Consider the following 56,720-nt stretch of genomic DNA (forward strand, 5'->3'; position numbering starts at 1 on the left):
TGCGGCGGCCAGAAACACCGAAATGAGCGAGCCATCTGGTCGATTTTGACCCACTGGCCGCTTTCAAAATTGGCGAAGGCCGAAGTCAGCCAGAAAAACCGCTCTACTTCAGACCTTCCCTAAATCGCACGGCAAACAGACCGACCGTCCAATAAAAGTCAGTTATTCCAGAAAGTCATTGCGCTGGGGGTTCATAGAGGGGGATGGTGAAGACTCATCTGTTCCGAGCCCTGGTGGAGTCCTTCTTCCTTTTGTTCGGGCTAGGAGAGTCAACATGAATGGCGAACAGTTCCACAGCGCGCTCCATATCGCTGGCAACTGCCTGAGCATGGCCAATGACAGCCTTCATGAGGCTTCCGAGCACGCCTGTTCCCCGGCTGCAAAAAATCAGCTGCTGCATGCCCAGGAAAGCCTCGACAACTGCGCGGTGATCATCAAAGCCCTCAAGCAGTACTTGGATGCCCACCCTCACGCCCTCCCCACAGAGGCAGTCCTGCCCTTTAGGCACTGCCTATGAACCGCTACCAGGGTGACAAGAGAATGGATGATGCAAAGGAAAGCACTCGCTCCAAGCTCATGGGGCAGGTTGATAAATTTCTCGCCGATGGCGGCAAGATCGAGCAGGTCCCCGGCGGCAAAACCGGAATGACGAAGTACCTCAAGAAACTAGCGTCAGCCAAAGAGGCATCCGAGCAGCTCAAACGCCCAGATCAGGCAACTGAAACCTGAGGCCTAGCCCTGAGAGCGAGTGACTTGCTGTCGGGAAGCCCGCTACGACTTCGAGAGAACCAATAACAGGCGCGGTGTAACTATTGAGTTTGGAGGGAGCCAAGAGCGGGCATTGCAGCGATCCGACAGCTCGTCGGTAATAGGGGGATTGCGTCTTGCTCATGGTGTCTCCGGTCTGGGGGCGACAGTGTCGATCATCAGCCGGTTACACAAAATTTCGGACACCCTCCACTTCGGGGCATTGCGCTGTCTGAGCCCGTCATTTCGGCAGGTGCCCCCTCGTGAATCCCGCCTCTACCTGCCCTAGGACCGCCAAGGAGCGTTCTGCTTCCGCCTGGAGCTCCCCACGGGTCGACGCCGAACGAAAGATGCGGCGCTCGCTCGAGCGGCCTGGCCATGGGGCAGTCGATGCGTCGCTCTACTCAATGCTGTCCCGACGATCCTGATGCGCTGCCGCTAAAGCAGCACTGGTTCTAGGCTGGCCTTGGCCGGAAACCTGAGGCTATAAAGGTTACCTATACCGGGCATTGCTGCTGGCCAAGCTTCGCAAGCACAGCGAGCACGCCTCTCGGGAGCGATATAGGGATTGCCATAAATGATGTTTGAAAAGCTCGAAAAGCAGTTCCAGCAGTCCGCCGATGTCGTAGAAAAGATACTGATCCAGACGGAAACCTATACGCAGATCGGCATCGTCCTGACGATCTACATCGTCGCATGGCTGATCGCCAACCGCATCCAGAAGCACGCGCCGTTTCTCGGCGGCGGCACTGAAGAAACCACCTCCCGCTCGTTTCGTGTATTCGCGAAGAAACTGAGCGACCTGATCTTCCCGGTGACCGCCATCCTGATGCTGCGGGTATCGGCCGAGATCAGCGAGAACCTGCTGAGCCAGGATTGGCTGGTGCAGGCCGCGCTGATCGTTTCGATGATCCTGATCTTTCTGTCGATCATTCGTAACTTCGTCGCCAACAAGCTGCTGGCCACGACACTCAAGTGGCTGGGTGTTCCCCTGCTGTTTCTGCACATGGTCGGCTTGCTGGCGGGGCTGATCGAGATTCTCGAATCCATCTCGGTCAACATCGGCAACATCGAGATTTCGGTCTACGGTATCGCGCGCGTCGCCATTTTCGGCTCCTTCCTGTTCTGGCTCGGGCGCATCAGCAGCAGGACGGGGCGCGACTTCATCTCCCACCAGGAGAACCTCGACGTACGCACTCGGGAAGTGGCGGCGAAGCTTTTCGAGGTCGGCATATTCTTCCTGATCTTCCTGCTGCTGCTGCAGATCATGGGGATCAACCTGACCACGCTCGCGGTATTTGGCGGTGCGCTGGGTGTCGGCCTGGGCTTCGGCTTGCAGGCAATCGCGTCCAACTTCATCTCCGGCATCATCATCCTGCTGGACCGCTCGGTATCGATAGGCGATTACGTCGAACTGGAAGATGGTCGCACGGGCATCGTGCGCGAGCTGAACATGCGCTCGACCACGCTGGAGACCTACGACGGCAAAGACATCGTGGTGCCGAACGAGAAGTTCATCGCCGAGATATTCACCAACTGGACGCACAAGGACAAAAGCCAGCGCTATCGCGTCGACTTCTCGGTCTCCTATGACTCCGATATCCGCAAGCTGATCGGGATCATCAAGGACGTGGTCGCCAGCCACCCGCAGGTGTTCAGCGGCGACGACGTGCCCATCGAGGAACGCCCGGACTGCGAGATCGACAGCTTCGGCGACTCGGGCATCAACATGTTCGTCGAGTTCTGGATGGAGGGGGTCGACGACGGCCGCAATCGCGTCGGCGGCGACCTGCTGCTGATGATTCTGGAGGCGCTGCAAGAGCACGGCTTCGAAATTCCCTTCCCGCAGCGAGAAGTGCGCATCCTGGATAAGAAGGCATCCGCCAGAAAGGCGCCGGACAAGCCGTAAGCCTGGCCGAGTACTTCTGCACCCTGGCCCACGGGCCGCAAAGTAACGGTAGCCCTCGCCCAAGCGGGAGGGTCTCCAGATGTGGCGGGCTGCCTAGAACAACCCCATCTGCCGATCGATCAGGGCCGTGAAGTCGTCCTCTACGAAGGGCAGGATGGCGTCCGCCACCGGCCTGAGCTGGCGCTGTACGTAGTGCTCGTAGTCGATGGCCGAGCGGCGGATTTCCAGCGGCTCGGGGCCGGCTACAGTGATCAGGTAGGCGATCCAGCCGCCGCGCTGATACTGCCGTGGGCGGCCCAGGCGGTCGTTGTACTCGTCGGCCAGGCGCGCGGCGCGCACATGCGGCGGCACGTTGCGCTGGTAGTCGCCGAGCTGGCGTTTCAGGCGCTTGCGGTAGACCAGCAGCTCGTCCAGCTCGCCGGCCAGGGTACGGCGCACGTAGTCGCGCACATAGTCGCGATGCGGCTGGCGCTCGAAGATCAACCGATACAGCTCCTGCTGGAAGCGCTGGGCCAGCGGCGACCAGTCGGTGCGCACCGTTTCCAGACCCTTGAACACCATCTCTTCCTCGCCGTTCGGACGATGCACCAGACCGGCGTAGCGCTTCTTGCTGCCCTCTTCCGCGCCGCGCACGGTGGGCATGAGGAAGCGCCGGTAGTGGGTCTCGAACTGCAGCTCCAGGGCGCTGTCCAGGCCCAGCTCCGTGCGCAGGTGTTCGCACCACCACTGGTTGACCCGCTGCACCAGCGCCCGGCCGATGCGCGCGGCCGCCTCGTCGTCGTGCTCGTGGCCGAGCCAGACGAAAGTGGAGTCGGTGTCGCCGTAGATGACCTGGTAGCCCTCGGCTTCGATCAGCTCGCGGGTGCGGCGCATGATGGCGTGCCCGCGCAGGGTGATGGACGAGGCCAGGCGCGGATCGAAGAAGCGGCAGCCGCTGGAACCGAGCACGCCGTAGAAGGAGTTCATGATGATCTTCAGCGCCTGCGACAGCGCCGCGTTGCCGGCGCGCTTGGCCGCGTCGCGGCCCTGCCACACGCGCTCGACCATGGCCGGCAGGACGTGCGCCGTGCGCGAGAAGCGCGCGCCACGGAAACCCGCTACCGAGTGCTCGTCGTCCGGCTGGCGCAGGCCCTCGATCAGGCCCACCGGGTCGATCAGGAAGCTGCGGATGATCGAGGGATACAGGCTCTTGTAGTCCAGCACCAGCACCGACTCGTAGAGGCCCGGACGCGAATCCATGACGAAGCCGCCGGGACTGTTCTCGCCCTGCACGTCGCCCAGGTTGGGGGCGACGAAGCCGAGGCGGTGCATGGCCGGCAGGTACAGGTGGGTGAAGGCGGCCACCGAGCCGCCGCTGCGGTCGGCCGGCAGGCCGGTGACGGCGGCGCGCTCGAGGAGGAAGTCGATCAGTCGGGTGTGGGCGAAGATGCGCGTGACCAGCTCGCAGTCCTTGAGGTTGTAGCGGGCCAGGGCCGGCTTGTCCTCGGCGAACATGCGGTTGATCTCGTCCATGCGCTCATAGGGCGTGTCGATCGCCTTGCCCTCGCCGAGCAGGCTCTGCGCCACGCTCTCCAGGCTGAACGAGGGGAAGTTCCAGGTGGCCGAGCGCAGCGCCTCGATGCCGTCGATGATCAGCCGCCCGGCGGCCTCGGCGAAGTAGTGGTTGTGGCTGCGGTGCTCGCGCCAGTGCATCTCGGCGCCGCCACGGCCGAGGCGCAGCGGTACCTTGAGTTCCTCGGCGTGGCGCTGCAGCACGCGCAGGTCGAACTGCACCAGGTTCCAGCCGATGATGGCGTCCGGATCGAACTCGGCCAGCCAGGCGTTGAGCCGCTCCAGCAACTCGGCGCGGCTGGAGCAGTAGGCCAACTCGAAGTCGACTTCGGGGGCTACTTGTGGACACTCGCCAAGCATATACACCTGGCGCCGGTCGCAGCCTTCCAGGGCGATGGAGTACAGATCGCCGCGCTCGCTGGTCTCGATATCCAGCGAGACCAGGCGCAGTTGCGGGCGATAGTGCTGGTCCGGTTTGAGGCGGCCGTCGTGCAGCACTCCCTGGGCATCCGGGGTGCCGTCGAACAGCACCGGGGCGGTGATGAAGCGCTCCATCAGGTAACGCTCCGGCGGGCGGATGTCGGCCTCGTAGACGTCCACCCCAGCCTGGCGCAGGCGTTTCTCGAGCTTGAGCAGCTGGCGCTGGGAGGCGCAGTACAGGCCCAGCACGGGGCGCTGATGGAAATCGCGCAGGCCCAGCGGGCGCAGCTCCACGCCTTGCTCGCCGCGCAGCAGCGTCTCGGCCTGCGTGCGCTGCGCCGCTGGAATGAAGGCCACCGACGGCTGAGCCGCCAGGCGCAGCAGTCGCGGTCCGGCGTCCGTGGCCAGCCAGAACTCGACCTCGCTACCGGCGGGGGTGTCGCGCCAATGGCGGGTCAGGACGAAGCCCGGCTGTAGCTCCACGGGATGCTCTCGATAAGGGACGTGGCAGGGATTCTACCGCTCTAGAACAGCGCCTGCTGCCCGGGCAGCACGCCCTCCAGCTCCAGCAGCGCCTGCTTGCGCCGCAGGCCACCGGCGTAGCCGGTGAGGCTGCCGTCGGCGCCGATGATGCGGTGGCAGGGCACTATGATGGCGATGGGGTTGACCGCATTGGCGCGGCCCACGGCGCGCGCCGAGGTCTTGCGTGCCAGTCGCAGGGCCAGTTGGCCGTAGCTCAGGGTGGTGCCGTAGGGCACCTGGCGCAGGTGCAGCCAGGCCTCCTGCAGGAAGGCGTTGCCCAGCGGCGCCAGCGCCAGCTCGAAGACCCGTCGTCGGCCGGCGAAGTACTGCTCCAGCTGGCGGGCCACGGGCGCCACGGCGGCGGCATCGCGGCGCAGCTCGCAGCCACGCCAGAGCAGCGGCTCGTGCACCTCGTCGTCGAGGAACTCCAGGCGCTGCAAGGCGCCGCGCTCGTCCAGCAGGGCGAGCATGGGGCCCAACGGCGTGTCGATCAGGTCGCCGCGCGGCGGCGTCGGTTCAGGCATGGCTGCGCTCCCGGAGTGCGTCTGGCCGGGCCGACTATCGCGCCAGGGCACGGGCGGATCAAGTCAGAATCCGTACTTGTCCTGCAGCGCCTGCACCGCTTTCGCCTCGCGCACCAGGAAGGCATCGAGGCGCCGCACCAGCTCGGGATGGCGGATGCTGGACAGGTGGTAGTAACTGTCGCCGATCGACAGCAGGTTCGGCTCCTCCACCAGGGCGCCGGGTCGACCTTGCTGTCGGAGATGATAGAAAGCCACCTGTCGGGCCATATTGGCGGCGTCGACCCGCCCGGCCAGCGCCATGTGGATCAGCCCCTCGGGATTGGGCGCCTCGTGGATGCTGACCCGTCCGGCGGCGATGTCGTCCTGAAACTTCCAGGGCGTGAAGCCGCGGATGAAGCCCAGCCGGCGGAAGCTCTCGCGCGGCTGGCCGAGACGCTCGGGCAGCACCAGCATGGCGTCCTGGAAGCGCAGCAGCGGCTTGGAGTAGAGGATGCCGGCCGGCTTGCTCGCGGCCGCCCAGCGCGGGTTGTCGGGGAACACCAGATCGACGCCGCCGTTCCAGTAGACCTGGGCCAGGCGCCGCACCGGCAGCACCACATAGGTGAGGCGCAGCTCCTCCTGGGCGGCGAACAGGTCGAGCAGCTCGCGGGCGTAACCGCGATATCGCCAGTCCGGCGGCGCGGCGGAGTAGATCGGGTAGTAGTCGACGTCCTCCACGCCCACGCGGTACTCGCGCTCAGGCTCCGCGGCCAAGGGCGGAACGGATGCGGCGAACAGGGCGGCAAGCAGCAGGCGCAGGAAGGCGACGGGCATCGGAGGATACTGCGGGAAACGATACCCGCAGTGTAGGCCGATCAGCCCTGTAGCGGCACCCAGACCTCGACCCGGCCGGCGCCGGTCATGGGGTTGAAGTCGGCGCTGTAGCGCTCGAACTCCGGCGCGTCCGCCGCCTGCAGGCCGGAGCTCGGCAGCCAGCGCTGGAAGATCGCGGCGAAGGTCTCGTGGATGCTGGAGATATGCCCGCGGTGTTCGAACACCACGTAGCGCCGCGCCGCCAGGCGCTGGTGGGTGAAGCCGGGCGGCAGCTCGTCTACCCGGTTCACCCGCACCCCAGCGATGTACTCGAAGCCGCCCTCCTCGTCCGGGCTGTGACACAGGCCGAAGGTCTCCCAGCCCTGCTGCCCGGGTATGCGCCCGAGATAGGGTACGAAGCGCTGCCAGAGGGCCGTGATGCCCTGGGACTTGTCGAAGGTGAAACGCTCGCCGAGCCCGGCGACGAGGAACTCCTCGCCCTCCTCGAAGCGCGGTTCGGGCAGTTGCAAAGTGCTGGTCGGTTGCATGCGCAAGGCCTCCCTCAGTTCGATGCCATCCAGGTGGCCGCGCGCCCGCAGGGCCTCGGGCGTGATGCCGAACTGCTCGCGGAACGCGCGGGTGAATGCCTCGTGGGAGCCATAGCCCGCCTCCAGGGCCAGGCCGAGGATGTCCTGCGCGCCTGCCGCGAGGCTCAGGGCCGCACGGCTCAGGCGCCGCGCCCGGGCATAGCGCATCACCGGCCAGCCGGTGGCGAGCACGAAGGCCCGCGCCAGACCGAAACGCGACACGCCGCAGGCATCGGCGATGGTTTGCAGATCGAGACGGCCGTCGAGATCGCTCTCGATCAGCCAGAGGGCCTTGCCGACGGGGTCCATGGTCGCTCCTCACGTTGCCCCTGGAGTATCGGCAGCCAGTATGCCCGCCGCTTGATCGTTCTTGCACGACGGCCAAGCGCTACCCCGCAAGCCGCCAACGCCACCGGCCGCGCCGGGCTTCGCTCTCGCGGCGACCAACCGGGGAGCCCGCTCAGCCCGGGCAGGCTCATGGCGCGGGCGCAGACGAGCTGAGGCAAGCGCAGGTCGCTTCCGCGACGCTCCCGCCGCCGGCATCGGGTGTAAGCTGTGACCAAACAGTCACAGGATTGCTTCATGGCCCTCAGCGTTTTCGACCTGTTCAAGATAGGTATCGGCCCCTCCAGTTCGCACACGGTCGGGCCGATGCGCGCCGCCGCGCGCTTCGTCGAGGGCTTGCGCCGCGAGGGCCTGTTCGACGCCACCGCCAGCGTGCGGGTCGAGCTGTACGGCTCGCTCGGCGCCACCGGCAAGGGCCACGGCAGCGACAAGGCGGTGCTCCTCGGCCTGGAGGGCGAGCAGCCCGACCTGGTCGACACCGCCAGCATCGACGGCCGCCTGGCCGCCATGCGCGCCAGCGGCGAGCTCAGGCTGGGCGGCGACAAGCCGATCCGCTTCGTCGAGAAGGAACATCTGGCGATGATCCGCAAGCCCTTGGATTACCACCCCAACGGCATGATCTTCCGCGCCTTCGACGCCGCCGGCCTGCAGATCCGTGCGCGCGAGTACTACTCGGTGGGCGGCGGCTTCGTGGTCGACGACAGCGCCGCCGGCGCCGACCGCATCGTCGAGGACCAGACGCCCCTGGCCTACCCCTTCAAGACCGCCAAGCAGCTGCTGGCCCTGTGCGCCGAGCACGACCTGTCGATCAGCCAGCTGATGCTGGCCAACGAGGCCGCCTGGCGTCCCGAGGCCGAGACCCGCGCCGGTCTGCTGGCCATCTGGCAGGTGATGCAGGACTGTGTGAATGCCGGCTGCCGCAACGAGGGCATCATGCCCGGCGGGCTCAAGGTCAAGCGCCGCGCCGCCGCCCTGCACCGCCAGCTCAGCCAGAACCCGGAAGCCAGCCTGCGCGACCCGCTGACGGTGATGGACTGGGTCAACCTCTACGCCCTGGCGGTCAACGAGGAGAACGCCACCGGCGGCCGTGTGGTGACCGCGCCGACCAACGGCGCCGCCGGCATAGTGCCGGCGGTGCTGCACTACTACCGGCGCTTCGTGCCCGGTGCCAACGACGACGGCGTGGTGCGCTTCCTGCTCACCGCCGCCGCCATCGGCATCCTGTACAAGGAGAACGCCTCGATCTCCGGCGCCGAAGTCGGCTGCCAGGGCGAAGTCGGGGTGGCCTGTTCGATGGCCGCCGGCGCCCTGTGCGAGGTGCTCGGCGGCAGCGTGCAGCAGGTGGAGAACGCCGCCGAGATCGGCATGGAGCACAACCTCGGCCTGACCTGCGACCCGGTCGGCGGCCTGGTCCAGGTGCCCTGCATCGAGCGCAACGCGATGGGTTCGGTGAAAGCGATCAACGCCGCGCGCATGGCCCTGCGCGGCGACGGCCAGCACTTCATCTCGCTGGACCGGGTGATCCGCACCATGCGCGAGACAGGTGCGGACATGAAGAGCAAGTACAAGGAGACCGCCAGGGGTGGCCTGGCGGTGAACATCATCGAGTGCTGAACCGCTTCTCAGGCTCGCGCGCGCGAGACCCTGCGCCGAACGACGAACAGCCTCACTCGGTGCGAAAGCGCACCACCAGCTGCTTCAGCGCGTGGCTCAGCTCGCTCTGCTCGTGGGAGTACTGTTCCACTTCCATGGCCTGGCCCGAGACCTGACTGACCGCGTCGTTGATGGCGACTATGTTCTGGTTGATGTCCTCGGTCACCAGGTGCTGTTCCTCGGTCGCGGTGGCGATCTGCATGGTCATGTCGCGGATCATCTGCACCGCGCCCTCGATATTCTCGAAGGCGCCCATCACCTCGCCGGACAGCTCGATCGCCTTGCCGGACTCGGCGAGGCTGTGCTCCATGGTCGCCGTGACTTCGGTGATGCGGTTGACCAGCAGATTGAGGATGTTGTTGATCTCCCCGGTGGAGTCCTGGGTGCGTTTGGCCAGGTTGCGCACCTCGTCCGCCACCACGGCGAAGCCGCGCCCCTGCTCGCCGGCGCGCGCGGCCTCGATGGCGGCGTTGAGCGCCAGCAGGTTGGTCTGCTCGGCGATCTGCTGAATGGTCGAGAGGATGTTGTTGATGCTCACCGTCTCGCGCTCCAGTTCCTGAATCACCTTGCTGGATTCCAGAATGCTGCTCCCCAGCTTGTTGACCCCTTCCGTGCTGCGGGCGATCACCTCCTTGCCCTTGCTGGTCGCCTCCAGCCCCTGCTTGGAGGCGTCGGCCGTCCGCACGCAGGTCTGCGCCACCTCGTTGGCGGCGGAGGACATCTCGGTCACCGCCGTGACGATCTGCTCCACCGCGCTCGACTGACGCTGCAGGCTGGCGGCCATGGCCGTGACCCTCTCGTTGGTCTGGTCGGACACCCCGCTCATGCTGATGGCGTTGTCCTTGATCACCTTGATCATCGCCTGGGTCGACTCGATGAACTGGTTGAACCAGTTGGCCAGCTCGCCGGTTTCGTCCTGGCTCAGCAGGTTCAGGCGGCGGGTCAGGTCGCCCTCGCCCTGGGCGATGGTGCGCAGGCCCTCCTTGACCAGGTTGATCGGGGTGACGATGCGGTTGGCGATGACCACCCCGGCGAGGCCGAACAGCACCACCAGCACCGCCGATACGCCCAGGGTCAGCCAGGTCAGCTCATGGGCGCTGGCGAAGATCTCGTCGGCCTGCATGAAGCCGACGAACTTCCAGCCCAGCCCCGCCGAGGTGTAGACGTTGGCCATGTAGTCGACCCCGTCGATGTTCACCTCGATCAGGCCGTTGTCGGTCTGCTCGATGGTCCGGAAGTAGTCTTGCTTCAGCTCGCCGAGCTTCTTGAAGTTGTTCTCCGGCTTGTGGCCGTCGACCAGCAGGGTGCCGCTGCTCTCCACCAGCATGAAGAAGCCGGTCTCGCCGAAGCGGATCTTCTGGGTCATGTCGGTGAGGGCCTTGAGCGACACGTCCACCGCCACCACCCCGGCGAAGCTGCCGGACAGGTCCTTGAAGCCCTTGACCACCGAGACATAGACCGCGTCGTCCGGCTCCCAGTAGTAGCCGTCGCGCCGCGCCAGCTGGAAGTTGGCATCCTTGCCGATGGTGAACCAGGCGCGCTTGCGCGGGTCCCATTCGCCATAGTCGCCGGTGCCCGGCCACTCCACATAGCCGCCATGCACATCGCTCATGTAGACGTAGCCCAGGGTCGGGTTGTTGCTGCCGATGCTGGAGAAGTAATCGAAGATCTGCTTCTCGCGACCGCCGTTGGCGGTGGCGACCTGGCCGGGCTTGCGCGCCTCGCCGAAGTAAGTGCTCAGCTCGCCGGCGGCGGTGTCCATGACCGCGGGGTATTCGGCCATGGCGGAAACGGTATGGCCCACCGAGTCGAAGAAGGTGACGAAGGTGTTTTCCACCAGCCGCACGTCCAGGCTGCTGGACTCGCGGAAGTGCGTCTCGGCCTGCTGGGTGACGTTGCGGATGGTCAACAGTGCCACGATCAGCACCGGCACCAGGGTGGCAACCAGAAAGCTCGCCAACAGCTTGCTCTTTATGTTCATGGCAGGAATGGTCTCTGGCTCAGGGAACGGCTGATTTCATACTAGGTAATCACCCCCTTTTTGCCAGCGCCCCCCCCTGCCGGAGCCGCGGACGGCGCGCCTTACGCCGGCTCCTCCCGACTCCCCCCGGCGTCGCGATCGCGCTCGTAGCGCCTGGCCAGCGGGAAGGGCGGCAGCCAGGACTCGCGGCGCAGGGTCCACAGCTCGTAGGTCGGGCGCAGCTGGTCGGGGGCATCCAGGGCGCCCAGATGCACCTCGATCTCGTCCGCCGTGCGGGCGAACACGGATGAACCGCAGCGCGGGCAGAAGCAGCGTCCGCAGTAGTCTCCCACCTCGCCTTCGATGCGCACCGCCGCCTGGGGGAACACCGCACAGGCGTTGAACAGCGCGCCGTGATGCTTGCGGCAGTCGAGGCAGTGGCAGATGCCGACCCGGTAGGGCCGCCCCGTGGCCAGGATGCGCACCGCGCCGCACAGACAGCCGCCGCTGAAACTTTCCATGTCGCCCCTCCTCTTGCCGCCGGAAGGCCTGCGCTCAGTGACGCAGGCGGTAACCCGTCTTGAAGATCCAGCCCACCGTCAGCACGCAGGCCAACAGGAAGCCGAGGATCATGCCCAGGCTCAGGCCGAGGCCGACGTCGGCGACGCCGAAGAAGGCCCAGCGGAAGGCGCTGATCAGATAGACCACCGGGTTGAACAGGGTCAGCTTCTGCCACAGCTCCGGCAGCATGCTGATGGAGTAGAAGCTGCCGCCGAGGAAGGCCAGCGGCGTGACGACCAGCGCCGGGACTATCTGCAGTTTCTCCCAGCCGTCGGCCCACACGCCGATGATGAAGCCGAACAGGCAGAAGGTGATGGCGGTCAGCACCAGCAGGAGCAGGGCCCAGAACGGGTGGGCCAGTTCGAGATCGACGAACAGGTGCGAGGTGGCGAAGATGATCAGGCCGAGGATCACCGACTTGGTGGCCGCCGCGCCGACGTAGCCGAGCAGGATCTCGAAATAGGACACCGGCGCCGAGAGAATCTCGTAGATGGTGCCCGAGTACTTCGGCATGTAGATGCCGAACGAGGCGTTGCCGATGCTCTCGGTGAGCAGCGCCAGCATGATCAGCCCCGGCACGATGAAGGCGCCGTAGCTGACCCCGTGCACCTCGGTCATGCTCGAGCCGATGGCCGAGCCGAACACCACGAAGTACAGCGAGGTGCTGATCACCGGGGTGGCGATGCTCTGCAGCAGGGTGCGCCAGGTGCGGGCCAGCTCGAACAGGTAGATGGCCTTGACGGCTTGCAGGTTCATGCGCGCTCCTTGACCAGGCTGACGAAGATATCCTCCAGCGAGCTCTCGCTGGACTGCAGGTCCTTGAAGTCGATGCCGTGCTGGGCGAGGTCGCGCAGCAGCTCGGCGATGCCGGTGTGCTCGCGCTGGGCGTCGAAGGTGAACAGCAGGGCGTGGCCCTGGTCCACCAGCTCCAGGCCATAGCTGTCCAGCTCGGCCGGCACGCAGGCCAGCGGATGCTTGAGCTGCAGGCTCAACTGTTTCTTGCCGAGCTTGTGCATCAGCACCCGCTTGTCTTCCACCAGGATGATCTCGCCCTTGCGGATCACCCCGATGCGGTCGGCCATCTCCTCGGCCTCCTCGATGTAGTGGGTGGTGAGGATGATGGTCACGCCGCGCTCGCGCAGGCGCCGCACCATGGCCCACATGTCGCGGCGCAGCTCGACGTCGACCCCGGCGGTGGGCTCGTCGAGGAACAGGATCGACGGCTCATGGCTCAATGCCTTGGCGATCATCACCCGACGCTTCATGCCGCCGGACAGTTCGAAGATCTTGGCGTCGCGCTTGTCCCACAGCGACAGGTCCTTGAGCAGCTGCTCCAGGTAGAGCGGGTCGGGCTTCTTGCCGAACAGGCCGCGACTGAATTTCACCGTGGCCCAGACCGTTTCGAACACGTCGTTGACCAGCTCCTGCGGCACCAGGCCGATGGCCGAGCGCGCGGCGCGGTAGTCGGCCTTGATATCGAAACCGGCGACCCGTACCCGCCCCTCGCCCGGGTTGACGATGCCGCAGATGATGCTGATCAGGGTGGTCTTGCCGGCGCCGTTGGGCCCCAGCAGGGCGAAAATCTCGCCCTGGCGGATCTCCAGGCTGATGTTCTTCAGCGCCGGATGCCCGGACTTGTAGGTCTTGTTCAGGTTCTCGACCGCGATCACCGGTTCCACGGCGGCTCCTTGCTCTGACGGAAAAGCGTCGATTGTAGAGCAGGAGCCTTCGAAGCTGACACAGGCCTCAGCTTTTCTGCCCCTCGACCAGGGCCTTGAGGCTGGCCAGGCCCTGCTCGAAGTCGCCACCGACCATCTTGTCCATGTTGAAGATCAGGCCCATCGCCTTGCCGATGAAGCCGTTGCGCCCCTCCATGCTCCACACCACGCGGGTGCCGCCGGCCTCCGGGTGGAACTGGAATTCGGCCAGGTTGCTGGCGCGGAAGGGCTCGACGAACTCCAGCTGGATGCGCAGCCGCTCGCCGGCCTGGCTCTCGACTATGGTCGCGCTGCCCTTGCCCACCTCCTTGTTGCCGGCCCAGCGCTGGGTGGCGCCGACGCCCTGCTCGGCGCCCTCGTAGTCCACGCGCATGGCCGGGTCGCGCCTGGCCCAGGGCGACCAGTGCGGCCACTGGTGGAAATCGTTGACCCGTGCGAAGACCTCGGCGGCGGGCGCCTGGATCAGCGCCGCGCGCTCGACGCGGAACTGGTCCGGGCGGGTGGCTATGAACGCCGCCAGAGCGGCGATCAGCAGCGTGACGACTATCAGAATGCTCATGCTCTTCTTCCCTTGCATTGTGGTTGTTTCCTCGGTTTTCTCAGCCTCAGCACATGGCCACTCTCCCGTTTACGGGGGAGGGCTGGAGAGAGGGTGCTCGGTCAACTCCCTCTCCCCCGCCCCTCTCCCACCAGTGGGAGAGGGGAGACAAGCAACTCCAGTGACCCGGTAGCCTGACTCAGGGTTGCAGTTCGAACAGCGCCTGACCGCTCTGTGGGTCGAAGGGCGCCGAGAAGTGGTCGTGGACGATGCGCCACTGGCCACCGATGCGGCGGTAGCCCTGGGTCACCCGCATCCAGCAGCTCTGGGCGTTGCCCTCGGCGTCGGTGCCGGCGCAGTGGCAGAGGAAGTGGCCGAAGCCGACATCGCCCTCGCCCCACTGCTGCAGCTGGTGCACCTCGAAGCTCATGGGCCCCGAACACATCTCCAGGCAGGCCTGCCAGTGCGCCTTGTAGACCTCGCGGCCCTTGAATTGCAGCTGCAGGATGGCATCGAAGGCCAGCAGGTCGTCGGCGTAGTGGCCGAGAATGGCCTCGACATCGCGGTCGCGGTTGGCCGCCTCCCAGCTGTCGACCAGGGCTTTCAGTTCACTCTGTACAGTGCTCATGGTTTCGCTCCTCGCGCTCAGGCGCAGCAGTCGTGTTGGGCCGCCGGCGTGCTGTCGTACTGGTCGTGCAGGCGGGTCCAGTTCATGCCCTTGCCCTCCAGGTCGGGCATGCCGTCCCAGCCCTCGCCACGGCCGAAAGGCGTGAGGTCGAGGTAGTGGAAGCCGTTCATCAGCATGTCCAGGCCGCGGGCGTAGGTGGAGTAGGTGTGAAAGACTCGGTCTCCGTCGCGCAGAAATACGCTGGCACCGGGCAGCTCGCCCTTGACCATGTCCAGCTGCCCCAGGCGCTCTAGCTCGGTCTTGTCGCGGTAGTTGTACTCCACCGGGGCCTGGCTCTCGTCGAGGGTCACGTGGAAGTCGTAGTTGAAGCGGCTGCCGAACGAGGAGTACCAGGGCAGGTTCCAGCCCATGCGCCGCCTGAACGCCAGCAGCTCGGCCAGCGGCGCGTTGGAGACCTGCACCAGGCTGGTGTCGCGGGCGTGCAGATGGGCCAGGTGGCCGATGTTGTCGGTGAGGAAGGAGCAGCCCGGGCAGCCCTCGCCTCTGTCGCGGTGGTACATGAAGTGGTAGACGATCAGCTGGCGGCGCCCGGCGAACAGCTCGGCCAGGCCGACCTCGCCCTCGGGCCCGGTGAAGCGGTAGTCCGTCGTGATCTCCACCATCGGCAGTCGCCGGCGCTGGGCGTTGAGTGCATCGCGCTGACGGGTCAGGGCCTTCTCCTGCTCCAGCAGTTGCAGGCGGGCGGCCAGCCACTCCTCGCGGCTGGCGATTTTCGGATACTCGGGCTTCATCGCTGTTCCTCCCTGGTGGCTAACCCCCTCTCCCGACGGGAGAGGGGTGAAAAGCTCAAACCTGCAACTGGCGCACCGGCCGCACCTCGACGCTGCCGACCCGCGCGGCGGGAATGCCGCCGGCGATCTGCAGGGCCTCGTTGAGGTCGCGCGCCTCGATCAGGTAGAAGCCGGCCAGCTGCTCCTTGGTCTCGGCGAAGGGACCGTCGGTGACGCTCAGCTTGCCGCCGCGCACGCGCACCGTGGTGGCGCTGGCCACCGGCTCCAGCGGCTCGGCGGCGAGCATGCGGCCGCTCTGCTGGATGGTCTGGGCATAGTCCAGGCACTCGGCATCGCGCGGGCTGTCCGGCGAGTCGTGGAGGACTTTCTCGTCGCTGTAGATCAGGCACAGGTATTTCATCGGTGGTTCTCCCTGGCAGCATGACGGGCTGCCTTACCCAGTGGTCGAGCGGCGCATCGGCGAATCGACAGCGCCGCGAAAAAAAATTTCAGGCGCTCGGCAGCGCGGCCAGACGCCGTTCGAGAAACTGCCGATCGATGCCCTGCTGGCTCAGCTGCAAAGCACGCTGGTAGGCGTTGCGCGCCTCGCCCCAGCGGCCCAGGCGACGATTGAGATCGGCACGCGCCGCGTGGGCCAGGTGGTAATCGGCCAGCTCGCCACGCTCGAGAATCGCCTCCACCTGGCGCAGGCCGGCCTCGGCGCCGTCGCGCATGGCCAGCGCCACGGCGCGGTTGAGCTCGACCACTGGCGAGGGCGCGACGCCCAGCAGCACGTCGTAGAGGCCGACTATCTGCGCCCAGTCGGTGGCCGGGACACTGGGCGCCTCGGCGTGCAGGGCGGCGATGGCGGCCTGCAGGCAGTAGGGGCCGATCTCGCCAGCGGCGAAGGCGGCGTCGATCAGCGCCTGGCCCTCGGCGATCAGTTGGCGATCCCACAGGCCACGGTCCTGCTCCTCGAGCAGGATCGGCAGGCCCTCGGCATCGCTGCGCGCGGCGCGCCGCGACTCCTGTAGCAGCATCAGCGCCAGCAGGCCACTCACCTCGGCCTGCGGCAGCAGCTCGTGCAGCAGGCGGCCGAGGCGGATGGCCTCGGCGCTGAGGTGCTGGCGGGTCAGGCACTCGCCGCTGCTGGCGAAGTAGCCCTCGTTGAACACCAGGTAGACCACCCGCAGCACCGCCTCCAGGCGCTCCGGCAGCTCGCGGCGGCCGGGCACCTCGTAGGGGATGTGCGCGTCGCGGATCTTGTTCTTGGCCCGCACGATGCGCTGGGCGATGGTCGGCGGCGTAGCCAGGAAGGCGCTGGCGATCTCCTCGGTGGTCAGGTCGCAGACCTCGCGCAGGGTCAGCGCCACCTGGGCGTCGGCCGCCAGGGCCGGGTGGCAACAGGTGAAGATCAGGCGCAGGCGGTCGTCCTCCAGGCGCTCGCCATCCCAGGCCTCGCCGCCCACGGGCTCCTCGACATCATCGAGAGCCTGGAAACGCGTCTGCCGGCGCAGCTGGTCGATGGCCTTGAAGCGCCCGGCGGAGACCAGCCAGGCCCGCGGGTTGTCCGGCACGCCCTGCTCCGGCCACTGCTCCATGGCGGCGCGAAAGGCCTCGTGCAGGGCCTCCTCGGCCAGGTCGAAGTCGCCCAGCAGGCGGATCAGGGTGGCCAGCACCCGGCGCGACTCCTCGCGATAGAGCTGGCCGATACGGGCCTCGAAGGCATCGGGTGAGACGATCATGCTGACGCTTCCCTGGACAGACGAGCTACCAGAGTAGCGGCTCGTGCGCGGGCAGGATATGCGCCCGACGAGCCGCCCGCTCCCGCCGCGACTGCTCAGCCCTGCACCAGCGCCTGGCAGTTTCGGCGCCGAGTAGCTGCCGCCGCTTCAGGAGTTGTCCGGTTGCCTCGCTTTGGTAGACGACGCGCACAGGCCCGCTCTCCTCGAGCAGCTTGTCGCCTGCCCGCCGCACGACCTACCGAGTGACCACAGCCGGATCGCCAGACTGTGGACAGGTTCTGAGCCTCAGCCGCGCTTGAGGCGCGAGCGCAGCTTGTAGCGATCGCCCGGGTGGATCAGCCGCGCATAGCTGACCAGATGCTCGCCCGACCAGGTGCGGCGCACCACGCTCAGGCAGGGCATGCCCGGGTCGATATCCAGCCAGGCGGCGGTCTGCGCGTCGACCAGCACGGCCTCGACCACATGCTCGACGTCGGAGATGGGACAGCTGGCCACCAGCACCTCGTTGGGCGTGTGGCGGGAGAAGTCGGTCTCCAGGTAGTGCGGCACCCAGCGCGGGTTGACGAAGCGATCCTCCAGCTGGATCGGCACGCCGTCCTCGCGGTGCACCAGGATGCTGTGGAACACCTGGGCGCCCAGGCGCAGGCCGAGGCGCAGGGCCACCTCGTCGTCGGCGGCCAGCGCCTCGCAGCGCAGCACGTCGTTGCTGTAGCGGCGCCCGCGGGCGCGCACCTCGCTGGCGATGTTGAGCACGTCCTGCAGCGAGGACTCGGCCTTGCGGTCGGTGACGAAGGTGCCGAGGCCGGCCTGGCGGATCAGGAAGCCCCGCTGCACCAGGTTCTGGATGGCCTTGTTGGCGGTCATGCGGCTGACGCCGAAGTCACGCGCTAGCTGCTCCTCGGGGGGAATCTGATGATTGACCGGATAGGCGCCGCCGTGGATGCGTTCGAGCAGGAAGTCCTCGATCGCCTTGTAGCGCGGGGTGGTGCTGGTCACGGCGGCTCCTTGGAAATGCCCGGTGCGCAGATGATAACGCCCTCTAGCCTGCACGGAAGAGGGCGAATCTGTAGGGTGTACTCGCCCGCAGGGCAGTACACCGAAAGGCCCTGCGCAGGGTGAACATTCGCGCGGCATTTTCCATCCGCCCTCACCCCTGCCCTCTCCCGGAGGGAGAGGGGGCGCAGCGCCTAGCCTTATGCCAGGGAGGGCAGCAGCCCGGCCGGCAGCAGCGGGCTCAGCACGCGCTCGCCGAGCAGCTCGTTGGCCGCGGCGATGTCCGGGGCGAAGAAGCGGTCCTCGACGTAGTACGGCACCTTGGCGCGCAGCACTGCGCGGGCCTGCTCCAAGGCCGGCGTGCTTTTCAGGCCTTCGCGGAAGTCCAGGCCCTGGCAGGCGCCCAGCCACTCGACGGCGAGAATGCCGCGGGTGTTGGCGGCCATCTCCCACAGGCGCTTGCCGGCGCCCGGCGCCATCGACACGTGGTCTTCCTGGTTGGCCGAGGTCGGCAGGCTGTCGACGCTGTGCGGGTGGGCCAGCGCCTTGTTCTCGCTGGCCAGCGCGGCGGCGGTGACCTGGGCGATCATAAAGCCGGAGTTGACCCCGCCATTGGCCACCAGGAACGGCGGCAGCTGCGACATATGCTTGTCCATCATCAGCGAGATGCGACGTTCGCTGAGAGAGCCGATTTCGGCGATAGCCAGGGCGATATTGTCGGCGGCCATGGCCACCGGCTCGGCGTGGAAGTTACCGCCGGAGATCACTTCGCCTTCGGCGGCGAACACCAGCGGGTTGTCCGACACCGCGTTGGCCTCGACGCCGAGCACTTCGGCCGCCTGGCGCAGCTGGGTCAGGCAGGCGCCCATGACCTGCGGCTGGCAGCGCAGCGAGTAGGGGTCCTGCACCTTGTCACAGGCGGCGTGGGAGCGGCCGATCTCGCTGCTGGCGCCGAGCAGGTGGCGGAAGGCGCTGGCGGCGTCGATCTGCCCGCGCTGGCCACGGGCGTTGTGGATGCGCGCATCGAAGGGCGAGCGCGAACCGAGCATGGCTTCCACGCTGAGGGCGCCGCAGACGCTGGCGGCGGCGTACAGGTCTTCGCCTTCGAACAGGCCGCGCAGGGCGTAGGCGGTGGATGCCTGGGTGCCGTTGAGCAGGGCCAGGCCCTCCTTGGCGGCCAGGGTCATCGGCTCCAGGCCGGCGATGGCCAGGGCCTCGCTGGCCGGCAGCCACTGGCCCTTGTGGCGCGCCTGGCTCTCACCCAGCAGCACCAGCGACATATGCGCCAGCGGCGCCAGGTCGCCGGAGGCGCCGACCGATCCCTTCAGCGGGATATGCGGGTAGACCTCGGCATTGACCAGGGCGATCAGCGCCTCGATCACCTTGCGCCGGATGCCGGAGAAACCGCGCGCCAGGCTGTTGATCTTCAGCACCATGATCAGGCGCACCATGGCGTCGTCCAGCGGCTCGCCGATGCCGGCGGCGTGCGACAGCACCAGCGAGCGCTGCAGTTTCTCCAGGTCGGCGTTGGCGATGCGGGTCGAGGCCAGCAGGCCGAAACCGGTGTTGATGCCGTAGGCGGTGCGGCCCTCGGCGATGATGTTCTCGACGCAGGCGACGCTGGCCTCGATCGCCTCGTGGGCGCTCGCGTCCAGGGTCAGGCGCACCGGGGCTTGGTAGACGGCGCGCAGGTCGGCCAGGGTCAGCTGGCCGGGTTTCAGGTTCAGAGTGTTCATGTTGGGTTCTTCCACAGAGCTTGGTTAAAGCCTAGCGAGCTGGAGCCAGAGGTTGTGCCTATGGCCGAGGACGCGGAGTTTACAAAGAGTCAGTCAGCCACCCGCGGCCGCTGCGTCGTCTGGCAGACGAACAGCAGGCCGCGGGCAAACCTCAACCGATCATCGGCAGCTTGAGGCCCTGCTCTTTGGCGCAGTCGACAGCGATCTGGTAACCGGCATCGGCATGGCGCATGACGCCGGTGCCCGGGTCGTTGGTCAGCACGCGGGCGATACGGGCGGCGGCCTCGTCGCTGCCGTCACACACGATCACCACCCCGGAGTGCTGGGAGAAGCCCATGCCCACGCCGCCGCCATGGTGCAGCGAGACCCAGGTGGCGCCGCTGGCGGTGTTGAGCAGGGCGTTGAGCAGCGGCCAGTCGGACACGGCGTCGGAGCCGTCCTTCATCGCCTCGGTCTCGCGGTTGGGGCTGGATACCGAGCCGGAGTCCAGGTGGTCGCGGCCGATCACCACCGGCGCGGACAGCTCGCCGCTGCGCACCATTTCGTTGAACGCCAGGCCCAGCTTGGCACGCAGGCCCAGGCCGACCCAGCAGATACGCGCCGGCAGACCCTGGAAGCTGATGCGCTCGCGGGCCATATCCAGCCAGCGGTGCAGGTGCTCGTCGTCCGGGATCAGTTCCTTGACCTTGGCGTCGGTCTTGTAGATGTCCTGCGGGTCGCCGGACAGCGCCGCCCAGCGGAACGGACCGACGCCACGGCAGAACAGCGGACGGATATAGGCCGGGACGAAGCCGGGGAAGTCGAAGGCGTTGGCCACGCCCTCCTCAAAGGCCATCTGGCGAATGTTGTTGCCGTAGTCGAAGGTCGGCACGCCCATCTTCTGGAAGTCGAGCATGGCCTGCACGTGCACGGCCATCGACTGCTTGGCGGCCTTGACCACCGCGGCCGGGTCGGTTTTGCCGCGATCCTTGTACTGTTCCCAGGTCCAGCCGATCGGCAGGTAGCCGTTGAGCGGGTCGTGGGCGCTGGTCTGGTCGGTGACCATGTCCGGGCGCACGCCACGCTTGACCAGTTCCGGCAGGATCTCGGCGGCGTTGCCCAGCAGGGCGACGGAGATGGCCTTGCCCTCGGCGGTGTATTGGGCGATGCGCGCCAGGGCGTCGTCCAGGTCGCTGGCCTGCTCGTCGACGTAGCGGCTGCGCAGGCGGAAGTCGATGCGGCTCTGCTGACACTCGATGTTCAGCGAGCAGGCGCCGGCCAGAGTGGCGGCCAGCGGCTGGGCGCCGCCCATGCCGCCGAGACCGGCGGTGAGCACCCAGCGCCCCTTGAGGTTGCCGCCGTAGTGCTGGCGACCGGCCTCGACGAAGGTCTCAAAGGTGCCCTGGACGATGCCCTGGCTGCCGATGTAGATCCAGCTGCCGGCGGTCATCTGGCCGTACATGGCCAGGCCCTTGGCATCCAGCTCGTTGAAGTGTTCCCAGGTGGCCCAGTGCGGCACCAGGTTGGAGTTGGCGATCAGCACGCGCGGCGCGTCCTTGTGGGTGCGGAACACGCCGACCGGCTTGCCCGACTGCACCAGCAGGGTCTCGTCGTCGTTCAGCTCCTTGAGGGTCTCGACTATCTTGTCGAAGCACTCCCAGTTGCGCGCGGCGCGGCCGATGCCGCCGTACACCACCAGTTCCTTAGGGTTCTCGGCCACGTCCGGGTCGAGGTTGTTCATCAGCATGCGCAGCGGCGCTTCGCTCAGCCAGCTCTTGGCATTCAGTTGGGTGCCGCGCGGGGCGCGGATTTCGACGTCGCGGTATTGGGTGGTCACAGCGGTTTCCTCTTGTTGTGCGGCGCTCACAGGCTGAGCAGATGAATCAGGCGCGCCGCCGCTTTGGCGGTGCGGTTGTCGATGTCGTGAGTCGGGTTGAGCTCGGCGAAGTCCACCAGTCGCAGCTTGCCGCTGCCCTTCAGGCGTTCGAGCAGCGGCTCCAGCAAAGCCAGCGGCACGCCACGCGCGGCCGGGGCGCTGACGCCCGGGGCCTCGCAGGCCGGCAGCACGTCTATATCGATGGTCAGGTACAGCGCGTCGCAGTCGGCGAGGAAGGCGTCAAGCTCGGCGGCGATGGCGTCCAGGCCGCCCTCGCGAATCTCGCGGTCCTCGCGCACCAGCACGTTCAGCTCGGCGGCGCGGGCGAACAGCGCGCGGGTGTTGCTGGCGCGGCTGACGCCCAGGCAGGCGTAGCGGAACGGCCAGCCACGGGCCTGGCACTGCTCGGCGATCTGCGCGAAGGGGGTGCCGGAGGACTGCACATGGGCCGGGTCGCGCAGGTCGAAGTGGGCGTCGAAATTGATGATGCCGATCTTCGGGGCGGTGTTACCGGAGAAATGCTCGGCCAGGCCGGACCAGCTGCCGAAGGCCACTTCGTGGCCGCCACCGAGCACCAGCGGCAGGTGGCCGGCATCCAGCAGCGCGCACACGCCACGCGCCAGACGCGCCTGGGCGGCGGCCAGATCGCCGTCCTCGCAGACCACGTCGCCGGCATCGTAGGCCGGTGCTTCGCGGTGCCAGGCCAGATTGGCCAGGGCCTTGCGCAGGGCCAGCGGGCCTTGCGCGGCGCCGACGCGGCCGTGGTTGCGGCGCACGCCTTCGTCGCAGGCGAAGCCGAGCAGGGCCAGGCCCGGCTCGCAGGCTTCGGCCAGTGGCTGGATGCGCTGGTGCCAGCGCGGGCTGTCCGGCTCGGGGTCGGTGCGCCCGGTCCAGACATCGAGGGAGATGCGATCAGCGAGCATGGGTGATGACTCCGTTGAAGATGCGCTGGCGCAGGCGCCCGGCCTGCACCGCGTAGGCCAGCTCGGCCGGCTGGCGGATGTCCCACAGGCACAGATCGGCCGGGGCGCCGACCGCGATCCGCCCCAGCTCCGGACGGCCGAGGGCACGGGCGGCGTGGGCGGTCATGCCGCTCAGTGCTTCGCGCGGGGTCAGACGGAACAGGGTGCAGGCCAGGTTGGCCATCAGGCTGGGCATGCAGATCGGCGAGGTACCGGGGTTGGCGTCGCTGGCCACGGCCATCGGCACCTGGTACTGGCGCAGCAGCTCGATCGGCGGCAGCTGGGTCTCGCGCAGCACGTGAAAGGCGCCGGGCAGCAGCACGGCGACGCTGCCGGCCTCGGCCATGGCGCGCACGCCGGCCTCGTCGAGGTACTCGATGTGGTCGGCCGACAGCGCGCCGTACTTCGCCGCCAGGGCGCTGCCACCGAGGTTGGACAGTTGCTCGGCATGCGCCTTGATCGCCAGGCCGTGGGCCTTGGCCGCCTGGAAGATGCGTTCGCACTGCGCCGGGGAGAAACCGATGCCTTCGCAGAACACATCCACCGCATCGGCCAGCCTAGCCTCGGCGGCCGCCGGGATCATCTCGTCGCAGACCAGGCTCACGTAGTCGTCGGCGCGGCCGGCGTACTCCGGCGGCAGCGCGTGGGCGCCGAGCAGGGTAGTGGTGACACGCACCGGGCGCAGCTCGCCGAGGCGGCGGGCGACGCGCAGCATCTTCAGTTCGTCGACCAGGGTCAGGCCGTAACCGGACTTGATCTCCAGCGTGGTCACGCCATCGGCCAGCAGCGCGTCGAGGCGCGGCAGGCTGGCGGCGATCAGCTCGTCCTCGCTGGCGGCGCGGGTGGCGCGCACGCTGCTGAGGATGCCGCCGCCGGCCTTGGCGATCTGCTCGTAGCTCACCCCTTCCAGGCGCTGCTCGAATTCATGGGCGCGGTCGCCGGCGTACACCAGGTGGGTGTGGCAGTCGACCAGGCCGGGGGTCATCACCCCGCCGCGGCCGGCTTCCTCGGCACCGGCGGCCAACGCCGGGTCGAACTCGCGCTCGGGCCACAGGCCGGCGATGCGCTCGCCCTCGACCAGCATGACCATGGGTTCGGGCGACTGGGCCAGACCATCGAAGAGACTGAGGTCGCGCCAGAGGCGGCGCACCGGGTTAGCCAGGGGCATTGGACTGTCCTCGCGTTTCAATGTATATACATTTAGAACCAATCGCCGCAGCCGTCAAGCCCCTCAAAAGGCATGGAATCCCCCAAGCAACCCAGGAAATGGCGATAAGCCCAGAGAGTACGAGGCTTATGGCTATTTCGACGCCATAACGATATGTATATACATTTGATCGAGAAGCGAACCAGATGACGCTACGCAGACTGGATATCCGCCAGGCGCCGCCCCGGCCCTGGAAGAATGGCGCGGGCATCACCCGCGAGTTGGCCGTGGCACCCGCCGGGGCCGGCCTCGACGACTTCGCCTGGCGCATCAGCTGCGCCCAGGTCGATGCCGGCGGGCCCTTCTCGCGCTTCGCCGGCGTCGATCGCAGCCTGGCGGTGCTCGAGGGCCACGGCCTGCGGTTGCGCCTGGCCGGCCGCGAGCATCGGCTGGGCGCCTGCCAGCCGCCCCTGGCGTTCGCCGGCGAGGACGAGGCCAGCGCCGAGCTGCTGGACGGCCCGGTCGGCGACCTCAACGTGATGACCCGCCGCGACGCCTGGCGCCACCGCTTGCAGCACCTGCACCTGTGCGGCACGCAGAGGCCGGAACTGATCGCCGATCTGCTGTTCATCTACTGCCGGCACGGCGACCTGCAGCTGCGCTGGCCCGAGCGCACGCTGGAAATCGGCCCGGGACAGGGGCTGCTGCTGGAGGACGAGCCGCCGCCCGAGGCGCTGCACAGCGCCAGCGGCGCCTGCCTGTATATCGCCTGCCTCCAGCGCCTGGCCTGAAGCGCTGCCTGCGCGGCCGTCTATGCTCTGTGCGGGTGGCACGCTCAGCCGCCACAGGCATATCGGCAACAGCAGCGCTCCGCCCACGGAGCGACAGGGAGGACGACATGGGCTGCCCGCAGGTCTGTTCCGGCGCCACGCTGCAATGCAGCTTCGGCGCCGCCCCGGCGATGTTCAACGTGCTACCGGTCAACCGCACCCTGGTGGGCGGCATGCCGGCGGCCAACATCATGGATTACATCCCGCTGGTGAACGTCACCACTTTCGGCATGTGCAGCAGCCTGGCCAACCCCACGGTCACCGCCGCCACCGCCGCGGCCCTCGGCGTGCTGACGCCGATGCCCTGCATCCCCGCCACCGCCAGTCCCTGGATACCCGGCGCGCCCACGGTGCTGCTCGGCAACATGCCGGCGCTGGATGCCAACAGCACGCTGATGTGCACCTGGGCCGGGGTGATCAAGATCACCTACCCCGGCCAGGTGCAGATGCTGATCCCCTGATCGGCCCTACTGCTCCGGCGCCTGGGTCAGGCGCTGCCACCACCAGGCCAACCACGAGATCGGCTTGCCCTGCTCGTTCAGCGGGCGGCCATTGCTGGCGAAACTGCGCTCCGCCTCGGCGCCCTGCCCCTGCTGGAACAGCTGGCGCCAGGCCAGTTGCCCGCCCGGGTGAAAGCGCTGCTGCAGGCCGTGCAGGCGGCCGGCGTGATAGCGCTGCAACTCCGCCAGACCGCCGTCGGCGAAGAAGGTCTTGACCTCGCCGTGCAGCAGTCCGCCCCGGTAGTTGGCCTGGCGCTGCACCCAGCCCTCGGCCGTGTGGAAGGTGGCGGGCCCGTGCAGCTTGCCATCCTGGTAGTGCATGCGGGCGGCGACGGCGCCATTGGCATGCAGCAGCACGAAGGGCCCATGCAGAATGCCCTGGCGGTAGCTGAGGCTGGCCAGCGGGCGCTCCTGCTCGTCGATGCGCAGCACACCGTCCAGCGCACCATCGCGCAGGGTGCCGCTGAGCTGCCGCTCGTCGCGGCGCAGATCGACTCTGCCGCTGCGCCCGCTCATGCCGATCTGCGCCCCGCGTGGAAGGTCTCGCCCATTCAGTTCACCTGGATCAGGCCGCCCTTGATGGTCAGCATGCCGCCACCGTCCACCGTCTGCTCGGCGCTGGCCTTGTTGGTCAGGCTGATGCCGGCATCGTTGGTCAGGGTGGTGCCGGCCTTGTTGTCCAGCGAGGTGCCGGCCTGGTTGGTAAGGGAGGTACCGGCCTTGTCGGTCAGGGCCATGCCGGCCTGGGTGGTGAGATTCTGCTCGCTCTTGGCGGTGAAGTCGCCCGTGCTCTGCAGGGTCAGGGTGCCGCTGACCTTGATGGTCAGGTTGCCGTCTACGGTCAGCTCGTAGTTGCCAGTGACCTTGTGCGTGTAGTTGCCGCCGGTGCTGTGGCTCTGATCGCTGCCGACCTTGACCGTGCGCGTGTCCTTCACGTCCAGGCTGTCGCTGCCGGTCTGGATGGTCACGCTGCGCTTGCCCTTCTCCAGGGTGACGGTCTCGTCGCCCTCCTTCACCGTACGGGTGCGCGCGTTCTGCACGGTGAGCGTCTCGTCGTGGCCGACGGTGGCGGTGGTGTCGTTGAGCACCTTGATGCTGAGGTCCTTCTGCGCCTGCAGGAAGACTTCCTCGCTGTCCTTCTTGTCCTCGAAGCGCAGCTCGTTGAAACCGCCGCCGCCCTTGCTGGAGTTGGTCTTGATCCCGGACTGGGTCTGATTGGCCGGCAGCGCATAGGGCAGCGTGTTGTCGCCGTTGTACACGCAGCCGGTGACCAGCGGGCGGTCCGGATCACCGTCGATGAAGGTGACTATCACCTCCTGGCCGATGCGCGGAATGAACTGCATGCCGAAGCCCTTGCCGCTCCAGGGCAGCACCACGCGCACCCAGCAGGACGACGACTCGTCGTTCTGGCCGTCGCGATCCCAGGGGAACTGGATCTTGATCCGCCCGTACTGGTCGGTCCAGATCTCCTCGCCGCTCTTGCCGACGACGATGGCCGTCTGGCTGTGCATGCGCGGCTTGGGCGTGGTGCGCGGCGGACGGTAGTTGATGCTCTTGGGAATCGCCTCGAAACGGTTGCGATAGTGCTGGTGGCTGGCGTCGTGGCTGACCCGGGTCACCACCCACTCGATATTGGCCGCGTCGTCGTCATGGCCGCTGAGGGTGAAGCTGTGCCCCGGCACCAGCCAGCGGCAATCGCTCTCGCCGATGAAACGCTGCTCCTCGCTGCGCAGCGCATCCACGCGCAGCTTGCCGAGGGCATCGCCGCGCGCCTTGGCGGTATAACCGCCGGGGTGTTCGTAGACCATGCGCGGCCCAGCCACCGCCTGGGCCTGGCCGTAGAGCGAGGTGGTCGGGGTGGTGAACTCGTAATCGGTGGCGCGGTAGGTGCCGGACACCGCCTGCCGGCACAGCTGTCCCGAGCGGATGCCGTGCAGTTCGCGCACGCCCATCTGCTGGCCCAGATAGGGGATGGTGGTGGCGTTCGGGCAGGGTGGAAAGGCGTCGTTGCTGTCGCCCAGCACCAGCGTGTGCTTGCCCGCCTCATGAGTGAAGAACCAGAAGATGCCCTCCTCTTCCAGCAGCCGGCAGACGAAGGCGAAATCGCTTTCGCCGTACTGCACGCAGTACTCGCGCGGGCTGTAGCTGCCGCTCAGCTTGAGCTGGTAATCGCTGAAGCCGTGCTCGTCGAAGATGGCGGTGACTATCTCGCTGGTCTTCTTGTTCTGGAACACCCGGTTGTTGCTGGCCAGGGTCAGCCACCACAGCCAGGGGCGCAGCAGCAGCTGGTAGCGCTCGGCACTGGCATCGCCGGGCAACTGGCGGATTTCTGCACATAAGGCATCCAGCGGGCGCTGCTGGTCATCGTTGTGCAGGGCGGCGGTCAGGTGCGTGGCCACGGCGCTGCTCAGGGTTAGGGCGGTGGCGCTGTAGCCATTTAGGGTCAGGCTGCCCAGCTCGTTCAGCCCCTCTTCGCCAGAGAGGTTTTCCGGAAAGAGATCCGCTACCGCCGAGGCGGTAAGGGACAGGCTTGTGGTGGTGTCGGTGGGGCGGGACATGAGCACTCCGTGTCCGGAAGGTTAACGATGAGATTTCCAGACAGGACTCCGACAGCATGTAGCGCCCTGCGCTCAGCAATTTACTAATGTGTACCCGGCAATCGTATACAGATTGGTATTGGCGACCACCTGCTGCTGCGGGCGCTGGCGATAATTTCGCCCCGCCATATAGCGCATGATCTGTAGACGACCGCTGTCGACATCGAACATCACGTCTACACCTTGTGCACAACTCAGCGATAGGAACTCGACTCGGTTAGCCCATGGAAAGTTGATGTAATCGGCCCATCCCATCTCCATGTTCCCATCACCGACATTACCGAAAATCGCGGCACGCTGAACTACGGCCCCATTCAATTGCTGGATCAAGCTTTGAAAAGCGTTTCGGTGAGACTGCGGAGAGTAGTCACTCTGGTAGAAGCCGTTGATATGACCAGCAAATACTGTGTTACCTGGCAGCTGACAGATAACGCCGAGACAGGAGTCCACATGGGGAAATATAAGATGATGACCAAACCCTCTGCGAACAGTAAATTTCCAGTCATAATAATCCTGACTGATGCTTTCATGCTCCGGCTCTACGCAATAAAAAAACACTCCCCACCTCACAATCCAAACATCGTGGAGCACTGAAAAATAGCACCCATATTATCAATATCTACTAACGAACAGCCCCGTCCTGAACCGCTGCAACAACAGACCATTTGCATCCAGTTCGTACATGCCGTTCAAATTGCGCTGCCTCAGTGGATATGGATCATATATTTCATAGCGAATGGCATTAGTCTGGGAATCTATCACTACATTGGTCGCCACTAGGGAGTGGCTCATGGTTGGCGGATTATTAGGTGGCTGCGAGGTGGACAAATACATTCCGCTATTGAATGTACTAATAAGTGAACGCGCCACTCTTGGATCTATCAGTTGAGCGGCCTGGTAGCGAGCAGGAATGACGAAAAGCCCCCAGTGCTGAAAGATCTCTCTGGCGGCCCTCTCCTCCAATGCCGGCTGCAGGCCATCTATACCTTTTCTCCTGTACGCCTCACAAATCGCCAATAGCTTTTCATCGACACTTTCTATCGACTCAAGTCTCTGGTTTCTCAGCGTGTTAACAATCGTAGCGATGGCACCTCTGGTGCAAGCCTCTGAGCCTGGCTCCTGCGTTACCATAAATTCACGGCTGGTCGATATCCAACGCCGCCCACTTCTGGGATGGAATGATCTGAATCCCACCACTCTTCTAAGCATCTAGACCTCCTTATCACTTACAATACGACGAGAAATCATGCCTTCGATTTAGCACGCGCACACGAACATGAGTGAGAAAAGTCTGACCCAGCCTTTCAAACACAGGGCCAGACAGATGACCACTTACAAACACGTGAACTGGTTGAGGAAAGGGGACACCCATTAGCCGGAAGGCCGTGAAAAAGGTCAGGGTTGACTGGCTGTCCATGTGCTGCGCGTTCCAGACCATGATCTTCAGTGGCATGCTGTTTCATCCCCTCTCTATGGAATTGCGCCCCGATATCGTCCCGGCGCTGTCGTCCCGATCAGCAAGAGCTGCGTTTATACATGCTCTATTTGCACACGCTCGAGGATGAAGGCTCGCAGTGCCTGGCGGCTCTCTTTGGGAATCACGCAGGTGAACTCTGCACCTTTCCAGTACATGAATTCCTTGGCGGGTGACTTGGCATAAACATCCGTTGTCCCATTCAGGTTCGCCTGCCAGATATCTATCGCAGTACCCAGCCCAGACTTGATCTCGCCAATGCTACTGCCCACGCATACGAAATAATGGTCGTACTTGGCATTGCCCATGATGGCCAGTTCGTAGTTGTCGAAGTATTCATCCTGCGTCAGGGTGAATACCGCCGCGCCGGCACAGCTGAAACACCGTCCCTTCTTGGATACATGCACCATGCGACCGAGTTCTATCCAGTAGGCGGGTATCTGCAGGGATTTGCCCTTGATGCCCAGTTGTATTTGCACCACCCCGGCCGCAGAGGCTTTTTGCTGATTGGTGACGAAGTCATCCGACGTATGTTCGTAGCGGCCATGTTTGCCGGTGGGTATGTCGGTGATCTTGATGTTCTTCCAGGCATCCTGGTGGCGGAGTATCTGCAAGGGGAGTTTCGAGGGGCTGGACGTCACCACAGGCGTGGACCGGACCTGGACACTGGACTGCGTGGGTGCCTGCCGGCGCACTGGCCTGGTCTCCCGAACCACGACTGGCTTCAGCTGTGGTGGGTCGGCCGATTTCAAGTGGTCGGTGAGCTGCGTGTAGAGCGCCGATGAGGTCTTGAGCGGGGAGAATGACCGCACGTAGGTGAACTCCACATCGCTCGCGCCCAGAAACCAGTCCACGGCTTTGCACAACTCATCGTCGTAGGGACTGTCTGTCATCAGTCGGCGGAGGATCATCGCAGCAGAGCGGCTCTCTTCACTCTTGTTCCAGTGAAACCAGATGCCATCCCATGCCGTTAGTGCATTTTCTATGGCGACTCGGTATTTCATATGTGCATGCTCCTTACTCCAACACCCACTCCGCCAACTTCCCCGCCACTTCCGCCATCAATACATTCTCGATATCCCGCACGCCCGCCGAGCTGCACTTGGCCAATACCGCCTTGACGATGCCGGGATCGAAGTCGAAGGTCTTGCCGGTGGCGGCCTTGTAGCGACTTTGCAGCTTCTCCAACTTGCCCCTGACGATGTTTTCCAGGGTGGCGTCGTCGAGGTTGCGATAGGGCACCACGGTCATGCGGGCGAGGAAGGCCGGGCGGAAGTTGTGCAACAGCACTTGGCGCAGCTGGTCGCTGAAGACTTCGCCGCTCTGTTGCTCCGCCGGGGTGTCGAGAATCAGTTCGGCGCCGACGTTGCTGGTGGCCAGCATCACGGTGTTCTTGAAGTCCACCACCAGGCCGGTGCCGTCCTCCATCAGGCCCTTGTCGAACACGTTGTAGAAGGCCTCCAGCACGTCCGGGTGAGCCTTCTCGATCTCGTCGAGCAGCACCACCGAATAGGGCCGGCGGCGCACCGCCTCGGTGAGCACGCCACCACTGCCGTAGCCGACATAGCCGGGCGGTGCCCCCTTGAGCTGGCTGACGGTATGCGCCTCCTGGTATTCGGAGAGGTTGATGCTGATCAGATTGCGCTCGCCGCCGTACAGGGAATCGGCCAGGGCGTAGGCGGTCTCGGTCTTGCCGACGCCGGTGGGGCCGAGCAGGAGGAACACGCCGACCGGCTTCTGCGGGTCGGTGAGGCCGGCGCGGTAGGCCTGGATGCGCTGGGCGATGGTGCCCAGCGCAGAATCCTGGCCCATCACCCGCTGCGCCATGCGCTGGCCGAGGGTGCGCACGGCATGGGCCTCGTCGGCGAGCATCTTGCCCACCGGGATGCCGGTCCAGCCGGCGATCACCGCGGCCACCGTCTTGGAGTCGACCTGCTCCGGCACCAGCGGATCGTCCTGACGGATGGCTTCCAGCCCCTGCTCCAGGCGCAGCAGTTCGGCGGCCAGATGATCGATGCGGCCGTCCAGCGCCTCGTCCGGCTGGCGGGCATCCGCGCTCTCGCTGAGTTCCAGCAGCTCGCGGCGCGCCTCCAACAGCTGGCGTACCGCCTCGCGCTCCTCGCCCCAGCGGGTTTCCAGCTCGCGGATGGCGACGACATTGCCCGCCGCCTCGCTCTCCAGCTCGCCGATGCGCGCGCCATGGTCGAGGCCGGTGGCCTGTTCGCGCCTGAGCCGGTCGAGTTCGTCCTGCACCGCGACCTGGCGGTGGCGCAGGCTCTCCAGCGGCGGCGGCACGTCGTGCTGGGCCAGAGCGACCCGGGCGCAGGCGGTATCCAGCACGCTGATGGCCTTGTCCGGCAGCTGGCGCCCGGAGATGTAGCGGTGCGACAGCTTGACCGCATCGTGGATGGCCGCGTCCAGCACCTGCACGCAGTGGTGCTGCTCCAGCTTGCTGGCCACCCCACGCAGCATGTCCACGGCGGTGGCCTCGTCCGGCTCCTCCACCTGCACCAGCTGGAAGCGTCGGGTCAGGGCCGGGTCCTTCTCGAAGTACTTCTTGTATTCCAGCCAGGTGGTGGCCGCCAGGGTACGCAGCTCGCCGCGGGCCAGAGCCGGTTTGAGCAGGTTGGCCGCGTCGCTGCCGCCCTCGGCGGCACCGGCGCCAACCAGGGTATGGGCCTCGTCGATAAACAGGATGATTGGCTGCGCGGAGCCGCGCACGCCATCGATCACCCCCTTGAGGCGCTGCTCGAACTCGCCCTTCACCCCGGCGCCGGCCTGCAGCAGGCCCAGGTCGAGTACCCGCACGCTCACATCCTTGAGCGGCGGCGGCACGTCGCCGGCGGCCACGCGCAGGGCCAGGCCCTCGACCACCGCAGTCTTGCCGACCCCCGGGGCGCCGACCAGGATCGGGTTGTTCTGCCGGCGGCGCAGGAGGATATCGATGCACTGACGGATCTCCCCGTCGCGCCCGACTATGGGGTCGATGCGGCCCTGGTGGGCCTCCTCGGTCAGGTCCTGGGTGTATTGCTCCAGCGCCGTCGGCTCGGTCTTGTCCGTGCCCGGCGTGGTGCGCGCCCGGCTTCCAGCCTCGCGGGAAGCGGCGGTCCACTCCTCCAGGTTGGCGCGCAGCGCGTCGCGGGGGATGCCCAGCAGCGACGAGGCGCTGTTGAGCAGCAGGGCGCGGCGTTCGTCGCGGTCGAGCAGGGCCAGCAACAGCAGGCCGGAGCGCACGCCGGGCAGGCTCTGCACGCTGGCCTGCAGCACGGCGTCTTCCAGCAGCCCCACGGTCTGGCCGGAGAGTGCAGGCGTGCGGGTGTTGCCGCCCTTGAACAGCTCCAGGGCCTGGTTGATCTCGACCGTCAGCGCATCGCGCTCCAGGCCGAAGCGCGGCAGCAGATGGGCCAGATCGCCGCCCTCGATCTCCAGCAGTTCGAGCAGCAGGTGCTCGACCTCGACATAGTGGTGGCCGCGCTGCATGCAGCGCTGGGCGGCGCGCTCCAGCGCGTGGCGGCAATCGCCATTGAGGCGGGCGACCAGGGTCGAGAGGTCCATCAGGCCACCTCGCTCAGGCGCGTATCGATATGCCGCAGCTGGGCTCTGGGCTGGCGCTCCAGCCAGCTGTTCCAGCCGGCCCGCGCCGGCTCGTCGCGGCTCAGCCGCAGCGCCGGCGTGTCGCTGACCAGCAGGCGCAGGAAGCAGTCCAGGTCCGGGCCGAAGTAGAAGGCGGCCAGCCCGGCCAGCTGGCGATGGGCCTCGCCACGCGGCAGAAAGCCCGGATAGCGCCGACCGTCCAGGGGGCCGAGGACGATGCGTACGCCGGCGTGTTCGTCCCAGATATGTTTGCCGGCCACCGCCGTGCGGCCCAGCTCGCCATTGGCCCCACGCCGGCCGAGGCGACTGAGGCCGGCCGCGGGAATCTTCTTCCAGGCGCCGTGGAACTGTTCGAGCCGCACCGGCACGCCGAAGTGGTGGCGCACTATGGTCTCGAAGCCGGCCAGCGAGCGGCGCTGGCCGGCGAACAGCCCGGCGCGGGCCAGGATCAGCGAATCCGGCAGCACCTGGCGGTGCTGCAGCGGCGGCAGCAGCAGGCCGGTCAGGGCGCGCAGCTGCTCCTGTACCGGGCTCTCCTGCGGCGGCACGAACCCCGTGGCGACGCGGTGCTTGCGCAGGACCCGATACAGCAGGGACAGCAGTCGATGCTGGAACAGGTCGAGAAACGCCGCCGGCCCGTGATCCTTCTGCCGCGCGCGCTGCTGCAACCATTCCTGATACGCATAGGGCAAGGGGCCGTCCGGACCGCCCAGGCCGAATACCGGGGTGCTGAGTACCGGCTGCTGGTCGCCGCTGCTGTCCAGGGCCGCCACCTGGCTGGCCGGGAACAGCGGCGTCAGCGGGCCGCGCAGGCGCACGGCCTCTCTGCGCGGGTCGACGCCCTGCCCCAGCGCAGTCGCGCCGGGCTGCCCGCGCTCGAGCAGCAGCAGCGCCTGCAGCAGCTCGAAGGCCTGCGGCTGCTGGCGCAGGCGCTCGCCTACAGGGACAGGGGTTCGCCGACCTGGGGCCGCCACGTCTTGATCTCCTTATCGCCGAGCAGCAGCACGGTGCGCACGAAACGGTTGGTGTTGGCGTAGAGCGCGAAGAAATGCGCCAGGACGCCGGAGAACAGCAGGGCGCTGGCCCCCACGAAATGCTCGGGGTCGAGGCCGATGCGCACTTCCAGGCCATTGCGCCAGCCGCGCCAGGCGTCCTGGCCGACCCGCTCGACCACGCGCAGGCTGTCCAGCTCGGCGATGCCCGCCACCTGGCGCCGGGCCGCCGGCTCGTCGCGCAGGTTGTGCAGGGTCAGCAGCTCCTGGAGTGCGGCCAGGGCCTGCTCACCCTCGACCAGCGACAGGTGATTGAGCGTCAGCTGCGAGACCAGCCGCCAGCGCGAGGCGCCGCCCAGCGCCGGCATCGACTGCGGATGCGGCGCGCGCAGCAGGCGCACCTGCAGCACCGGCCCCGGGCGCTCGAAGTCCAGCCGGGTATCGGCGGGAAGGCTTTCCGCCAGATGCCGATTGGTGCAGAGCAGCTCGGCGGTCAGGCTGAAGTCCGGCACGTCGACCTGCGGATCGAAGTGGGTGTCCACCAGGCTCAGCAGGATATCGCTGCCCCGCCGCGAGGGGTTGCGGCCGAACACCCGCCGCGCGTGCCAGTACAGGCGGGTATCGCCCACGCCGTGCTGGCACGCGTAATAGGGCATGATCCAGCGCGCCGTGCTGCCGCTGCCGGCGCGCAGATTGCGAATGCTGTGGATCTCGACGCTGTCCTCGCGGTGGCTGTCGGCGACCAGCCGATACTCGCTGCGGGTGCCGTCCGGGCGCAGCGGCTCGGAGGTGCGCGGGAACAGGTTGATCAGCGGCACGCAGCCCAGCGCGATGTCTTCGCGCTGCAGGCTGATGCGCCTGCCAGGCAGACGGTCGAAGAGGATATAGATGTCGAGCGAGTCGCCGGCCTCGACGGGGACATTCAGCGGCACATCGAAGAAGGCGAACTTCTCGGGACAGGCGAAATACTCGGCGAGCAGGCGCAGGCCCGGGTGGAGCCCATCCTCGTCCGGCAGCAGAGCCTCCTGCGCGGCGAAGCCGACCGGCTCCGGGCAGCCGGCGACGGACCGGGGCATGCTCTCGGGCACGCCGCAGAGGGTCTGCAGGACACTGCCGCAGAGCAGGTCGTAGAGCGCCGCGGCAGTGACCGGGGAACCCGCCAGATGGATGCGCAGGCGCTCGATCGGCAAAGCGCTCCACGGCTCCTCGGCGAGGCAGCGCAGGCTCAGACGCAGGGCCGAGCGGGCCACGGAGACACCGGTCAGCGCCTGGGTCTCCTCGGTGCCCAGCAGAGCCGCCTGGGTGATCTCCAGCGGCCACAGGGTGACCGGGGCGCAGGTGCGGAAATGCACGCTCTCGCCGCTGGCGGTGGTCACGAACAGGGGCGTGTCACGCGCCACGGGGTAGCCTTCGCTGAGGTTGCCCTTGCTCGGGTCCGGCTCGAAACGGGCGATGACGCAGGAGGGCAGCGGGCGCAGGGCCAGAGGGTAGAGCTGCTCCAGCAGCGCGTCGCTGAACTCGGCATAGCCGTCGTCGAGGCGCCGCTGCAGCCGCGCACAGAGCAGCGAGAAGCCTTCCAGCAGGCGCTCGACGTGCGGGTCCTGGCACTCCCCGGCGGACAGTTCCAGGCGGCTGGCGATCTTCGGGTAACGCGCGGCGAAGCCGGCCCCGGCCCTGCGCAGCCAGGTCAGCTCGCGCTGGTAGTAGTCCAGCAGCTCCTCATCAATCGACTCGCTCATGAGTCACCCTCAGCTCCTCGGCCATGTCCACGACGAAGGCCACCGGCCAGCGCCGGGTGTCGTCGCGCAGATGGCCGACCAGACGCACCCGCAGGCTGTGCCTGCGGCCGTCCAGGGGCTGCACGTCCAGGTCCTGCAGCTCCAAGCGCGGCTCGAACAGGGCGACGGCCGTGCGAATCTCCCGCGCGAGCCTCAGGCGGTCGTCGCTACGTTCGGCATACAGGGAGCTCCAGTCGGCGATGCCGTAGTCGATCACCGTGGCCGGCTGCAACCGGGGACGGGCGGAGCGGCGCGTGTTGAGCAGGCGGGACAGCTCGACGCGCACCGACTCGGCAAGCGCCTCGCGCCCGTACTCGCGCTCCTCCTCGAGCGCGGCCAGCCGCTCCAGCAGCGGCGGCCAGCTGACCGGGCGTGATGCGGCCACGGCTTACTTGACGACCTTGTTGGCGGCCAGGTCCCAGGTGGACGCGGCGGTGCCTTCCTTGGTGCCATCGTCCTTCTGCGCGGTCAGCTCCCACTTGATCTTGGTGAAGTTCATCGACAGCGTCTCCACCGGCTTGCCTCCGGCACCGCCGCTGACGCTGACGTTGGAAAGCACCACGTTGGACAGGGTGTAGATGATGAAGGGCAGGATCTTGCCGTCGCCCTCGGCGGCGTTGCGGCCGATGATGATCTTGGTCTCGGTGATGGGCTTACCGGCGCAGCAGTACTCGTTGAGGGTCGGCGTCGAGGTGTCGATGAACTTGGTGACGGTGAACTCGCCGAGGTGGGGCTTGCCCGAGGTGCGCTCGGAGTTGCTGACGTCGTTGGTCACCTGCATGGCCACGTTGTGGCTGTAGGACATCAGCTCGATCTTGTCGGCATAGCCCTCCAGCAGGCAGTCGCCTTTGATATCCGCGCCCAGGTCGAGAATGATCGCATCCATTGCTTGGAGCTCCTGATATTAGAAAGGGAGATTGAGCAACCGCCGGCTCGCGCCGGCGGCACAGGTCAGGCCGCGGCCGGCGGTGGCAGGCTGGCGACCAGGCGAATCGACGCGGTCAGCTCCTCCAGTTGGAAATGCGGCCGCAGGAACACCGTAGCGCGGTAGGCGCCGGGCTTGCCCGCCACCTCGCTGACATCCACCCGCGCCTCGCGCAACGGAAACTGCGCCTTGATCTCCTGGGGCGCGTTGTCGTTGATCAGCACGTAGTCGGCGATCCAGTTGTTGAGGTAGGTCTGCACGTTGTCGCGGGTCATGAAGCTGCCGATCTTGTCGCGCATGATCACCTTGAGGTAGTGCGCGAAGCGCGACGCCGCCAGCACGTAGGGCAACATCGCCGAGAGGCGCGCGTTGGCGTTGGCCTCGTTGGTGTTGTAGACCCGCGCCTTGTTGGTGGTCTGGCCGCCGAAGAACACCGCCAGGTCGCTGTTCTTCTTGTGGCAGAGGGCGATGAAGCCCAGCTCGTCGAGCTCCTTCTCGCGACGGTCGGTGATCGCCACCTCGGTCGGGCACTTCAGGGCCAGGTCGCCGGCACTGGTGGTGAAGGTATGCGCCGGCAGGCCCTCCACCGCGCCGCCGCCTTCCACGCCGCGAATCGCCGCGCACCAGCCGTAGCGGGCGAAGGCCTCGGTGATGCGCTGGGTCAGGGCCCAGGCGGCATTGCCCCAGAGATAGCGACTGTGGTCGGTACCGTTGACGTCCTCGACGTAGTTCATGCCCTCCACCGGCTTGGTATCGGGCCCGTAGGGCAGACGCAGCAGCACGTGCGGCAGCACCAGGGAGACGTAGCGCGAATCCTCGCTGGCCCGGAACGAGCGCCACTTGATCAGCTCCAGGCTCTCGAAGACCTTGGCCAGATCGCGGGGCACGGCCAGCTCGGTGAAGCTGCTCATGTCGAACAGGCGCGGGCTGGCCGCCGCGATGAAGGGCGCGTGGGCGGCCGCGGCGACGTTGGAGAGCTTCTCCAGCAGGGCCACATCCTGCGGATGGCGGCCGAACTCGTAGTCGCCCATCATCAGGCTGAACGGATGCCCGCCGAAGGTGCCGTACTCCTCCTCATAGATCTTCTTGAACAGCACGCTCTGGTCGAACTCTACGGCCTTCTCCAGGTCGCTGAGCAGCTCCTTCTGGCTCACGTTGAACAGCCGCAACTTGAGCCGCGAGCTGGTCTCACTGTTCATCACCAGAAAATGCAGGCCGCGCCAGGAGGCCTCCAGCTGCTGGACTTCGGGATTGTGCAGAATTTCGTTGAGCTGGGCACTGATCAGTTCGTCGATCTGGGCGATGCGCTCGTTGATCATCGCCACGGTGTCCTTGTCGACCACCATGCCTTCGTCGAGGACCTGGGTGGCGAACTCGGCCAGCATGTCGCGGGCATAGGCCTGCTGGCTGTCGTCGTGGGCCATGCGGCCCTCGGCGATGATGCGGTCAAGCAGGGAAAGGGTTGTGGATTGCGATGCCCCCTGGGCACCGCCTTTTGTCTCGGCCATGGCTGATCCTCCTCGATGGATGCGGAGCGCGCTGACGGGGGATTATTCGGGCTGTTCGGCCGGGGCATCCGGCTCTGCCGGGGTCTCCGCCTTGGCGGCTGCCGGGGCCGGCGCTGCACTTGCGGCGGGCGCCGCAGCCGGAGCGGCCTCTTCCGGGAACGAGGCCTTGATCTCCTTCAGCCCGTCCGTGTTGGCCACCACTTCCTGGAGCAGCTTGTCCAGATCGTCGTTACCGTCGAGCTTGGTGAGCAGGTCGCGCAGGCGCTGGCGTGCGTCGTACAGACGACGCAGGGGCGTGACCTGCTTGACGATGCTGACCGGGTCGAAGTCGTCGAACTGGGAGAACTTGAGCTCGACGTTGAGCTTGCTGCCGTCGCCGCTGATGGTGTTGTCCACCTGGACGGCCAGCCGGGGCGCTATGGAGGACAGCACCTCGTTGAAATTGTCGCGATCGATCTCGACGAAGCGGCGCTCGCCCATCTTGGGCAACGGGGTTTCGGGCTTGCCGGACAGATCGGCGAGGATGCCGACCACCAGGGGCAGCTCCTTCTTCTCGATGGCGTCGCCGATTTCGACGTCGTAGGTGATCTGGACACGAGGGGGACGTACGCGATCCAGCTTGTGCTGGGTACTCTCAGCCATGGTTCCATTCCTTACCCTGCAAACATTGACCATGCGCAATGCTTCGGGGGCTTCATCCCCATCGCGCTCCCTGCGGAACCTGTGCCGTACTGAACGAAGCGAGCGGTGCGATCCCTTCGTTCGTCCTATGGGCGAACTACCAGAGACGCTAGAACAGGTCTATAAAAATGCAAACTGAACGGATGACGGGCTCCATGAGACTTGGACGTTTCTCCCTCGCGGCGCAGGCCGCATGCCTCGCCCTGCTGCTGAGCGCCTGCTCGCACTTCTCGCAACCCTCGATCGAGCTGCGCACCCTCACGCTGGACGTGGCGCCCAGCGCCAATGCGGACACGCCCATCGCCGTCGACCTGGTGGCGATACAGGATCCCGACCTGCTCAAGTTGCTGCTGTCGCTGCCCGCCAAGCAGTGGTTCGACCAGCGCGAGCAGCTGCGCCGCGACTACCTGCAGGCCATCCGGGTGTGGAGCCTTGAGCTGGTGCCCGGCCAGTTCATGGAGGCGCGCGACCTGCCCATCACCGGCGACCCCGCGGTTGGACTTTTGGTGTATGCCGGCTATAACAATCCCGGTACCCACCGCCTGCGCCTGGATCAGCAACAGGCGGTGTGGCTGCGCTTCGAGAGCAAGAACATGCGCCTGCTGGACAACCCCACCCGCAAGTGATGGGCGCCGGCGGGCGCAGACCGCAGTCAAGGCTCCAGCAAGACAACCTGGGACGTCGATGGGGGCAAGGGATGGGCGGCATACCCGATGCGATCTGCTGGCACGAAGGCATGCACCTGCTGCCGCAGCACTTCCAGTTGCAGGCGCTGCGCGCCGAGACCCTCGCCACCCGTCTCGCCGCCGCCGCGCACCCCTGGTTCTGGGGTGTCGAACGCCTGGAGCTGGACGAGTCCGCGCTGAGCTGCGGCCTGGTGCGCATCACCTCCCTCGATGCGCTGATGCCCGACGGCCTGCCGGTCAGCCTGGACGCCTCTCACGAGCAGCCCCTGGAGCTCGATGCGAAGGAGCAGATCGAGAACGCTGCGCAGGGCTGGGTCACCGTCTTCCTGGCGGTCGCCCCGCTGTACCGCGCCGGCCAGCTCGCCCCCCTCGAAGGTCGCCTGCTCTCCAGGCAGAGCGAGCCGCTGCCCGACCTGGCCAGCGGCCTGTTCCCCGAGCCGCTCAGCGTCTGGCGCGCCGACCTGCGCCTGGTCACCGAGAGCCACAAGGCCGATTCGGTGTGCCTGCCGCTGCTGCGCCTGGGCAAGCAGGGCGGCGGCTACAGCCGCATCCCCTACGTGCCGCCCTGCCCGAGGCTGCGCGCGGACTCCGTGCTCGGCCACAAGGTGGCCGCCCTGTGCGCCCGCACCCGCGAGAAGTGCCTGTTCCTCGCCGGCCGTCTGCGCCAGACCCAGGCGGCCGGCAACGGCGAGGACGCCGTGGAGATTCGCCGCCTCCTCGCCGCCCTATGGATGCGCCTGCCGGAGATCGAGGCGGCGCTGGGTAGCCGCGTCGTCCACCCGGAGTCGCTGCATCGCCTGCTCTGCGGCATGGCGGGCGCCCTGGTCGCGCTCGACCCGCTGGCCGGCGTGCCCGCCTTCAAGCCGCTGGCCTACGACGAATTGCTGGCGGGCTACGACGAGCTGCTCAACTGGCTGAACGCCGCGCTCGAACTGGTCAGGGCCGGCTATCGCTGCGTGCCCTTCGCGCGCGACACCCAGGGCTTCTGGATCGACCTGCCGGAACAGGCCGACGGCTGGCCCAACCTGACGATCGGCCTGCGCATGCCGGCGGGCACCGGCGAGGTAGCCGCGACCCAATGGCTGGCCAGCGCCATAGTCGCTTCCGAGCCGCACATCGCTACCCTGTTGCGACAGCGCATGCGCGGCATGAGCCAGCAGCCGCTGAGCCGCCAGGAACAGATCAGCTACAACGTCGGCGAAGACACCCGACTGTTCGTGTTGCGCGGCGAGCGGGAGTGGTTCGACCCACGCCTGCGCCTGCGCATCGCCCTGCCCGGCGCCGGCTCCGGCCCGGAGCCCTGGGAAGTGCTGCTGTTCGTCGACGACGCCGACGGCGCGCGGGAGGACTGAGGCAGCCATGGCCGAGGTCCAGCCACGCCTGTCCATGATCTCGATCGGCCAGGCCCCGCTGAGCGCCGCCTTCACCGCGGCCTGGAGCCAGTGGCTGAATATCTGGCCGGAGCTGGCCAACGACAGCGGCAGCACCGCCGAGGTGGTGACCCGCGCCATCGAGGAAGCCCATCGCCTCACCCGCCGCCTGTGGCGCGACGCCTTTGCCGCCGTGGGTGATGCGCCGGGCGGTCAGGCCAAGGCCATGGTCTATGCCTTCGTCGCCCTGCTCGACGAGACGCTGGTGTTCAGCCCCTGGCCGGGACAGGCCGCCTGGCAACACAAGCCGCTGGAAATGCGCCTGTTCGGCAGCCGCACCGCGGGCGAACGCCTGCCGCGCGCCATCAAGCAATTGCTCGCCAGCGGCGACCCCGGCTATCGCGACCTGGCCAACGTCTACCTGCAGTGCCTGACCCTGGGCTTCCATGGCCGCCTGCGCGGCGCCGGCGGCCGCGCCCTGCACGAGAAGTGGCGGCGCGCGCTGTTCGCCTTCGCCTGGCAGCGCGAGGCCGACCTGCACCAGGTCGGCCAGCTGCTCGAACAGCCCGCGGCGCTTCCCGCACTGCGCCAACCGCTGCGCCGCATGCTGCCGGACTCGCTGCGCCTGGGCCTGTGCATCGCCGCCGGGCTGCTGGCGCTGCTGCTGCTCAACCAGCTGTTCTGGCACGACATCGCCCGGCGCCTCGAGCCCGAGCTCTACGCCACCCAGGCCGCCCAATCGATAGAGCCCTGACCATGAGCGTCCTGGAAATCGTCTTCCTGCTAGTCGGCCTGATCGTTCTCGCCTTGCTGCTGGGCGTTCTGTTCTGGTGGCTGCGCGACCGCTTCGACCAATCCGCGCGCAGCTGCTTTCTCGCCGTGCAGCAGATGGAAAGCGACCTGGGGCTCAAGGAGCGCTACCAGATTCCCTGGCTGCTGCTGATCGGTGACGAGCAGCGCACCGAGCGCCTGTGCCGCGCCTGGCGCCTGTCCAGCTCGGGCAAGCCCGGCTGGTTCGGCCGCTGGTGGTACGACAGCGACGCGGCGCTGCTGGCCGCGCCCAATGCGATGTTCAACCATGGCGAGGGCGCCCTGCTGCAGATCGCGGCCTGGCGGCGCCTGCTCGGCATGCTGCTGATGATGCGCGCCGGCCGGCCGCTGGACGCGATCATCTGGACCGTGCCGGCCGAACAGCTGTGGGACAGCGAAGACGCCATGGCCGCCGGCCTGGCGGCCCGGCGCAAGTTCAACGAGCTGCTCCAGCACCTGGGCCTGAGCCTGCCCGTGTATGTGCTGGTGACCGGCCTGGAGAGCCAGCCCGGCATCAAGGAGCTGGCCGACATGCTGCCGGCGGACGCACGCGAACGCATGCTCGGCTGGTCCTCCCCCTTCGCCCCCGGCACCACCTGGCACCCGGAATGGACCGAGATGGCGCTGGACCGCCTGGTACGCGTGCTGGAAGAGGAGATCACCGAGCTGGGCGCGCTCTCGGGGCGGGTCGAGGAGGCGCTGTACCTGCTGCCGCGGCGCTTCGACGCCATCCGCAACAACCTGCAGACCCTCTGCGACCCGGTGTTCCACGGCAGCGCCATCGGCGAGGCCGCGCAACTGCGCGGCATCTACTTCTGTGCCGACCTGCCGAGCCAGGCACGCGACGACGATCCCTTCGTGATCGGCGACGAAACCACCTATCAGCCGCTGTTCTCCTCCCGCCTGCTGCGCCAGCGCATACTGGCCGACCAGGGCCTGGCCCAGCCGGTGCCGCGCATCCTCTACCTGCGCCGCCGCTGGCTGCGCCTGAGCGGCGGCGTGGCCGGGGTGGTCGCGCTGCTGTGGCTGGTCGGCATGCTGTGGGTCTGGCAGGTGGAGAAACAACAGGCCGTGCAGCTCTCGGCCCTGCTGCAGGAGCTGCGTCGCTACGAGGCCAACGGCACCGAAGACACCAAGCGCAGCATCGAAGACTTCTGGACCCTGCTGGCCGAGGCCCCGCGCTGGCGCTTCAGCTCGGCCCTGCTGCCCGGCTCGCTGTTCTCCTCGCTGGACGAGCGGCTCGGCGAAAGACTGCTGCAGGCCACCAGCAAGGAGCTCTACCTGCCGCTGCGCGGCATCCTGGAGCGTGACCTGCAGGCCCTGTCGACCCAGCCGCAGCAGCAAGCCTCGCGCCCCTCCACCGAGGCCGGATTTCCCGAGCAGTGGCCCGCCTACCTGCAGGCCACCCAGCTGCTACAGAAGGCCCAGACCCTGGAGAGCAACGGTCAGCGTTTCAACCAGATGCTGGCCGGCAGCAAGAAACCGCTGGACGATGCCATGCTCCTCGCCGACGCCCTGCTGGGCCTGGAGTTGCAGAGCCAGCCCCTGCCCCTGCAGGGCCGCTACAACCGGCTGCTGGCGAACACGCCGCAACCCCTGGCCAGCCCGCTGAACCTCTCCGCCGCCCAGCCCGAGATCGCCAAGCTGTTCGTCCGCCTGATGCAGCAGTGGCTGGACCAGCTGTTCGCCGATGCCGACTTCACCGGCACGGCCAGCGAGATCAAGCGTCACCTGCAACTGCTGGAAAACGGTCAGCGCAACTCGATCCTCGAACTGGAAGAGCTGAGCCTGGATATCGATCGTATGGGCCGCCTGGTCTCCGCGCTCAACCTCGCCTGGGGGCGCGGGTCCGGCGACGACCTGGTGCCGGGCTATACCGACATGCTCGAGGCGGCCGGCAAGAACGGCCTGATCGGCCAGCAGGCGGTCGCCCAGGTCAAGGCCCACGCCAGCCGCCTGCGCAACATCTTCAGCCGTCAGTGGCTGAACGACGACGATCCGCACACCAGCGTTCTGCGCCGCCAGAACGGCGGCATAGAGCTGCAGGACAACCTGACCAAGCTGGACACCGCCATCGCAGTGCTGTTGCGCCAGGACTTCGCCACGGCGGCTCTTGCCGGCGGCGGCACTCTGCAGGTCGGCGGGCCCCTGAGCGGCATCGACGAACAGAGCCTGACCAGCGCGCAAAGTTACTTCGCCCACTACGGCCAGTACCTCAAGCAGGACATCGCCCGGGTGCCCTTCGAGTACCGCGGCGCGCTGACCGGGGCCGCTCAGGACAGCACCGCCATCACCATGTGGAATCTGCTCGCCACGCCAAGACCCTCGACCTCGCTGGCGCAGAGCGACGGGCGGGTCTTCAACCTGTCGGTCGACAGCGCCAATGCCGTGTTCGCCGCCTTCCAGGCCCTCGGGCGCCAGGACCTGGCCCAGGCGCTGCTGCGCGAGATGAATCGCCGTGCCCTGCAGGACCTCGATCGCGCCGACGCCGAACTCCAGCGCCTGGGCCTCTATCAGCCCCAGCAGGGCGACTTCTCCTGGTGGAACGGCAACACCAACGTCGGCCTGCGCGCCTACCATGCCGGCAACCTGCAGGAGCTGCAACAGTACCTGAGCGGCCAGGTCAACCTGATCGCCGACCTGCAGAGCCGCATCGCGCCGGCCATGGCCTGGCTGGACAGCCACAGCGACAGTCTGGCCGCCGGCAACCTCGCGCGCCTGCGCAGCTGGCAGGACATGGCGGTCGAACTGAAGCGCTACGCGGACAAGAACCCCAACAGTGCCCCCGCCCTGTTCGAACGCTTCGCCGCCGGCAGCCTCAACGACATGGACCTGACCACCTGCAGCACCCGCCTGCACGAGGCGCAATTGCCCGACGGCGCCGACGCCATCTCGCAACGGGCCAGATCGGTAGCCGAACTGGTCTCGCAGCGCTGCAGTCAGCTGCAGCTGCACACGGCGGCGGCGGCCTGGAACACGCTGTCCGGCTTCTTCAACCAGTACCTGGCGGGGCGCTTCCCCTTCGCCTTCGACGTCGAGGCCGTCGACGCCGACCCGGACCGCGTGCGTCAGTTTCTCCATCTGCTCGACGAGAATCTGGAGCAGGCCAGGGCCGGCCTGAGCCTGGCGCAGTCGCCCGACGCCCTCGCCGCGGCCAGTTTCCTCGACCAGCTGCAGCAGGCCAAGGTGTGGCTGACGCCCCTGTTCCTGCGCAACCAGGACGGCATCCGCGGCCTCGACCTGGACGTGCGCTGGCGCACCGACCGCGATGCCGAGCAGGGCGCCGACCAGGTGATCGAGTGGAGCCTGGCCGCCGGCAGCGAACTGATCCGCTACCCCGGCGGCGAGCAGAGCCGCCTGCGCTGGGGCCTGGCGCAGCCGGTCAAGCTGCTGCTGCGCTGGGCCATGAACGGCTCGCAGAGACCGGCCGACGACCCTCAGCAATTGGCGCTCGCCGTCTACCAGTACGAGGCCGGCTGGGAATACGACGGTCCCTGGGCACTGCTGCGTCTGCTGCGCAACCACGTGGCTTTCGAGCGACTGACCACCATCGATTACAACGAGACACCGCTGGCCTTCCGTGTGCCGGTCTACGCCCCCGGCAGCAGCGACAACCAGGCCCAGATGTTCGTGCGCCTGACCCTGCTCAGCGCCGGCGGCAAGCAGCCGCTGGCCATGAGCCCGCTGCCGGTCGGCGCGCCCAAGTCGCCTTTCGTCACGCCGCCACAGATCGGCGCCCAGGCCAGCATCCAACCCGTTGCCGCTCCGGCGGCCCAGCTGCCCAGCCCCTAGGAGAACGGATGTCCAGCACAGGTCTGCTCGCCGCCGAGCTGCTCGAACCCATTCCCGGCCCGCAGCCCTGCGGCCACGACATACGCCATGCCCCCGGCTACGACGCCCTGCGCGAAGCACGCCGGGAGGACGACGAGAGCCTGCCGACCGGCGTCTGGCAGGCGCCCAGCAAACAGGCGGACTGGCTCGCCGTGGAACGCCTGGCCAGCGAGCTGCTGCGCGGACAGAGCAAAGACCTGATGGTGGCCGCCTGGCTGGGCGAGGCCTGGCTGCACCGGCATCGCTACGAAGGCCTGAGTGCGGCCCTCGAGCTGCTGACCGAACTGGGCCGGAGCTTCCCGGACGAGCTGCACCCGCAACCCAGAGACGGCGATCTCTCCTGGCGCGCCAGCCCCATCGCCTGGGTCGTGCGCCGTTATGCCGAAGTGCTGCAGACCCGCCTGCCGCTGTTCGCCGGCGCCCCCACCGAGTTCGCCCGCTTCAGCCTGGCCGACTGGCAACAGCTGAACCGCCAGCAACTGGACGACAGCAAGGCCGCCAAGGCCCAGCGCGAAGCCGCCCAGAACGGCCTGCGCCAGCTGCGCGAGGAGCTGCACAAAGTGCCCGCGGAGCGGCTGCGCCAGGATCTCGCCTGGCTGGACAAGAGCCGGGCCGCAGCCGAATGCCTCGCGGCCTGGTGCGATGAGCAGCTGGCAGAGGAAGCGCCCTCCTTCGCTCCGCTGCTGCACAGCATCGACCAGTCGACCACGCTCCTGCAGGAGTTCTTATTCATGCATCCCGATGCCCCGCCACCAGCCGTCGTCGCCGACGCTCCCCAGACCGAGGCGCCGGCCTCGCCACCCGCGCCCGACCCGACCCAGGGCCCGGCCAGCCGCGAAGAGGCCTATCGGCAGCTGGCCCTGATCGCCGCCTACCTGGCCCGCACCGAACCGCACAGCCCGGTGCCCTACCTGATCAACCGCGCCGTCGAGTGGGGGCAGAAACCCCTGCGCGAACTGCTCGCCGAACTGATCAATGCCGATGCCGAGGCACGGCGGCTGTGGACCCTGCTCGGCGTCCTGCCCTAGCGACCAACCGGGGACATAGCCCCCATAAAAGCAAAGACCCGCCAGAAGGCATAATGCTGTTCACTTAGCGACATCGCGCTCGGCCGAACTTTGATTGAGTCGGCACCGTGGCTGTTATGCTCCCTCTCCCTCTGGGAGAGGGTCGGGGTGAGGGCCAGGCAACGAGTAGGCGATAGTCCCTCACCCCCAGCCCCTCTCCCGGCGGGAGAGGGGAGCGCTCCGCGACATCCAGGTCATGGCATTGCGCAGTGTCCTTCGCTGCTGGCCAAACCAGAAAAACGCCGCGACTCTGTAAAGAAATCGCGGCGCTTTCTTAAGTGAACAGCATTACGCCAGAAGGCGGGTCTCGGGCACGGGCTGCGGCTTACTGCGGCTGAGCCGCCAGCATGCCGTTGTCGTTGCGCTTGAACTGCGGCAGCAGGGTGCCGATCAGCATGCCGGCGATGCTGAACAGCAGGCCGGCCAACTGCGGCGGCCAGAAAGCGTCGTCGGTCAGGGTGTATTCCAGGTAGATCCAGGAAGTCAGACCGAAGGCGATGGACACCAGAGCGCCCTGGGTGGTCGCGCGCTTCCAGAACAGGCCGGCGAACAGCGGCACCACGGCGGCGACCAGAGTCACGCAGTATGCGTTGCCGACCATCTCGTAGATGCTGGCATCGGAGTTCAGGGCGAAAGTCAGGGTGGCGACGGCGCAAACCAGGATGGTCGCCCGCATCAGCAACAGGAACTGCTTGTCATTGAGTTCCGGCAGGAAGCGCTTGAGCACGTTCTCGGTCAGGGTCACCGACGGTGCCAGCAGGGTACCGGAGGCGGTGGACATGATGGCCGAGAGCAGCGCGCCGAAGAAGAAGATCTGCGCGATCAGCGGAGTCTTCTCCAGGATCAGCAGCGGCAGAATCATCTGCGCGTCTTCCGCCAGCCACTTCTCGACCAGCGCCGGGTCGATCATCGAGGCGGCGTAGACCAGGAAGATCGGCAGCATGCAGAAGCCGAGATAGAACACGGCACCGGCCATGGAGGCGCGCGAGGCGATCGTCTCGTTCTTCGCCGACATCACCCGCTGGTACACGTCCTGCTGGGGGATGGAGCCGAGCATCATGGTCACCGCCGCGCCGATGAAGGCGACGATGTCCTTGGCCTCGAAGCTGTGCATGAAGGTGAACTTGCCTTCGCTGGCCGCCTTGCTGATCACCACATCGGCGCCACCGGCCATGTCGCTGAACAGCCAGACCAGGTAGATCAGGCCGACCACGATGACGATCATCTGGAAGAAGTCGGTCAGGGCCACCGACCACATGCCACCGAACAGGGTGTACAGCAGCACGATGAAGGTGCCGAGGAACATGCCCTGAGTGGTGCTGATGGCACCGTCTGAGACCACGTTGAACACCACGCCGAGGGCGATCAGCTGGGCGGCGATCCAACCCAGGTAGGACAGCACTATGACCAGGCTGATGATCAGCTCGACTTCGGAGCCGAAGCGCTTCTTGAAGTAGTCGCCGATGGTCAGCAGGTTCAGACGGTACAGCGGGCGGGCGATGATCGCGCCGACGATGAACAGACACCAGAAGGAGCCGAAGGGGTCCTCGACTATGCCGGCGAAGCCTTCCTCGAGGAAGGTGGCGGGAATGCCCAGCACCGCCTCGGAGCCGAACCAGGTGGCGAACACCATGGCGGCGACGATGGGGAAGCCCATGCTGCGACCGCCGGAGGCGAAGTCACGGGTGTTTTTCACCCGGGTGGAGGCATAGAAGCCGATGGCCACGGTGGCCAGCAGGTACAGCGCGACGAACCAGATCAGCATGTTTTCCCGTTCCAGCGACATCGGCCCACCGCATGCTTGCCCCGCAAGGCGAGGGGGCTGGGACGGCGGGCTGCAGGTTTTTGTTATGGCCCTCCTGGCCCGACTCTGCGCCGACGGTACCGATGATCCGTCGGGCTAGGCCGCGCAGTCTGGCAAAACCGTAAAATATGTCAAACAAAAATGACGAAACGACAGGACGAGAGCATTCGAAAAGCGCCTAACAGATCACTAAGCCGATGAATGACAGCGCTTTCCTCTACAGAAACATAAGGAAGCAGTTTTAAATTTTTGACAGCACAACACTCTGCAACAGGCGGTTACGCCCCTTCGCGGGGCTCCGCTTGAGCCGGGCGCGCGCCTCCCCGATACTGCACGGCGATTTTGCGCATCGCCTGCCGCGATGCACACCGACGGGCCAGGGCACGGGAGCCATCCGCGATGATGAAGAGAAGCGACTGGATCTGGACCCTAATCGGGCTGGCCGCCGTCGTGCTCTCCTGCTTCCTGCTGTACCGGGAAGTCCACACCCTTTCCCTGGACCAGCTGCGCGACAGCCTGCTCGCCATCTCCATGCGCAACTGGCTGCTGGCCGCAGCGGCCACCCTCGGCGCCTACTTCGCCCTGGCCTGGTACGACCGCATCGCCCTCGCCCATCTGGGCAAGCGTATTCCCTGGCGCTTCATCACCCTGTGCTCGTTCACCACCTACGCCCTGGCCCACAACATCGGCGCCTCGGTGTTCTCCGGCGCGGTGGTGCGCTTTCGCGCCTACCGCAGCAAGGGGCTGACGCCGGCGGAGATCGGCCTGCTGATCTTCTTCTGCTCCTTCACCTTCGCCCTCGGCACCCTGCTTTCCAGCGGTGTCGTGCTGGTCTGCCAGCCCGAGCTGATCGAACGGGTAGCCGATGTCGGCCCCTGGCTGTCGGTGACCATCGGCCTGTTCCTGCTCGGCCTGGTGGCGCTCTACGTGCTGGGCTCCTGGCGCCAGTTCAAGCCGTGGCAATGGGGCAAGCTGCATGTCGAGTACCCGCGCCTGGGCATAGTCGGCCGCCAGCTGCTGGCCGGGCCGCTGGAACTGCTGTGCGCGGCGGCGATCATCTACTTCGCCCTGCCGGCGCAGGGCAACCCGGGGTTCCTGGTGGTGCTCGGCGTGTTCCTCGCCTCCTTTTCCCTGGCCCTGCTGTCTCATGCGCCGGGCGGCCTCGGCGTACTGGAAGTGACCTTCCTCGCCGCCATGCCGGAGCTGCCGACCGCCGACGTGCTGGCGGCGCTGATCGTGTTCCGCGTGTTCTACCTGCTGATTCCCTTCGCCCTGTCGCTGCTGGTGGTGCTGGGTTTCGAATGGAGCCAGTGGCGGCACCGCCACCGCGGCTGAAAGCCGCGCCCCAGAGCCTATCCGTCGACCATTGACGGACTCGATGGTTACTATCACGAGGCTCGACTTCTGTCTTGGCGCCGGCTCAGTAGTATGGCCTCCGTACTCACTGACGCCCCCACGAGGAGCCCAAGATGAAAAAGCCAATTCTCGCCAGCCTGATCCTGGCCAGCCTGACCACCAGCGCCTTCGCCCTGCCGGGCATCGAGCAACCGCCGCTGATCGAACTGCAGCCCGTTCAACACGAAAGCACTGTCGCCGAAGGTGGTGCCGATCGCGTCGGTCGCCGGACCGCCTGAATCATCGGCACTGCCACCCGAAGCCCGGCGCCCCTCGTAACGCTGTTCACTTGAGAAAACGCCGCGATTTCTTTACAGAGTCGCGGCGTTTTTCTGGTTTGGCCGGCAGCAAAGGACACTGCGCAATACCAACGTCTGGACGTCGCGGAGCCTTGAGAGCGCTCCCCTCTCCCGCCGGGAGAGGGGCTGGGGGTGAGGGACTATCGCCTACTCGTTGCCTGCCCCTCACCCCGACCCTCTCCCAGAGGGAGAGGGAGAACGGTAGCCACGGTGCCGTCGGCCAAGCGCGATGTCGCTGAGTGAACAGCGTTACGGCGCCCGCCGGGCTTTTTTATGCCGACGAAACGGCCGGCGGCAGACGGTAGAGCCAGATGCGCCGGAGCACGCCGGCGAACTGCGCCGACAACTTGCCGCTGTTATAGACCTGGCCATAGCGCTGGGCGATCTCGCGCACCCGCGGCGCCAGCTCGGCGTAGCGCCGGGCCGGCAGATCGGGGAACAGGTGGTGTTCGATCTGATGGCTGAGGTTGCCGGTGAGGATATGGAACAGCCGGCCGCCCTGCAGGTTGCTGGAACCACGCAACTGGCGCAGGTACCAGTGGCCGCGGCTCTCGCCGAGCACCGAATCCTTGCTGAACACCGCCGCGCGCTCGGTGAAATGGCCGCAGAAGATCACCAGGAAGGTCCACAGGTTGCGCAGCAGGTTGGCCAGCGCGTTGCCGGCCAGCACGGCCAGGGCATTGGCGCCGAGCAGCAGCGCCAGCAGGGGGAACAGGACGTAGTCCTTGCCCCACTGGCGCAGCAGCTTGGCGCCGAGCTGACGCAGCAGCGGGCGCAGTTCGGTGCCGGCGAGCCGCCCCTTCAGCCACTGATCCAGGCGCAGGTGCTGGATGGCCACCGCGTACTGGAACAGCAGGGCCTGCAGGGCCGCCCATAGCGGCTGCCAGCGATAGAAGGGCTTCCAGCGCTGCTCGGGAAACAGGCGCAGCAGGCCGTAGCCGACGTCGTCGTCCATGCCGATCACATTGGTCCAGGTGTGGTGGGTATGGTTGTGAGTGTGCCGCCAGAAATCGGCCGGGCCGGCGATGTCCCACTCGTAGCGGCGCCCGCTCAGCTCCGGATCGTTCATCCAGTCGTACTGGCCGTGCAGCACGTTGTGGCCCAGCTCCATGTTCTCGAGAATCTTGCCCAGGCCCAGCAGCAGGCTGCCGAGCAGCCAGGTCAGCGGGAACCAGCCGAACAGCAGCAGCGCCCGCCCGCCCCAGCAGCACCAGCGCACGGCGCCGCGCACCCGGCGGATATAGCGGGCGTCGGCCTCGCCCAGGTCGGCCAGGGTCTGCCGGCGCAGGCCGTCCAGTTCGGCAGCGAAGGCCTGCAGTTCGGCGGCGCTCAGTTCACGGTCCACTCGCATGGCACTCTCCTAGAGATCGACTCGTACATCGCCCAGGGGCGCGCTGACGCACGGGCGGATCGCCTGCCCCGGCTCGGCCAGGGTCGCGCCGCTGCGCAGATCGCGCACCGCGCCGCCCAGCAGGGTGCAGGTGCAGCCGGCGCAGATGCCCTGGCGACAGCCGTGGGCCGGGCGCAGGCCGGCGGCCTCGGCCTGCTCCAGCAGGCTGCGCGCGCTGTCGCCGGATGCCTGAACACGACTGCGGACGAACTCCAGGCGCACCGCACCACCCGGCTCGGCGCTGCGCGGCAGCGGGCTGAAGGCCTCGTGTTGCAGCCCCCCGTCCCAGCACTCGCGCAGCGTCGCGACGAAGCCGGCCGGGCCGCAGGCCAGCAGGTCGAAGCCGTGCATCGGCGCCAGGTGTTCGGGGCGCAGGCGCTCGCCGCCCTGGCCGGTCAGCTGCCAGTGCACGCGCAGGTTGGGATAGCGCTGCATCAGCCCCAGCAGTTCGTCGCGATAGGCACGCTGACCGGCCTCGCGCACGTAGTGCAGCAACTGCACCGGCGCCGCGTAGCCCTGGGCCAGGGCCTCGCGCAGCAGGCCGAGCAGCGCGGTGATGCCGCTGCCGGCGGCCAGCAGGCCGACGCCGGCGCCCTGCCGCGGCCAGCGCAGCTCGCCCTGGGCCTGACCCAGCTCCAGCACCTGGCCGACCTCGGCCCGTTCCAGCAATGCGTTGGACAGGCGCCCGCCCGGCTGGCGGCGAATGCCCAGCTCGATCACCCCGGCGTCGGCGACCCGGGTCAGGCTGTAGCTGCGCCCATGGCGCACGCCGTCCAGGCACAGGTACAGCTGTACATGCTGGCCGGCGCGCCAGCCACGCGCGTTGCCGTTGCAGCGCAGGCGCAGGGCCAGCAGGTCGTCGCCGACCCATTCGCGACCCTCGACGCGAGCGAACACCCGGTTCAACCGCCAGGCCGGGTGCAGCCAGGCCAGCACGGCATCCAGCTCGGCCTCCACCAACCAGCCGCGCGCCGCCAGGGCACGCAGCGGCCGCAGCAGCGGCGCCAGCAGGCGAATCAGGGCAAGCGGCAAGAGAGGCATTCGGGCGCTCCAGTGAACATATGTACACAGAGTGGCAAACACCTTCCATTCAGTCAACAACTGTTCACTGACAACGGTTCGACGCCGCCGAAGGGCTTTTGCTAGAGTGCGGCGCAATCCCGTCGCCAGCCGAACGCCATGACCCCACGCGCCGAACAGAAACAGCAGACCCGCCAGGCCCTGATGGATGCCGCGCGCAGCCTGATGGACAGCGGTCGCGGTTTCGGCAGCCTGAGCCTGCGCGAGGTCAGCCGCACCGCCGGCATAGTGCCGACCGGCTTCTACCGGCACTTCCAGGACATGGACGAACTGGGCCTGGCGCTGGTCGCCGAGGTCGACGCCACCTTCCGCAGCACCCTGCGCGAAGTGCGCCGCAACCAGTTCGAGATGGGCGGCATCATCGAGGCCAGCACGCGCATCTTCCTCGACGCGGTGGCGGCCAACCGCAACCAGTTCCTGTTCCTCGCCCGCGAGCAGTACGGCGGCTCGCAACCGGTGCGCCAGGCCATCGGCCGCCTGCGTCAGCAGATCACCGACGACCTGGCCGCCGACCTCAAGCTGATGAGTCGCACGCCGCACCTGGACGACGCGGCGCTGGACGTGGTTTCCGACCTGGTGGTGAAGACGGTGTTCGCCACCCTGCCCGAGCTGATCGACCCGCCCCGCGCCGATCTGCCGCCCCACCTCACCCCCGAAACCAAGATGATCCAGCAGCTGCGCTTCATCTTCATCGGCGCCAAGCACTGGCGCGGCCTGGGCCGCCAGCCGGACTGAGCGCCGTCGGCTATCGCCGCCATCGAGACAATCTAAGGGCCACTCGCGCCCGTGGCGTGCAGAATTTCCCGGCCACCACTCGGGAGCCACGCCATGTCCACTCGGCAAGTCCTTCTCCTGCTGGCCGCCTATGCCGCCGGCGCCTGCGGTCGCGACGACACGCCGGGCTGACGATTGAGTCAGGTTCGCCGCGCGGCTACCCTGTCGGCCCCAAACGAGGAAGCCGTGCATGAGCCTGAAATCCGTCTGCGTATTCTGTGGCGCCAGTCCCGGCGCCCGCCCGGTCTACCATGAGGCCGCCGAGCGGCTCGGCCGCAGCCTGGCCGAGCGCGGCCTGCGCCTGATCTACGGCGGCGGCGCGGTCGGCCTGATGGGCGTGGTGGCGGATGCCGCCCTGGCCGCCGGCGGCGAGGTGATCGGCATCATCCCGCAGAGCCTGGAGCGCGCCGAGATCGGCCATCCCGGCCTGACCCGCCTGGAGGTGGTGGACGGCATGCATGCGCGCAAGGCGCGCATGGCCGAGCTGGCCGACGCCTTCATCGCCCTGCCCGGCGGCCTGGGCACCCTGGAAGAACTGTTCGAGGTGTGGACCTGGGGTCAGCTCGGCTACCACGCCAAGCCCATCGGCCTGCTCGAGGTCGAGGGCTTCTACGCGCGGCTGACCGACTTCCTCGATCATCTGGTGGCCGAGCGTTTCGTCCGCGAGCAGCACCGCAGCATCCTCCAGGTCGGCGAACAGCCGGACGAACTGCTGCAGCGCCTGGCCGCCTGGCGCCCCAGCGCGGCGCCCAAGTGGGTGGACCGCACATAACGCCGGCGCCGCCGATGACAGTGGTGCGGCGCCATGCTAAACAGGGCCCCCACCAAACAAGGATGTTTCGCCCATGCCCCTGCTCGCGCTGCTGCTCATCGCCTGCCAGATCGTCTGTGGCCTGCACGCGGTCCGTAGCGGCCAGGAGCGCTACTGGCTGTACCTGATCATCGCCCTGCCCGGCCTCGGCTGCCTGATCTACTTCCTCGGCATCATGCTGCCGGACATGCTCGGCAGCCGCAGCGGCCGCCGTGCGCTCAACCAGCTGCACGACCGCCTCGATCCCGAACGCCACTTGCGCGCCCTGCGCGACGCCCTGGAGCTGAGCGACACCCGCGAGACCCGCGTATTGCTGGCCGACGAGCTGTTGCGCCTGGAGCAGCCCGCCGAGGCCGCGAGGCACTACCGCGCCGCCCTGCGCGGCGTGCACAGTCACGCACCGGACATCATGCTCGGCCTGGCCCAGGCCCAGTTCGCCCTGGACGATGCCGCGGGCTGCCGCGACACCCTGGACGAGCTTATCCGCCACAACCCGCAGTTCCGCTCCGCCGAGGGCCACCTGCTGTACGCCCGCGCCCTCAGCCGGCTCGGCGAGCTGGCCAAGGCCGAGGAAGAATTCCATGCGCTGCTGGGGCACTTCGCCGGCCCCGAGGCGCGCTACCACTACGCCCTGCTGCTACGCCAGGCCGACCGCACCGACGAGGCCAGGAGCCAACTGGAGCAGATCGAGCAGTATGCGCGGCGTGCCCCCAAGCACTACCGCAACCTGCACCAGGCCTGCCTGGCGCTGGTACGCGACGAACTCAAGGCGCTGGACGCCCCGCAACGACAGAGGCCCGACGCTGCAGCCTGAACGGGCTGCGCGACTATCACCGGCTGCACCGCCGCGGGGCCGGCCTGCCCAGCGGGCGCTGACGCCCCGTATCCGCCGACGCAGGCGACGCCTTAGCGCCAGCTGCCCCCCTCCCGGTGCGCCGGCAGGGCCCATGGCCATCGTATACACTGCTGGAGCGCCCCCGGTTTTGGCCCAGCCCCATGACGTACCCCACCCACCGTCTGCTGATCGCCGCCCTGCTCTGCCTGCTACCGGCCCTGGCGCCGGCGGAGGAGCGCGTGCTGCGCCTGCTGGCCTGGCCCGGCTATGCCGATGCCGACCTGGTGCAACAATTCGAGCGGCGCCACAAGGCACGGGTGGAGGTGACCCTGGTCGGCAGCGACGATATGCTGCGGCGCAAGCTGGCCACCAACAACGGCGGAAACTTCGACCTGATCGCCGCCAATACCGCCGAGATCGAGAACTATATCCAGCAACAGCTGCTGCAGCCGCTGGACCCGCGCCGCATTGCCAACACCACCCGCCAGCTCTGGCGCTTTCGCGACTACCCGAAGATTCCCGGCATCACCACGGACGGCAAGGTCTACGCCATCCCCTACACCTATTCGGAGATGGGCCTGATCTACGATCGCACGCAGTTCACCAGCCCTCCCGACTCCATCACCAGCCTGTGGGATCCGCGCCTGCAGGGCCGTGTCCTGGCCTATAACGGCAGCAGCCACAACTTTTCCCTGGCCAGCCAGGCCCGCGGCCGCGACCCCTTCCGCATCGCCGCCGGCGATTTTCCGCTGATCGCCGAACAGCTGATCGCCCTGCGGCGCAACGTGCTGACCTTCTACAACCTGCCGGAGGAAGCCGCGGCGCTGTTTCGCGAGCACAAGGCGGCGCTGCTCTGGGCCAACTATGGCCGCCAGCAGCTCAAGCAACTGCGCGATGCCGGCGCCGATGTCGGCTATGCCATCCCCCGCGAAGGCGCCCTCGCCTGGCTCGACTGCTGGGCGATCAGCCGCGGCGCCCGCGACCTGGCGCTGGCCGAGGCCTGGATCGACTTCAGCCTGGAGCCGCCGATGAGTCGCGCCCTGGTGGAGCGCCAGGGCCTGTCCAACACCCTGCAGGAGGCGGACAGCCTGGACGTGTCGGGCCGCCTGATCTGGCTACGCCCGGTGGAGGACGCCGAGCGGCGGGCCCGTCTGTGGGAACGCATCTACTCCGGCGAACGCCCGCCGCTGGCGGAGGCACCATGAGATTCGGCATAGCCGCCAAGCTGGCCTGCCTGCTCGCCCTGTTCGGCGTGCTGGTGTGCGGCCTGACCGGCTACTACTCCTATGCCAGCAGCCGCAGCCTGATTCTCAAGGCCGCCGAACGCGACCTGCTGACCTCCACCCAGGTCCTCAGCCGCAACCTGCGCAACAGCATCGACACCAGCTCCCGCGATGTACGCCTGCTGGCGCGGATCGCCAGCGAGCGGAATCTGGCCGGCGCAGTCGGCGCCCCGTTGCGCGCGCACATCGAGAGCGACCTGGCCCAGCTGTTCCAGGCCCTGATGCGGGTGCATCCGCACTACCTGCAGGTGCGCCTGATCAGCGCCGCCGGCCATGGCCTCGAACAGGTGCGGGTGGACCGCGACGGCGAACGACCGATCCAGGTGCAGGACGGCGATCTGCAGGAGAAGGGCCACTTCCCCTACGTGTTCGAGACCCTGCTCCTGGCACCGGACAAGGTGCGCCTGTCGCCCATCTCGATCAATCGCGAACTGGGCGCCCACTCGGGCCTGGGCAAGCCGACCCTGCGGGTGTCCAGCCCGGTGTTCGGTGACGGCGGGCGGGTGTATGGCCTGGTGGTGATCAATATCGACCTCGACCAGCTGTTCGACCAGTTGCGCAGCGACCTGCCGCAGCACTATCAGGTCTACCTGAGCAACCGTTGGGGCGACCTGCTGATACACCCGGACCCACGGCGTACCTTCGGCTTCGAGCAAGGTCAGCGCCGCTTCCTGCAGGACGAGTTCGCCGAGGTGGGCCGATTGCTGCAGGGCGCTACGGAGAACGGCCTGATCGGCCGCAGC

The 56,720-nt window shown here is 67.1% G+C and carries 51 protein-coding genes (1 of these 51 running past the window's edge); 18 read left to right on the forward strand and 33 right to left on the reverse strand.

The window, feature by feature from the left end; translation table 11 throughout:
* Positions 1-274: 274 nt before the first annotated feature.
* The 3 genes from AAFN46_RS19110 to AAFN46_RS19120 all read left to right on the forward strand — a co-directional run bounded on the left by AAFN46_RS19110 (position 275) and on the right by AAFN46_RS19120 (position 2,656).
* Entirely contained in the window at positions 275-517 is a 243-nt protein-coding gene (locus AAFN46_RS19110) for a hypothetical protein (RefSeq protein ID WP_347810283.1), read from the forward strand.
* Entirely contained in the window at positions 514-729 is a 216-nt protein-coding gene (locus AAFN46_RS19115) for a hypothetical protein (protein ID WP_347810284.1), read from the forward strand. The genes AAFN46_RS19110 and AAFN46_RS19115 overlap by 4 nt, the downstream gene beginning before the upstream one ends.
* Positions 730-1,324: 595 nt before the next feature.
* Positions 1,325-2,656, forward strand: coding sequence for a mechanosensitive ion channel domain-containing protein (locus tag AAFN46_RS19120; RefSeq protein ID WP_347810285.1), 1,332 nt, complete (start codon positions 1,325-1,327; stop codon positions 2,654-2,656).
* A gap of 93 nt (positions 2,657-2,749) precedes the next feature.
* On the opposite strand, the gene AAFN46_RS19125 is transcribed toward AAFN46_RS19120, so the two are convergent.
* The 4 genes from AAFN46_RS19125 to AAFN46_RS19140 all read right to left on the reverse strand — a co-directional run bounded on the left by AAFN46_RS19125 (position 2,750) and on the right by AAFN46_RS19140 (position 7,361).
* Entirely contained in the window at positions 2,750-5,110 is a 2,361-nt protein-coding gene (locus tag AAFN46_RS19125; protein ID WP_347810286.1) for a DNA polymerase II, read from the reverse strand.
* Positions 5,111-5,151: 41 nt separating this feature from the next.
* The gene (locus AAFN46_RS19130; RefSeq protein ID WP_347810287.1) at positions 5,152-5,673 is read right to left on the reverse strand and encodes a methylated-DNA--[protein]-cysteine S-methyltransferase; all 522 of its coding nucleotides are present in this window, start codon (positions 5,671-5,673) and stop codon (positions 5,152-5,154) included.
* A 63-nt stretch (positions 5,674-5,736) separates the two neighbouring features.
* Positions 5,737-6,486 (reverse strand): hypothetical protein, encoded by a 750-nt coding sequence (locus AAFN46_RS19135; protein WP_347810288.1) that lies wholly within the window; start codon positions 6,484-6,486, stop codon positions 5,737-5,739.
* 41 nt (positions 6,487-6,527) lie between these two features.
* Complete coding sequence (locus AAFN46_RS19140) at positions 6,528-7,361, reverse strand: AraC family transcriptional regulator (RefSeq protein ID WP_347810289.1); 834 nt, start codon at positions 7,359-7,361, stop codon at positions 6,528-6,530.
* A gap of 273 nt (positions 7,362-7,634) precedes the next feature.
* Here AAFN46_RS19140 and AAFN46_RS19145 point away from each other — a divergent pair, with 273 nt between their 5' ends.
* Positions 7,635-9,011, forward strand: coding sequence for an L-serine ammonia-lyase (locus AAFN46_RS19145; protein WP_347810290.1), 1,377 nt, complete (start codon positions 7,635-7,637; stop codon positions 9,009-9,011).
* 52 nt (positions 9,012-9,063) lie between these two features.
* Here the strand turns inward: AAFN46_RS19145 and AAFN46_RS19150 are convergent, their stop codons facing one another.
* The 14 genes from AAFN46_RS19150 to hutI all read right to left on the reverse strand — a co-directional run bounded on the left by AAFN46_RS19150 (position 9,064) and on the right by hutI (position 23,684).
* Positions 9,064-11,031 (reverse strand): methyl-accepting chemotaxis protein, encoded by a 1,968-nt coding sequence (locus tag AAFN46_RS19150; RefSeq protein WP_347810291.1) that lies wholly within the window; start codon positions 11,029-11,031, stop codon positions 9,064-9,066.
* 101 nt (positions 11,032-11,132) lie between these two features.
* On the reverse strand, positions 11,133-11,531 hold the full coding sequence (locus AAFN46_RS19155) for a GFA family protein (RefSeq protein WP_347810292.1): 399 nt from the start codon (positions 11,529-11,531) through the stop codon (positions 11,133-11,135).
* Between the two features lie 34 nt (positions 11,532-11,565).
* Positions 11,566-12,327 carry an ABC transporter permease gene (locus AAFN46_RS19160; RefSeq protein ID WP_347810293.1) on the reverse strand — a complete coding sequence of 254 codons (762 nt, stop codon included), beginning with the start codon at positions 12,325-12,327 and terminating at the stop codon, positions 11,566-11,568.
* Positions 12,324-13,250, reverse strand: coding sequence for an ABC transporter ATP-binding protein (locus tag AAFN46_RS19165; protein ID WP_347810294.1), 927 nt, complete (start codon positions 13,248-13,250; stop codon positions 12,324-12,326). The genes AAFN46_RS19160 and AAFN46_RS19165 overlap by 4 nt, the downstream gene beginning before the upstream one ends.
* Before the next feature lie 67 nt (positions 13,251-13,317).
* On the reverse strand, positions 13,318-13,848 hold the full coding sequence (locus tag AAFN46_RS19170) for an SRPBCC family protein (RefSeq protein ID WP_347810295.1): 531 nt from the start codon (positions 13,846-13,848) through the stop codon (positions 13,318-13,320).
* Between the two features lie 178 nt (positions 13,849-14,026).
* Complete coding sequence (locus AAFN46_RS19175; protein WP_347810296.1) at positions 14,027-14,455, reverse strand: nuclear transport factor 2 family protein; 429 nt, start codon at positions 14,453-14,455, stop codon at positions 14,027-14,029.
* Between the two features lie 17 nt (positions 14,456-14,472).
* Entirely contained in the window at positions 14,473-15,246 is a 774-nt protein-coding gene (locus AAFN46_RS19180; RefSeq protein WP_347810297.1) for a DUF899 domain-containing protein, read from the reverse strand.
* 55 nt (positions 15,247-15,301) lie between these two features.
* The gene (locus tag AAFN46_RS19185) at positions 15,302-15,646 is read right to left on the reverse strand and encodes a YciI family protein (protein WP_347810298.1); all 345 of its coding nucleotides are present in this window, start codon (positions 15,644-15,646) and stop codon (positions 15,302-15,304) included.
* Positions 15,647-15,734: 88 nt separating this feature from the next.
* On the reverse strand, positions 15,735-16,970 hold the full coding sequence (locus tag AAFN46_RS19190) for an RNA polymerase sigma factor (RefSeq protein WP_347810299.1): 1,236 nt from the start codon (positions 16,968-16,970) through the stop codon (positions 15,735-15,737).
* A gap of 285 nt (positions 16,971-17,255) precedes the next feature.
* Positions 17,256-17,966, reverse strand: a complete 711-nt coding sequence (gene hutC / locus AAFN46_RS19195) for a histidine utilization repressor (protein ID WP_347810300.1) — start codon at positions 17,964-17,966, stop codon at positions 17,256-17,258.
* 197 nt (positions 17,967-18,163) lie between these two features.
* On the reverse strand, positions 18,164-19,699 hold the full coding sequence (hutH, locus tag AAFN46_RS19200; protein WP_347810301.1) for a histidine ammonia-lyase: 1,536 nt from the start codon (positions 19,697-19,699) through the stop codon (positions 18,164-18,166).
* A gap of 151 nt (positions 19,700-19,850) precedes the next feature.
* Positions 19,851-21,515 (reverse strand): urocanate hydratase, encoded by a 1,665-nt coding sequence (gene hutU / locus AAFN46_RS19205; protein ID WP_347810302.1) that lies wholly within the window; start codon positions 21,513-21,515, stop codon positions 19,851-19,853.
* Between the two features lie 26 nt (positions 21,516-21,541).
* Positions 21,542-22,477, reverse strand: a complete 936-nt coding sequence (hutG, locus tag AAFN46_RS19210; RefSeq protein WP_347810303.1) for a formimidoylglutamase — start codon at positions 22,475-22,477, stop codon at positions 21,542-21,544.
* The gene (gene hutI / locus AAFN46_RS19215) at positions 22,467-23,684 is read right to left on the reverse strand and encodes an imidazolonepropionase (protein ID WP_347810304.1); all 1,218 of its coding nucleotides are present in this window, start codon (positions 23,682-23,684) and stop codon (positions 22,467-22,469) included. Before hutI ends, hutG begins: the two co-directional genes overlap by 11 nt.
* A 185-nt stretch (positions 23,685-23,869) precedes the next feature.
* On the opposite strand from hutI, the gene AAFN46_RS19220 reads away from it, so the two are divergent.
* Both AAFN46_RS19220 and AAFN46_RS19225 read left to right on the forward strand, forming a co-directional pair.
* Positions 23,870-24,454, forward strand: a complete 585-nt coding sequence (locus AAFN46_RS19220) for a HutD family protein (protein WP_347810305.1) — start codon at positions 23,870-23,872, stop codon at positions 24,452-24,454.
* Between the two features lie 107 nt (positions 24,455-24,561).
* Entirely contained in the window at positions 24,562-24,954 is a 393-nt protein-coding gene (locus AAFN46_RS19225; protein WP_347810306.1) for a DUF4280 domain-containing protein, read from the forward strand.
* 6 nt (positions 24,955-24,960) lie between these two features.
* Here AAFN46_RS19225 and AAFN46_RS19230 read toward each other — a convergent pair whose 3' ends face one another.
* The 12 genes from AAFN46_RS19230 to tssB form a co-directional block, all read right to left on the reverse strand.
* Positions 24,961-25,509: a toxin-antitoxin system YwqK family antitoxin gene (locus tag AAFN46_RS19230; protein ID WP_347810307.1), complete on the reverse strand. Its 549-nt coding sequence runs from the start codon at positions 25,507-25,509 to the stop codon at positions 24,961-24,963.
* Positions 25,510-25,544: 35 nt separating this feature from the next.
* Entirely contained in the window at positions 25,545-27,551 is a 2,007-nt protein-coding gene (tssI, locus tag AAFN46_RS19235; RefSeq protein ID WP_347810308.1) for a type VI secretion system tip protein TssI/VgrG, read from the reverse strand.
* Positions 27,552-27,623: 72 nt separating this feature from the next.
* A complete protein-coding gene (locus AAFN46_RS19240) occupies positions 27,624-28,181 on the reverse strand; it encodes a hypothetical protein (RefSeq protein ID WP_347810309.1) in 558 nt (185 codons plus the stop codon).
* Positions 28,182-28,202: 21 nt separating this feature from the next.
* Complete coding sequence (locus AAFN46_RS19245; RefSeq protein WP_347810310.1) at positions 28,203-28,799, reverse strand: hypothetical protein; 597 nt, start codon at positions 28,797-28,799, stop codon at positions 28,203-28,205.
* Between the two features lie 321 nt (positions 28,800-29,120).
* On the reverse strand, positions 29,121-30,068 hold the full coding sequence (locus AAFN46_RS19250; protein WP_347810311.1) for a hypothetical protein: 948 nt from the start codon (positions 30,066-30,068) through the stop codon (positions 29,121-29,123).
* Between the two features lie 13 nt (positions 30,069-30,081).
* The gene (gene tssH, locus AAFN46_RS19255; RefSeq protein ID WP_347810312.1) at positions 30,082-32,619 is read right to left on the reverse strand and encodes a type VI secretion system ATPase TssH; all 2,538 of its coding nucleotides are present in this window, start codon (positions 32,617-32,619) and stop codon (positions 30,082-30,084) included.
* The gene (gene tssG, locus AAFN46_RS19260) at positions 32,619-33,632 is read right to left on the reverse strand and encodes a type VI secretion system baseplate subunit TssG (protein WP_347810313.1); all 1,014 of its coding nucleotides are present in this window, start codon (positions 33,630-33,632) and stop codon (positions 32,619-32,621) included. Before tssG ends, tssH begins: the two co-directional genes overlap by 1 nt.
* Positions 33,596-35,389, reverse strand: coding sequence for a type VI secretion system baseplate subunit TssF (gene tssF / locus AAFN46_RS19265; protein WP_347810314.1), 1,794 nt, complete (start codon positions 35,387-35,389; stop codon positions 33,596-33,598). Before tssF ends, tssG begins: the two co-directional genes overlap by 37 nt.
* Complete coding sequence (gene tssE, locus AAFN46_RS19270) at positions 35,373-35,813, reverse strand: type VI secretion system baseplate subunit TssE (RefSeq protein WP_347810315.1); 441 nt, start codon at positions 35,811-35,813, stop codon at positions 35,373-35,375. The genes tssF and tssE overlap by 17 nt, the downstream gene beginning before the upstream one ends.
* A gap of 3 nt (positions 35,814-35,816) precedes the next feature.
* Positions 35,817-36,314 carry an Hcp family type VI secretion system effector gene (locus tag AAFN46_RS19275; protein WP_347810316.1) on the reverse strand — a complete coding sequence of 166 codons (498 nt, stop codon included), beginning with the start codon at positions 36,312-36,314 and terminating at the stop codon, positions 35,817-35,819.
* A gap of 65 nt (positions 36,315-36,379) precedes the next feature.
* Positions 36,380-37,861 (reverse strand): type VI secretion system contractile sheath large subunit, encoded by a 1,482-nt coding sequence (tssC, locus tag AAFN46_RS19280; protein WP_347810317.1) that lies wholly within the window; start codon positions 37,859-37,861, stop codon positions 36,380-36,382.
* A 42-nt stretch (positions 37,862-37,903) separates the two neighbouring features.
* Complete coding sequence (tssB, locus tag AAFN46_RS19285; protein WP_347810318.1) at positions 37,904-38,503, reverse strand: type VI secretion system contractile sheath small subunit; 600 nt, start codon at positions 38,501-38,503, stop codon at positions 37,904-37,906.
* A gap of 194 nt (positions 38,504-38,697) precedes the next feature.
* Between tssB and AAFN46_RS19290 the strand changes: the two genes are divergently transcribed.
* The 5 genes from AAFN46_RS19290 to tssA all read left to right on the forward strand — a co-directional run bounded on the left by AAFN46_RS19290 (position 38,698) and on the right by tssA (position 46,267).
* Positions 38,698-39,168, forward strand: a complete 471-nt coding sequence (locus AAFN46_RS19290) for a type VI secretion protein (protein WP_347810319.1) — start codon at positions 38,698-38,700, stop codon at positions 39,166-39,168.
* 71 nt (positions 39,169-39,239) lie between these two features.
* Positions 39,240-40,580: a type VI secretion system baseplate subunit TssK gene (gene tssK / locus AAFN46_RS19295; RefSeq protein ID WP_347810320.1), complete on the forward strand. Its 1,341-nt coding sequence runs from the start codon at positions 39,240-39,242 to the stop codon at positions 40,578-40,580.
* Between the two features lie 7 nt (positions 40,581-40,587).
* Positions 40,588-41,352 carry a DotU/TssL family secretion system protein gene (locus tag AAFN46_RS19300; protein WP_347810321.1) on the forward strand — a complete coding sequence of 255 codons (765 nt, stop codon included), beginning with the start codon at positions 40,588-40,590 and terminating at the stop codon, positions 41,350-41,352.
* Between the two features lie 2 nt (positions 41,353-41,354).
* A complete protein-coding gene (locus AAFN46_RS19305; protein WP_347810322.1) occupies positions 41,355-45,200 on the forward strand; it encodes a type VI secretion system protein in 3,846 nt (1,281 codons plus the stop codon).
* Positions 45,201-45,208: 8 nt separating this feature from the next.
* Positions 45,209-46,267: a type VI secretion system protein TssA gene (gene tssA / locus AAFN46_RS19310; RefSeq protein WP_347810323.1), complete on the forward strand. Its 1,059-nt coding sequence runs from the start codon at positions 45,209-45,211 to the stop codon at positions 46,265-46,267.
* A gap of 364 nt (positions 46,268-46,631) precedes the next feature.
* On the opposite strand, the gene AAFN46_RS19315 is transcribed toward tssA, so the two are convergent.
* On the reverse strand, positions 46,632-48,071 hold the full coding sequence (locus tag AAFN46_RS19315; protein WP_347810343.1) for a sodium:solute symporter family protein: 1,440 nt from the start codon (positions 48,069-48,071) through the stop codon (positions 46,632-46,634).
* A gap of 438 nt (positions 48,072-48,509) precedes the next feature.
* Here AAFN46_RS19315 and AAFN46_RS19320 point away from each other — a divergent pair, with 438 nt between their 5' ends.
* Both AAFN46_RS19320 and AAFN46_RS19325 read left to right on the forward strand, forming a co-directional pair.
* Positions 48,510-49,445: a lysylphosphatidylglycerol synthase domain-containing protein gene (locus AAFN46_RS19320; protein ID WP_347810324.1), complete on the forward strand. Its 936-nt coding sequence runs from the start codon at positions 48,510-48,512 to the stop codon at positions 49,443-49,445.
* Positions 49,446-49,579: 134 nt separating this feature from the next.
* Positions 49,580-49,744 (forward strand): hypothetical protein, encoded by a 165-nt coding sequence (locus AAFN46_RS19325; protein WP_347810325.1) that lies wholly within the window; start codon positions 49,580-49,582, stop codon positions 49,742-49,744.
* Positions 49,745-50,075: 331 nt separating this feature from the next.
* Here the strand turns inward: AAFN46_RS19325 and AAFN46_RS19330 are convergent, their stop codons facing one another.
* Positions 50,076-51,155: a fatty acid desaturase gene (locus AAFN46_RS19330; RefSeq protein ID WP_347810326.1), complete on the reverse strand. Its 1,080-nt coding sequence runs from the start codon at positions 51,153-51,155 to the stop codon at positions 50,076-50,078.
* Positions 51,156-51,164: 9 nt separating this feature from the next.
* Positions 51,165-52,235 (reverse strand): iron-sulfur cluster-binding domain-containing protein, encoded by a 1,071-nt coding sequence (locus AAFN46_RS19335; RefSeq protein ID WP_347810327.1) that lies wholly within the window; start codon positions 52,233-52,235, stop codon positions 51,165-51,167.
* 138 nt (positions 52,236-52,373) lie between these two features.
* Here AAFN46_RS19335 and fabR point away from each other — a divergent pair, with 138 nt between their 5' ends.
* The 5 genes from fabR to AAFN46_RS19360 form a co-directional block, all read left to right on the forward strand.
* Positions 52,374-53,009 (forward strand): HTH-type transcriptional repressor FabR, encoded by a 636-nt coding sequence (gene fabR / locus AAFN46_RS19340; protein ID WP_347810328.1) that lies wholly within the window; start codon positions 52,374-52,376, stop codon positions 53,007-53,009.
* Between the two features lie 229 nt (positions 53,010-53,238).
* A complete protein-coding gene (locus AAFN46_RS19345; protein ID WP_347810329.1) occupies positions 53,239-53,820 on the forward strand; it encodes a TIGR00730 family Rossman fold protein in 582 nt (193 codons plus the stop codon).
* Between the two features lie 73 nt (positions 53,821-53,893).
* Entirely contained in the window at positions 53,894-54,673 is a 780-nt protein-coding gene (locus AAFN46_RS19350; RefSeq protein WP_347810330.1) for a tetratricopeptide repeat protein, read from the forward strand.
* Between the two features lie 182 nt (positions 54,674-54,855).
* On the forward strand, positions 54,856-55,899 hold the full coding sequence (locus tag AAFN46_RS19355; RefSeq protein ID WP_347810331.1) for an extracellular solute-binding protein: 1,044 nt from the start codon (positions 54,856-54,858) through the stop codon (positions 55,897-55,899).
* Positions 55,896-56,720, forward strand: partial view of a GGDEF domain-containing protein gene (locus AAFN46_RS19360; RefSeq protein WP_347810332.1) — the 5' portion only. 897 nt of this gene lie beyond the right edge of the window; only the first 825 of its 1,722 coding nucleotides appear in the window; the start codon lies at positions 55,896-55,898; its stop codon lies off the right edge, out of view. The genes AAFN46_RS19355 and AAFN46_RS19360 overlap by 4 nt, the downstream gene beginning before the upstream one ends.

Source organism: Pseudomonas sp. CAU 1711 (assembly GCF_039888625.1).
GTDB lineage: Bacteria > Pseudomonadota > Gammaproteobacteria > Pseudomonadales > Pseudomonadaceae > Aquipseudomonas.

Coding starts and splice junctions, on each gene's coding strand:
- tssH (WP_347810312.1), bottom strand. CDS start 32,619: ATGGACCTCTCGACCCTGGTCGCCCGCCTCAATGGCGATTGCCGCCAC.
- AAFN46_RS19330 (WP_347810326.1), bottom strand. CDS start 51,155: ATGCGAGTGGACCGTGAACTGAGCGCCGCCGAACTGCAGGCCTTCGCT.
- AAFN46_RS19275 (WP_347810316.1), bottom strand. CDS start 36,314: ATGGATGCGATCATTCTCGACCTGGGCGCGGATATCAAAGGCGACTGC.
- tssC (WP_347810317.1), bottom strand. CDS start 37,861: ATGGCCGAGACAAAAGGCGGTGCCCAGGGGGCATCGCAATCCACAACC.
- AAFN46_RS19155 (WP_347810292.1), bottom strand. CDS start 11,531: ATGGAAAGTTTCAGCGGCGGCTGTCTGTGCGGCGCGGTGCGCATCCTG.
- AAFN46_RS19315 (WP_347810343.1), bottom strand. CDS start 48,071: ATGCTGATCTGGTTCGTCGCGCTGTACCTGCTGGCCACCGTGGCCATC.
- AAFN46_RS19250 (WP_347810311.1), bottom strand. CDS start 30,068: ATGAAATACCGAGTCGCCATAGAAAATGCACTAACGGCATGGGATGGC.
- hutG (WP_347810303.1), bottom strand. CDS start 22,477: ATGCTCGCTGATCGCATCTCCCTCGATGTCTGGACCGGGCGCACCGAC.
- AAFN46_RS19120 (WP_347810285.1), top strand. CDS start 1,325: ATGATGTTTGAAAAGCTCGAAAAGCAGTTCCAGCAGTCCGCCGATGTC.
- AAFN46_RS19130 (WP_347810287.1), bottom strand. CDS start 5,673: ATGCCTGAACCGACGCCGCCGCGCGGCGACCTGATCGACACGCCGTTG.
- AAFN46_RS19160 (WP_347810293.1), bottom strand. CDS start 12,327: ATGAACCTGCAAGCCGTCAAGGCCATCTACCTGTTCGAGCTGGCCCGC.
- AAFN46_RS19345 (WP_347810329.1), top strand. CDS start 53,239: ATGAGCCTGAAATCCGTCTGCGTATTCTGTGGCGCCAGTCCCGGCGCC.
- AAFN46_RS19150 (WP_347810291.1), bottom strand. CDS start 11,031: ATGAACATAAAGAGCAAGCTGTTGGCGAGCTTTCTGGTTGCCACCCTG.
- hutH (WP_347810301.1), bottom strand. CDS start 19,699: ATGAACACTCTGAACCTGAAACCCGGCCAGCTGACCCTGGCCGACCTG.
- AAFN46_RS19230 (WP_347810307.1), bottom strand. CDS start 25,509: ATGAGCGGGCGCAGCGGCAGAGTCGATCTGCGCCGCGACGAGCGGCAG.
- AAFN46_RS19135 (WP_347810288.1), bottom strand. CDS start 6,486: ATGCCCGTCGCCTTCCTGCGCCTGCTGCTTGCCGCCCTGTTCGCCGCA.
- AAFN46_RS19220 (WP_347810305.1), top strand. CDS start 23,870: ATGACGCTACGCAGACTGGATATCCGCCAGGCGCCGCCCCGGCCCTGG.
- AAFN46_RS19245 (WP_347810310.1), bottom strand. CDS start 28,799: ATGCTTAGAAGAGTGGTGGGATTCAGATCATTCCATCCCAGAAGTGGG.
- AAFN46_RS19300 (WP_347810321.1), top strand. CDS start 40,588: ATGGCCGAGGTCCAGCCACGCCTGTCCATGATCTCGATCGGCCAGGCC.
- AAFN46_RS19190 (WP_347810299.1), bottom strand. CDS start 16,970: ATGATCGTCTCACCCGATGCCTTCGAGGCCCGTATCGGCCAGCTCTAT.
- AAFN46_RS19305 (WP_347810322.1), top strand. CDS start 41,355: ATGAGCGTCCTGGAAATCGTCTTCCTGCTAGTCGGCCTGATCGTTCTC.
- AAFN46_RS19290 (WP_347810319.1), top strand. CDS start 38,698: ATGAGACTTGGACGTTTCTCCCTCGCGGCGCAGGCCGCATGCCTCGCC.
- AAFN46_RS19170 (WP_347810295.1), bottom strand. CDS start 13,848: ATGAGCATTCTGATAGTCGTCACGCTGCTGATCGCCGCTCTGGCGGCG.
- AAFN46_RS19225 (WP_347810306.1), top strand. CDS start 24,562: ATGGGCTGCCCGCAGGTCTGTTCCGGCGCCACGCTGCAATGCAGCTTC.
- AAFN46_RS19335 (WP_347810327.1), bottom strand. CDS start 52,235: ATGCCTCTCTTGCCGCTTGCCCTGATTCGCCTGCTGGCGCCGCTGCTG.
- tssF (WP_347810314.1), bottom strand. CDS start 35,389: ATGAGCGAGTCGATTGATGAGGAGCTGCTGGACTACTACCAGCGCGAG.
- AAFN46_RS19320 (WP_347810324.1), top strand. CDS start 48,510: ATGATGAAGAGAAGCGACTGGATCTGGACCCTAATCGGGCTGGCCGCC.
- fabR (WP_347810328.1), top strand. CDS start 52,374: ATGACCCCACGCGCCGAACAGAAACAGCAGACCCGCCAGGCCCTGATG.
- tssA (WP_347810323.1), top strand. CDS start 45,209: ATGTCCAGCACAGGTCTGCTCGCCGCCGAGCTGCTCGAACCCATTCCC.
- AAFN46_RS19110 (WP_347810283.1), top strand. CDS start 275: ATGAATGGCGAACAGTTCCACAGCGCGCTCCATATCGCTGGCAACTGC.
- tssI (WP_347810308.1), bottom strand. CDS start 27,551: ATGTCCCGCCCCACCGACACCACCACAAGCCTGTCCCTTACCGCCTCG.
- AAFN46_RS19145 (WP_347810290.1), top strand. CDS start 7,635: ATGGCCCTCAGCGTTTTCGACCTGTTCAAGATAGGTATCGGCCCCTCC.
- AAFN46_RS19115 (WP_347810284.1), top strand. CDS start 514: ATGAACCGCTACCAGGGTGACAAGAGAATGGATGATGCAAAGGAAAGC.
- tssB (WP_347810318.1), bottom strand. CDS start 38,503: ATGGCTGAGAGTACCCAGCACAAGCTGGATCGCGTACGTCCCCCTCGT.
- AAFN46_RS19180 (WP_347810297.1), bottom strand. CDS start 15,246: ATGAAGCCCGAGTATCCGAAAATCGCCAGCCGCGAGGAGTGGCTGGCC.
- AAFN46_RS19185 (WP_347810298.1), bottom strand. CDS start 15,646: ATGAAATACCTGTGCCTGATCTACAGCGACGAGAAAGTCCTCCACGAC.
- AAFN46_RS19355 (WP_347810331.1), top strand. CDS start 54,856: ATGACGTACCCCACCCACCGTCTGCTGATCGCCGCCCTGCTCTGCCTG.
- AAFN46_RS19350 (WP_347810330.1), top strand. CDS start 53,894: ATGCCCCTGCTCGCGCTGCTGCTCATCGCCTGCCAGATCGTCTGTGGC.
- AAFN46_RS19325 (WP_347810325.1), top strand. CDS start 49,580: ATGAAAAAGCCAATTCTCGCCAGCCTGATCCTGGCCAGCCTGACCACC.
- tssK (WP_347810320.1), top strand. CDS start 39,240: ATGGGCGGCATACCCGATGCGATCTGCTGGCACGAAGGCATGCACCTG.
- hutI (WP_347810304.1), bottom strand. CDS start 23,684: ATGCCCCTGGCTAACCCGGTGCGCCGCCTCTGGCGCGACCTCAGTCTC.
- AAFN46_RS19175 (WP_347810296.1), bottom strand. CDS start 14,455: ATGAGCACTGTACAGAGTGAACTGAAAGCCCTGGTCGACAGCTGGGAG.
- AAFN46_RS19140 (WP_347810289.1), bottom strand. CDS start 7,361: ATGGACCCCGTCGGCAAGGCCCTCTGGCTGATCGAGAGCGATCTCGAC.